This window comes from Halalkalibacter akibai JCM 9157 (assembly GCF_000513135.1).
GTDB classification, from domain to species: Bacteria; Bacillota; Bacilli; order Bacillales; family Bacillaceae_D; genus Halalkalibacter; species Halalkalibacter akibai.
Genome location: NZ_BAUV01000007.1, coordinates 57,672 through 115,342 on the forward strand (window position 1 = coordinate 57,672; position 57,671 = coordinate 115,342).

Consider the following 57,671-nt stretch of genomic DNA (forward strand, 5'->3'; position numbering starts at 1 on the left):
GCTCATTAAAAGAGCTGGAACGACTACGTTCTGTCTAAAAAGCATTGTAACAATAATGATAAGTGTGCCTACTAAATAAAGCCAATGTGCTAATGTTAAATCCATTTTTCTAATCTCCTTTTTGGGATTTTAGAAGAAGCTACAATTAGGCTATGTCATTAGGCGATATTTGTGATTAGTTAGTGAATTAAAGGATTTGATTGGTTAAATTTTTACTCAATGATGCACACTAAGGAAAAAGGATGGAGTTGAGTCTTACATGTTTTTTAATGGAGTGAATGGTACTTCAAGTAATGGTAACGGAGCGTCTACTGGAGGAGCAGGAATCTTTACCTTTGGCATTTTCGATGGAGATCATGAACAAGTTAAGGAAGCTCATGACGCATACGATTTATATGTAAATGGCGAGTACGTAGGAAAAAAAGTGTTACTCACTCAAACAGAAAAAGTAAATGACGTCATCGACTTTCTAAAAGTTCAAGGTGTACAAGATGTGTCCGCTGAATTAACTGGAGATCATTATTTGATCCAAACGAACGATTCTGGACACGTAAAAGATATCTTAAACACCTATTTAAACAACCGGTAAGACATAGGGTGTCTAAGGTCAAATGATCTTCCTCGGACACCCTTTTTTTCATTTTTAGACACGAAATTATATTTACTTAGTTTACAACGTTGTTATTTTTGGGTTTTTGATTTAATATTATATATTAACAATTAGTTCAAAAGAGAGAGAATAGAAAGAAGGGATTACTGGAGAAAACATAGGTGCTTTATCTAATAAGAAAATTCTTACGTTCTTTGTTCCGCTTGGTTTATCAGCTATTTTGGTAACTCTCTCCCATATCATCATTAATGGAACATTAACTAGGGGAGAGAACGCTGAAGTTATTATAGCCAGCTATGTAGTAGCTATGAGTTTATTTTCCATTATTGAACGATTAGGTGTGTTATTACGAAATGCTTGTTCGGCTTTAGTACGAGACAAAGTTTCCTTTAAAGCCATGTCAACAGTTGCTATTTTTATTGTTACGATTTTAATGATTATATCTTCTATTATTGCTTATTCACCTATTGGATGGTGGATTTTCTCTTATGTTTTTGGGGCAGATCCTAATATGATTGAGCAAATTGTGGAAGTATATCAAATCTTAATCCTTGTCTCTTTGTTCTCTGCCATTCGCTGCTTATTTCAAGGTGTAATTATTTTAAACCGACAAACGAAATGGCTAACGATTGGTATGATCATTAGACTTATAGCGATGTATCTCTTATCCTTACTTTTTATCCACACAGGAAATATTAATGCAAAAACGGGAGCTTATATCTTCTTAGCAGGGATGATGGTGGAGAGCTTGGTAAGCTATCTAGAAGGCCGAATTCTTGTAAAGAAGATGGTTGAAAAAGATGAAGACCATCAAATAACAACGAAAGCTCAAATTTTCCGTTTTTACAATCCACTTATTTTATCGTCACTGATTATTGTTATGGTCGGACCAGTGATCAATGTCTTTTTAGGGAAAACTTCGGAAATCGAATTAGCTATCTCCTCTTATGCGATCGCATTAAGTATTACACATTTATTTCTAAGTTTCTTTAGTTATACTCACCAAATTGTCCTGACTTTTTACAAAAATCATGCTAGAGAAGTAAAAAAGTTTACGTTTATGATTGGTTTTATTCCAGCTTTAATTTTAGCTGTTTTTTGTTTTACTCCAATTGGGGCTTGGTTCATTGAACATGTTCTTGGAGCCAATGAGCGTTTAGTGACAGCGAGCTTAGATAGTTTAAAAGTATTTATGCTTATGGTTTTGGTTTTTCCTTTTGTAGATTTTTGTAATGGTTTGTTAATGTTACGAAGTGAAACAAGAACGATGGTCTTCTCTCAATCTGCCAATCTAGTGTTTACGTTTGTCGTTGTCGCAGTATTAGCTACTGTGATGCCGTCTTGGAATGGGATGATAGGGGCACTGGCACAATCGGTTGGTATGGTAGCAGAATTAACAGTATTACTTGCGATCTTATTAAAGGGTAGAGCAAAACTGAGGTATACTCACTATAAAGAGAAGAAGCTAGGTCAAACAGTTTAAATAAAAGGCTGTGTAATGATTGTTAAGTGGGAAGTAATTTCCATTAAGTGAAGTTGCTCGAGCAGTAGAACATACATCGTCCTACCTATAAAATCGATATGATAAAAAGCAAATTAATAAGAGTGTTTCAAGAGATGTCCTACTTGAAACACTTCTTTTTTTGTTCTCCTTGAATAATCGGTGGTATAATACGTAGGTTATTTCGATTTTTTTATGAATTAGATTGAAAAGGTGATTAAAATGGATTTTGCGATACAATATTTATCTTTTTTTGTTGTACAAATTGATGGACAAGGTGAACAAGCAGATAAAGCCTATAAACACTATCAAACATTAGATGAAGCAAATTATTTAGAGAGCGCATTAAAGGATTTTTTGGATGGCGAATTAATGAAAGTAGTCAAACGGAAAGTAGAAAGAAATCCAAAATCAGAGCAAGTGCCAACGAAGATTGGAAGATTCATTGTCGAACCAGGCTATAACTTGGATACTAATCCTAACTATAATATGTTTCATCGTATTCGCTCAGCTGAGTCAGCAGATGATTTCAAAAAAAACAGTGAAGAACTTGTCCGTGCTTATATGGACACAAGTGCAATTCGTGGTGGAGCGGTTTTAGTATTACGTGCCAAATTCAATAAATACTTTGATGAGCCATTTGTTTTCGTATTAAAATGCGATTTTGAACAAAAAGTCGCTACCATAACAGATGAAAAAACGATGATCCGCCAAGTAGAACGCGCAATTACAACGAAAAATATGAAGTCTATTCAATACCCGTACATGCCGGAAGAGGGTATGCTTGAAGAGTGGGAACTGAAAATTCACCAATCCTCCCATGCGAGATACTTTGAAGACTTCTTGAAATTTGTAGAATACCATCAATCAATGCCTGAAATAGTAAAAACTCAAGTCATCCAAATGGCACAGCAGCATATTGCTGAAACGTATCACGAGGAGAGTCCTGAGCGTCAGCAAGAGGAAGAATACATTGAAGCATGGTCGAATACACCTGTTCGCGAGATGCAGGAAAAGTGGACACCTGAGCAGGTGGTGGAAGCTTCTGCACCAATCATTGAGCATCAGCCAGAGATTCCGTTGAAATTGAAGCTTGACCATATTGATGTAAAGGCGATGTTATCGGACTTTGGTGAATCACTTCATATTGCAAAGGTAAACGGAAGATATGTGATTGTCATTGAAGGAGATGCGTTCACGTTTGAGAAGGGGGTTTCGCCGGTGGAGTTTTTAAAGCCAGAACCATTAGATGAGGTATTAAAGAAGATTGGAAACTAAAAAAGCTCTATAGATATTAAGATAAAGGAAAGCAAGCCTCTACGAATATAGGTAGATGTTTGCTTTTTTTGACTAAGTAGGTTTTTTCCTTTAGTCAATTCTCTAATTTTATTAGCCTTATGATATTCATCTATACGAGGTTGTCCCTCCCTTCATATGATAAAGAAAAATGAAAATTTGGGAGGGAAACATATGAAAAAATACGGTCATTACACTGGTATACAAAACATGAAAATTACAAACATCTCCCACGGTGCATCCATTAATTATGGTCCTACTATTCACAAAGGGCACCAGGCTAATCAAAAGATTGATGCTGGTGAAATTGTAATAGGAGATGAAATTAATATCGGCTGTCCAGCAGAAGAAGATGAAGACGAAGAAAATAAGTAAGACCATTCTTACTTTCTATTCAAACGTTTAATGTTAAGGGTAAACTATTATTTAACTATTAAATTCCAGAGCGGTTTAACTTGTTGATAAAGACTCATCGCTTGTTGAAAGCCCCCACCCATTTTTTTGAAATCAAGACTGCCGTCCGTCAACCAAGATTGAGGATTAGAAGTAGGCGGTTGCGGATACGTATCGATTTGGTTAGGGTTAGCAGCTTGTTGAACATGCTGTGGGGATTGCCCTTGCGGATTCCCTTGAAAGAAATGGCTTGAAAAAGGATTCTGCATTTGTAAAACATTTGGATTCATAAAGCCACTTGTGAATGGATTATCCATCTGAAAAGGTGGTACTTGCTGATTAGAATGTGGTTGGAAAGGAGGGTGCTGTTTGAAAAAATTCTTGAAAAAAGGTTTATTTAAAGGTAATTGTTGAAAACCGTATTCAAAAGGGTTAAATCCCATTGCGGTAGGTGGCTTTGTAAATGGGTGATTACGTTGTGAGAACATGTTAACTCCTCCAATTTATATCATTAACACAATGTATGTTCACTTTAGAAAAATGACAGGGCTAATGACTAAAATTAGAGCTTATAAAATTGTCACCGGAACCTAGAAACTCTCATAAAATTTTATAAGAAGATTTATGGGAGGGGTTACTTTGAACAAGTATTGGCCAAACAATTGGAAAAAATCATTACCGAATTTCCTTGGAGAAGATTTCTTTGCAAGCTTTGAGAATATGGATATAGAAGGTAGTAGTACAAATACAAGTATCAATATGAATATGTATGAGTCAGGTCATGAATTATTGTGTATTTTCACATTGCCAGGCTTAAAGCTAGAAGATGTTGATATTTATGTATACGAAAAAACACTTGAGGTAAGTGGAACGATGCACATTGATTACAATGGTTTTAGGCTACTTCATCAAGAAATTTATCAAGGGCCAGTTAAAAGAACAGTAGAATTGCCATTTGCTGTGAGAGATGATAAAGTAGAAGCTTTTTTTAAAGGTGGGAATCTTTTTATCCATTTATTTCGACTTATTCGACCAGAACAATCAAAAAACAAAGTTGTTGTACAAAATCTAGATAAGACCAGTTAAAAATAAAACTGGTCTCTTTTTTCATATAGGTCTATGGACAAAATGATTGAAATATACATAATGCGGGATGGTCTAAATGTCGTGTTTTAGTGAAAGTAACATCCTAGACAAACAGAAATGAGGTGGTTTTATTGGGCTTTTTTGATGATCACGGGCTGAGTTATAGAAAAAAGAAAGCACTTGAAAGTGACCGGGAATATGATCTTCTAGGGATGGAGCAAGCAGCAAAAGAAGCCAAAATACCTGAAATCGAAAACAAAAAGATTTTGGAGCGTTCGGTAAAGTATGGCCTAGAAGCAGCTCCATCAATTGGAGATCGAACGATTTCAACCTTTACGCGAGAGCCACGCCCTGCCTATGCGGGTATCCCTACTTTCCTTCGAGCGCCGTTTTTAGAAGATGTCCGAAAAGTCGGAGAATACGATGTAGCTTTTATGGGGGTTCCTTTTGACATCGGAACGACTTACAGAGCAGGTGCCAGGTTTGGACCCGAGGCAATCAGAAGAATTTCTAAGCTTTATACGAGTTATAGTTATGAAAAAGGAGTAGATTTAGTCGAATCACTAAATATGTGTGATGTAGGTGACGTCTTTACAATAGCAAACATAGAAAAAAGTTTTGATCAGATATTCAAAGCTGTATCTCATGTATTTGCACAAGGAACACTTCCAGTTATGCTCGGTGGAGATCATGCAATTGGTTATCCTTGTCTAAAGGCAATTGCAGATAATGTTGATGGCAAAGTGGGAATTATTCATATGGACCGTCACTTAGATTTGCAGGAGAAAGACATGGATGAACGAATGCATACAACTCCTTGGTTTCATGCAACGAATATTCCAAACGCACCACCCGAGAACTTAGTTCAGGTTGGTATAGGTGGCTGGCAAGTACCAAGAGAGGCTGTTCAAAATGTACGTAAATTTAACACGACAGCCATTTCCATTATGGATATTGAGAGACTAGGGATTGAAAAAGTAGCTGAGATCGCTTTAGAAAAAGCATGGAAGGGAGCAAAAGCGGTTTATTTAAGTGTAGATATTGATAGCTTTGATGCGGGATTTGTTCCGGGAACGGGTTGGCCTGAACCTGGTGGGTTTACACCTAGAGAAGGATTGAAATTCTTAGATCTTATCGCGCGAGAAGGAATTTGTGGTTTAGAGGTTGTAGAGGTTTCACCTCCTTATGATATAAGTGATAAAACCGCTTTGTTAGCGACGCGTATCATAGCAGATGTGCTTGCGTCGATGGTTGATGCTGGTAAATTAGGTAAGAAATTTTCCTGAGGGATAAAATCAAAAGACCGGATTGAATCCCGGTCTTTTTTAATAGGATATTTGCAAACAGAAAGTACTTTTTAAACATGCAGGATTAAACGTAAACAAAAGGGAGGCTAATCTATGCATGCCATTGAAATTAATCAATTGAGCTTCGAATATCAAGACGGAACGAAGGCTGTCGATCAGATAACATTAAACATCCCTATGGGAGCAAAAGTGGCTATTCTTGGACCAAATGGGGCAGGGAAATCGACATTTCTACATCATTTAAATGGCTTGAAGTTACCGCAATCAGGTACAGTTTCTGTTATGGGAATACCTTTAACTAAACAGAATTTAAAGGCAATACGTCAAAAGGTTGGCCTTGTTTTTCAAGATCCAGATGACCAGGTTTTTTCTGCAACCGTTTTAGAAGATGTTCAATTCGGACCACGAAATCTTGGAATGTCTGAACAAGAAATTGAGGATGTTTGCAGGGCATCTCTTGGCTCTGTTGGAATGTTGGAATTTAAACACAAAGCTCCATTTCATCTTAGCTATGGTCAAAAAAAGAGGGTTGCGATTGCGGGGATTTTAGCTATGAAACCAGATATTGTTGTCCTTGATGAGCCGATGTCTTATCTAGATCCTCAAGGAAAGGATGACGTGGCAGCATTACTTCAAGGGCTAAATTTTATGGGTAAAACGATTATTTTATCAACACATGATGTTGATTTTGCCGCTTCTTGGGCAGATATTATTATTTTAATGAGAGAAGGACAACTTCTTACAACAGGTGGACCGGAATTATTAGTGAATGAAGAATGGATTAGGAAAGCAAACTTACATTTGCCCACTATTGCCAGATTATTTCGGATGTTGGGTGAAAAAAAGTTGCCCGTAAATGAACAAGAAGCAGCCCGGATGTTATATAAAATATTATATAGTGAAGCAACCTCGGTTGATTAACATTATTCATCATTACCGAAGTTGACTTCATCCATCTTTTCCTCAAATTCTTGTTCAAAGTTCTCAGTGTCAATATCATTAAATTGAATGCTATTGTTATCGTTAAGTAATTTCTGTAAGTCTCCCATTTCACCGAGAGTAGTCATTCCAATCATCAAATTTCCAGACAATTCTTCTACTGTTAATTCTTGAATTTTATAATTAATATTTTCAATGTTTATTGGTTTCATGTTTTCTACTTTTTCTTTAAGCTCTTTATTCTCTTTTTCAATTTCCTCTAATTTCTTGGTGAGTGCTGTCATATGTTTAGTCAGTTGTTCCATTAGATTAATGTTCATTGTCTTTTGGTTAGAGGGTGAATACATTTTTTGATGTAATTCATCTGAACTCTCTTTAATTCGTTGTGTCTGTTCAACTTCACTCGGTTCATTGTGCTGTTCGAATTCATTCGAATTTACTTCTGTCGGTTCTTGATAGAAATATTGGTCATAGTTATAAACATATTTTGGATCTGCCTGAACATAAGGAGTATTAGTTGGTTCAGAGTAGGGAATATAATATTGATCATAATAGGGTTGTTGTTGAAGTTCTGAATTTTGTTGTGGTTGCCAAGATGTATAAGGAGGACTTTGATAATTCTGGTTCCAATAATACATGCCACTCACCCCTTAAAAATTCTTATTTGCTATCATTCATTTCATTCAAACTTAGGTCTGTGTACCAGGTGGTAATTCAATAACCGGAACATCAATTGGTAATGCTAACTCCGTTTTTTCAGATTCTAAATCCATTTCTTCATCAGGCTCATTTTCTTCATAATATGGTTTAGGAAATCTGGCACTGGTTGCCCGGTTACCGGCAAGAACTGTTTTCCCAATGTTTAAAGACCCAATCGTACTAATTGAGTTGATTCTAATGTTCTTTATATTGATCTGCATGGGTAACAGTCCTTTCTATTAATTAAATTTGTGTTTGAGTTTGATCTGCCATGTCTGGGTCATTGGTTAAATTGGCATTATTAAATTGTAAGGGTGAAAAGTTGGCGTCTCCTGCTTGTGCGTAGCAACATTTATTTTTACATTTGCTTGGTGCCCTTTATGCAATACGTTTCCAAAGTTGACTGAGGCATTGGTGGAAGTACTATTGATACGGATACCGAAAATGTTATTAACATGTGTCAAAATAGATTCCTCCTAGATTTCGCCTATATTTTAGCCTATGCGAAAGAATAGAGGATGACACTGGAAATAACGTATGTAAAAACAAATAAGGACAGAACAAGAATGTTAGCCAAGTTCTGCCTTTTTTACAGTTACACTTGCCCTTGTGCTTGATCAACTACATCAGGATCATTCGTTAAGTTGGCATTATTGAATTGTAGTGGAGAAAAATTGGCGTCACCGGGTTGTAAGTAGCCTACATTTGATTTCACATTAGCTTGATGTCCTTTATGCAAGGCATTCCCCATATTAATCGAAGCGTTGTTAGAGCTATTGTTAATTCTAATTCCAAATATGTTATTCATATGTGTTAACACGTTATCACGATCCTCTCGTTTATTCCTTATGACGTAATTTAAAGATACATATGAGCATATTATGCTGTCTGAATAGATCAGTGCATTTAGAATTTAAGAAGAGTAATGGCAAATGCGTAGAGGTTTGAATAGACATATAGGGCTAAACTCAAAAATAAATAGGGAGGCTAAAATCGTGAGACTTTATGTTACAAAAGAAGGTGAGTCGTTATATGATGTGGCTAAAACGTATAGTGTTCAATTTGAAATTTTAAAAGCGGTCAATAAACATATAACGGATCCATCTTATATACCTGGGGATACTCAGATTACCATTCCTTCAGTTATGGGATTACCTGCAAATGTAATGGAGGTAAAACCTAACTACAGCACTAACGAGAATAAGGGGAATGTTTGTGCTTTTGTGGACGATACAATCGTTCATTATAATAAACCTAATTTAAGTCATTGGCCTTCTCAAGATTATACTCATCCACATCCTAAAAATGGAACACATGCTGCTGAGAAGTTCAATGATCAAAGTACTCAGACGTACACACCGTCTCTTCCTTCCACACCATATGTCGCACCGTACACTCAACATCCTTATAAGCCAAAACAATATCAAAGGAACGTGGAACGGGGAGCGAGATATTATCAAAAAGATTAACAAAATTATCCTATAGGGAACTTACTTAGAGAGGTGAATCACATCGATTTACGTCTCTTTTTTTCGCATAAAAAAACTGAGAATGTTTTAAAGGTTAGAACCACCTATAAGACATTCCCAGTTAGTTTGTTCCTTAGGTACAGCTCATTATTAACAAGCTAAGACGATAGTTGATTTTTCTTTATCTTCGTTTTAATAGAGAAGTATACGGCAATAAGCACAGAAATGAATACTACAGCTAGGGCAATCAGTAAACGGTGTCGATTAGATTCGCTAACCATTTCTTTATCTATTCGCCATTCGGAGCGATGTCCCATTCCATCTTCAGCAACAAAAGAAAAAGCCTGCTTGTCATCATAATAAAAATAGCCGTTTGAATCTAAAGATCCTACTTCAATTTCAACTCCTTTATCATCAAAGACCGTCACGGATGTTCTCGTTGAAAAACTCCCGTCATCATACATGACTTTAATGATTCCCGTTTCTACTTGCTCTATCAATAATTTATGAGCATAAATTGGAGAGGGAAGAGAAAGAACAAAAAAGAATAGTAAACTAATTATAAGACGTTTTTCATTAATGGCTGTGACTGTGATCATGTCCTTCATATTCCTTTTCATGTTCTACCGTTATTTCAAATCCGTCTTCATTTGATATTTGCATCTGAAACTCATGAGCATGATGTTCTGTAAATAAAACATAACTCCCAGTTTCAACAACTTCAAATGTGAAATGTGTTGCATCGCTGTTTAATGGCAGGTTATAAACAAACTCATGTTGGGCAATAAAGTGATGATTGACGTCTGTTTCTTCAGGTGTTGCTTCAAATAAATGTGCAGCATGATGCTCTAAATCGAGAATGTTTTTATTTTCTAGTATAAAGGCAACAAGGATACTTTCATCGCCAAATTCATTTTCATTAAATACTAAAGAATACGTTCCTTTTTCAAGCTGATAGGTACCAGCCCACTCATACGGCAACTCACCATGATGGCCAATTCCATCTGCTATACTATCTTCTTCTTCCTCTTCTTCCTCTTTGATTTCAGCTAAATCCACTTCTGTATCCTTTTCTTCAATGATCTCTTCTGATAGATCAGCTTCTTTATCTATCTCCTGCTCGATTACTGGATCGTTTTCCTCAACGTTTGTACAAGCAATTAAAGCGAAACTAAATAAGCTTATACTGATTATAAGTAAGCTAGTTTTCTTCATGTTAACAACTCCTCTGTTATAACCTAGTACTTTAGAATGAATAAAAGAACCTTGGCCTATATAAGGCCAATGTTACTTTTCTCAATGATGACCAGTGCAGATATGGTTAATACAACTACCAAAGACTTACTAATATCGAATTTAGAAACAGCCTTGCATGAACCGAATTGAAGTTGACCAGTAAAGCTTCTAGATGTTAATGCTTCGTATACATGTTCTGAACGGTCTAATGATTTGATTAATAAACAGCCAGTTAATTGGCCATATGTCCTCAGACTTTTGATATTAATACCTCCATTAAAGAAGCGTGCTTTAGCAGCAAGTTGCATTTTTTGTATATCTTCTAGAAATAAAAATACGTAACGATAAGAAAGCATTAGAACTGTAATTAATATAGGAGGGACTTTTAGATGAGCTAAACTATTCATAAATTGTTCTAATGATTGAGAATCTAATAAGATCGTTAAAACAGTCATAGATGTAAAGGCTTTGGTAATAATCAGAAGAGCAAAGATTACATTATCATGAATCAATGAAAGGCCTTGATTAAATAACAAAGGAATGGTCATGAGTAGCAAAAATGGAGTAATAATGAGACAACGTTTAAATAATGACTTAACTGGGATACCCATGAAACAAACGGTTGCAAAAGCAATGATGAAGGCTGTGAAGGCGAGAGCAAGTGATTGCAAGCTAATTACACCAAATATATAAAAGACAGCTGCTAGAAATTTTGTTCGTGGCTCCCAAGAAGAAGCCCATTTTCTGACACCCTCAATATTTTCATCTTCAAATGAAGCCAATACAATCTCCCCCTTTAGCAATTTAATTTTTTATCAAATAAATTGGGGCGTATTGTGTACAAATGTTTTACTGCAAATCCAGTTAAAACACCTTCTAGTAAGGCTAAAGGAAAGTAGGCTATAAAAACGAATCTAATAACTGAAAAGGCTCCCTCACCATAACGTTGATCGGATAAGAGCAAAAGAAGGATTAGTAAAAGGACACCTCCACAAATGGCGGAAAAACCAGCCAAGAACCCCCTGAAGAAAAAAGGAACTTTCTTTAGTAAAGGAATTGACCAATAAATTAATAGAGCGGGGATGGACATTAGTAATGTATTTGCCCCTAAAGTTGTAATACCTCCGTGTTGAAATAACACAGCTTGAAGAATTAACCCAATGAAAATTCCAATAGGGGCTCTGCGACCGAGGACCAATCCTAGGAAACCACCTAATAAAGGATGTACAGATGTGGGGCCAATGGGAATATTAATAAGAGTTGAAACGAAAAAAGCTCCTGTAAGTAAACTAATTTTGGGGATTTCTTCTTCTTTTGTTCCCTTCAATGAGTAAATTAATAAACCAGTCGCACCAACCGTTGTTGCGATAGCTACGGATAGGTCGAGTACTCCATCAGCGATATGCACAGATCGTACTCACCTCCTTTAAATAAATTTGATTATCCAGACTGATTATATTGTGAAAACAATCTAATTATGTACAGAGTATGTTTGGAAATGAATGTGTAGAAATAATTATAAAGAAAATAAAAAAGAAGATGAACTAAAAGATCGACAGTAACCTTTTGTACACCCTCTAAAAATGTAAGATTTTTATTCCAAATTTCCTAATTCAATAGACTAGGAGGCATCTTGCCGTTAAGTCCGTCTTTTAGATTTTCAGCAGCTAATTTAGACATATTATATTCGCATTCTGTAGTAGATGAACCGATATGAGGTAAAGTAACAATGTTTTTTAGCTTTAGTAACGGATTGTCTTTTGGAGTAGGCTCCTCTTTAAATACATCAATACCAGCAGCATGTATATTTCCTGTTTTTAAAGCTTCATAAAGAGCTTGTTCATCAACATTTTTCCCTCTAGACCCATTAATGAAAATAGCCGTTTTTTTCATTCTTTGGAATTGCTCGCGCCCCATTAAATTAGCGGTTTCTTTTGTAGCAGGTACCATTAAACAAACAAAATCAGATCGCTCTAATAACTCATTTAACTCGCAATAAGTAGCTTGATACGCTTGTTCTGCTTTTTTATTTCGGCTACGGTTATGATATAGAATGTTCATGTCAAAACCGAAGTGAGCCCGTTTCGCTATAGCACTCCCAATACTGCCCATACCTATAATTCCTAATGTTTTATGATGAACATCAACTCCATATTGATCAGGTTGTAAAGAGATGTTCCAACCACCAGACTTTACAACATGATCAAGCTCTGGAATTCTTCTTGCTGTAGCTATTAGAAGACCAAATATTGCATCGGCGGTTGTGTCATTTAAGACTTCAGGTGTATTTGTAGCTAAAATATTGCGCTTCGATATTTCATCTAGGTCCAAGTTATCATAGCCAACAGATACGTTACAAACAATTTTCAAGTTGGGTGCTGCATCTAATAGCTCTTTTGTAACCTTAAGTGCTAAACCGATGATGCCATCAGCCTCTTTTAAGGCCGAATCAAAAGCAGGATCACCTAAGTATTCATGATTTTGAAAGCAGGTCACTTCAAAATCCTTCTTTAATGTTTCAATCACACGCTCATCAACTCTCATATAAACAAGTACTTTTGGTTTCATTTACGCTCTCCTTTTTGCAATCCAATCGCTAATTATATAGTAAACCTTATCATATTCTTGAAAATTCAACCAATAAAGAAGTAGACAATAGGTAATTTATGGTATGCTGTATTAAAGTGATTATGTTTTTAAGGAGGAATGAATATGGGATTTTTTGATGGGATAATGGGTAACGCATCAGAAGTTAGCATTTCCGAGGTTGAAAGAGAGTTTGCCAAGGTTTTAACGAGAGATGAAACGATAGACAAAGCGTATAAATTAATTCGTGATTTGTTCATTTTCACAAACAAACGTTTAATACTTGTAGATAAACAAGGTGTTACAGGAAAAAAGGTAGAGATTCATACCATTCCATACAAGAATATTACTCATTTTAGTATAGAAACTGCAGGCAATTTCGACCTAGATGCAGAGTTAAAAATATGGGTGTCAGGAAGTTCAACGCCTATACAGAAACAATTTAATAAAAGCTTGAACATTTACGAAGTTCAAAGTGTTCTAGCAGACTATGTGTTGTAATTAAGGATGGTACTTTTATCCTAAAAAGGAAAAAACTATATCATTTAAAGTCAGTATAGGATATACTTTGACTTGTTTAATAATTTAATAGTAATAACTAGGGGTGTCCAATGAGTTGGGCTGAGAGATAAACATGCAGAAGTTTATTGACCCTTTGGACCTGATCTGGCTCATACCAGCGTGGGGAAGTTTATGACATTACAGTTTAAAGATTACGTAGTCAATTAGCCGGGTCCAACCAATGAACGATTTATTGGTGTACCCGGCTTTTTATGTGTTTTCTTTAATAAACCTTCCTCTTTTTATGTTCTAGATCTCGTCCTTTTATTGAAAAAACTATATTAAAAGGAGAGATTTCACATGTCCACATCTTCATTGAATGAAAAAAACATCTCAATTATGTCTAGCTTTTCAGGTAGTAAAAAAGTATATGTCACTGGTTCAAGATCAGACATTCAAGTACCAATGAGAGAAATCGAGTTGAGTCCTACAACAGGTACTGTAGGCGAAGAAGAAAATGCACCAGTTCGTGTGTACGATACGAGCGGCCCTTACACGGACCATCAGTACTCTGTCAATATAACTGAAGGTTTACCTCCGTTACGTCAGGCTTGGATTAAAGAACGTAATGACGTAGAAGAATACGAGGGAAGAATCATCAAACCGGAAGATAATGGCTTTAAAGCAGAGAATGACCCAAGAGCCAATAAACAAGTATTTACGAGTGTACGAAAACCGTTACGCGCTCAAGATGGAAAGAATGTAACTCAGCTCCATTATGCCAAAAAAGGCATCATAACACCCGAGATGGAGTTCATTGCCATTAGAGAAAATCTAGACCCTGAGTTTGTACGTGAAGAGGTGGCAAGAGGAAGAGCTATTATACCTGCGAACATTAATCATCCGGAAACAGAGCCTATGATTATTGGTCGTAATTTTCATGTGAAAATTAATGCGAATATTGGCAATTCGGCTGTATCCTCGTCGATTGAGGAAGAAGTCGAAAAAATGACTTGGGCAACTAGATGGGGCGCCGATACAATAATGGATTTATCAACAGGGAAAAATATACATACAACTAGAGAGTGGATTATACGGAATTCGGCCGTACCAGTTGGAACCGTACCTTTGTACCAAGCATTAGAGAAAGTTAATGGAATTGCCGAAGATTTAACTTGGGAAGTCTACCGCGATACATTAATTGAACAAGCTGAACAAGGTGTCGATTATTTTACAATCCATGCAGGTGTTTTGCTCAGATATGTTCCAATGACAGCTAGACGTTTAACTGGAATTGTTTCACGAGGTGGGTCCATTATGGCACAGTGGTGCTTATATCATCATCAAGAAAATTTTCTTTATACCCATTTTGAAGAGATTTGTGAAATCATGAAAGCATATGATATTGCTTTTTCACTTGGTGACGGTCTTCGTCCTGGTTCAATTGCTGATGCAAACGATGAAGCTCAGTTTGCTGAACTTGAAACATTAGGTGAATTGACAAAACTCGCTTGGGAGCACGATGTTCAAGTCATGGTAGAAGGACCAGGTCATGTTCCAATGCATTTAATTAAAGAGAATATGGATAAACAGTTAGAGATGTGTCATGAAGCCCCTTTTTATACATTAGGTCCGTTAACAACAGATATTGCACCAGGTTATGATCATATAACATCTGCGATTGGAGCAGCGATGATTGGTTGGTTTGGTACGGCCATGCTTTGTTATGTTACTCCTAAAGAACATCTAGGCTTACCAAATCGTGATGACGTACGTGAAGGGGTTATTACGTATAAGATTGCCGCACATGCAGCAGATCTGGCAAAAGGACATCCTGGAGCTCAAATACGTGATGATGCTCTATCTAAAGCTCGTTTTGAATTTCGTTGGAAAGACCAATTTAATTTAGCGTTAGATCCAGAGCGTGCGTTAGAATATCATGATGAAACCTTACCGGCAGAAGGAGCAAAAACAGCTCATTTCTGTTCAATGTGTGGACCGAAATTTTGCAGTATGAGAATCTCTCATGATATCCGTCAATATGCAAAAGAAAATAAGTTGGAGACGACAGAAGCAATTGAGAAAGGCTTGCAAGAAAAAGCTGAGCAATTCAAACAATCTGGTGGAAACATTTATCAATAATAGATTTTGAAATTTGTAAGGAGGGATGCCCTAGTGGGTTTTCCTTCTTTTTTATTTTTGTTAGAGTATTTAAGACTTTCTAAAAAATTTAATGAAAGTTAAAAATAATAAGCTTTAAGTCGTGTTTTTTCAAGTAGAATATAAAAGAAGATTCATATTCTTACACCTGAGAGAGGGACCTTATGCTAAGACAAATTTCTGGTAACGCAAGAGCTTGTATTATTGTAGAACCATTATTCATTATTCCGTACAGTTTATTTATTACTTATGCTTCTGTTTATATGTTGGTACTCGGTTTAACCGAGATGCAAATTGGACTCATTACTAGTATCGGATTAATCGTTCAGATTTTTTCTTCTTTTGTAAGTGGTTTCTTAACGGATAAACTTGGAAGAAAGTATGCTTTACTTATTTTTGACCTTTTAAGTTGGTCTGTTGCTACCTTACTTTGGGCTATTTCACAAAATTTTTGGTTTTTCCTTGTTGCAGCTATCATTAATGGTTTTCATAAAATACCTCATATTGCTTGGACATGTTTAATTGTAGAGGACACTGAGAAGAGTAAACGAGCACTTGTATACACGATTTTGCAGTTAATTGCTGTTATTGGTGGTTTATTTGCTCCTTTAGCAGGGTTGCTCATTAGTCAAATGTCATTAGTTCCGGCAATGAGATTAATGTATTTCATCGCATTTCTCAGTATGACGTTAATGTTTATTATTCGTCATTTTACAACTTACGAAAGTGAAATAGGCATTCGAAAAAAACAAGAAGCAGAGAAAATGAATATTAAAAAATCACTTCAAGTTTACGGAGAAACGGTGGCAAATCTTTTACGAAACAAAACGCTTCTTTTACTATTTTCCGTTTATGTTCTTTTTCAGTTCCAATTAGTAATGCAAAACACGTATTTATCTATTTATCTAGTAGATGTGTTAGCTTTTAAGGATGCGACCATCGCTATATTTCCTGCTGCTTCGTCTATTTGTATGCTTGTGTTGCTGTTTATTGTTATCCCACGGATTAAAGAGGATAGACACCAACACTTTATGATTATCGGGTTTGTCTTGTCAATTATAGCTTTAATCATATTAGTTTTAACAGAACAAGGAAATATCACTGCTGTTTTAATATGTACTATTTTATTAGCTGCAGGGTTGTTACTATCTAACCCGTATCTTGAAACAGCTGTCGCTAATGTGATTGAAGATGATAATCGTGCAAATATGTTTTCGATTTTACAGGTGATTGTTTTATTGTTTATTTCCCCAGCGGGCATCATCGGTGGGATTACCTATAAGATTGATCCAAAAATTCCATTTCTACTGATGGCTGTTGCGTTATTTTTTTGTATTGGAATCATCTTGGCATCTATTAGGAGACAAAAGGAATTAGATAAATAAAGTTTACAGGTATACTTAAAGTCGTTATTTGAAGGAATGACGACTTTTGTTGTCGAATTCTTTAAGTAGATTGTAGTTTATCATTTGGGGTGTTTACGTGATTAATAAATTTGTTATGCCTGAAGTGATTTTTGGAGAAGAGTCTATAAGTCAACTAGGTGAATGCTGTGCTAGAGTAGGAGCTATGAATGTTTTTATTGTATGTGATCCAAGTATTTTAAACGAAGAATGGTTAGATGATATCTTAAAAAGTTGTTTGAACAAAGGCTTAAAGTATACATTGTTCCATGAGTTAACAATTAACCCTAAGGATTTTGAAGTAGAAAAGGGTCTTTTACTATACAAACAGTTTGAATGTGACGCTGTAATTGGGATTGGAGGAGGCAGTGCCATAGATGTTGCAAAAGCAATCGCTTTACTATCAACGAATCATGGCTCAATTCAGCTATATGAAGGGATTGATAAGATTAAAGCCCCGTTGCCTCCGCAAATTATGGTACCAACTACGGCAGGCTCAGGCTCAGAAGTTTCTCAATTTTCCATTATTATTGATTCCACTAGAAAAAAGAAAATGACGATTGTGTCTAAGTCGCTCATTCCTGATATCGCGATTATAGATCCAAAAACGCTGTCGTCAAAGGAACCACAACTTACGGCAGCAACAGGTCTTGATGTATTAACTCATGCAATTGAAGCTTATGTTAGTGTTGCTGCTACTCCTTTAACAGATGTGCAAGCTCAAAGTGCCATTTCACTGGTTGCAGAATATTTAAGACCTTCAGTTGCTTCGAAATTAAATAATAAAGCTAAATCAAAAATGGCAATGGCAAGTTTACAAGCGGGCTTAGCTTTTTCGAATGCGATTCTTGGCGCTGTTCATGCTATGTCACATGCAGTTGGTGGTAGATTTCCCTTCTCTCATGGAGAGGTCAATGCCGTATTACTTCCACATGTTATGGAATTTAATCTAATTGCATGCCCAGAAAAATTTGCTACTATTGCTAAACTACTTGGTGAAAATACATCGGGATTAACTACGATGCAAGCTGGGTTAAAGGGAATTGAACATGTTAGGAATTTATCCATTGATATAGGCGCACCGCAAAGATTATCAGAAATGGGCTCGGTTGAAGAGTATATTCCAGAAATGAGTGTAGTTGCTTTACAGGATGCCTGCATGATCACGAATCCACGAGATATTACTTTAAAAGAAGTAGAAGCATTATTTAGACAAGCACTGTAGGTGATATAGATGACTAACAAAGTGGAGATGATTGATCTTCTGACTGGTGTGAAATCTTCTAAAAAAAGTTATTACACCGAGTTAAAGAAGACTGTCCTAGAGTTACAAAAGAAAAATATGCAACTTGAAATCATTAATGAAGTGACGAAAAGTTTTAATATAGATACGGATATGGGGGTCATGTTACAAAACATCTTATTGAAATTAAATCAAATTTTTCTAATCGACCGACTGTATGTAGCAACTTTAGAACGTGATGAACTGATACTGACGCATGTCTATCCAGAGAACGAGCTAACGTTGCCACGATTGACTTACTTTCCGAATGGGAACTCATTGTTTCGAACTGTACTTGAAATAAAAGAACCGATCATAAAGACACTTGAAGATAGTGAAGTACCCTTTTTTGAGCAAAGTTCTTTAAAACAATTAGGGGCTCAAACTATGATTCTTTACCCATTGGTCTGTAAGGGCAGAGTGATAGGTGTTTTTAGTTTGGAAAGTAAACATCAAACTAACTATCAGCAAGAGGATTATGCCTTTTTCCAACAGTTGACTGATCAGTTAGCAACATGTATTGAAAATGCAAGACTTTATAACAGTGTCTTAAACGGAAAAAAACAATGGGAGGAGACGTTTCGTTCTGTCTCAAGTATGATATTTGTCATTCATCATAAAGAAACGATCTCACTCATAAATGATGCTGTGAAACAGTTTTTTAATTTGGAAGAACAGGTTATTTATCAACATACATTTCATCAATTAGTAGAGATTGATTCACAAATAAGTCCTTTGACAGAGGCATTTCAAACAAGACAAGTCACAACTAAACAAATAAAAATAAGAAATAGAATTTGTGAGATTATCTGTTATCCTTCTTTTAATGAAGGAAATGAACTCACTGAAGTGATTGTGTACATAAATGATGTAACAGAAAAATTGCAAATAGAAGCTCAACTAATCCATTCCGGAAAACTAGCTGCAATAGGGGAAATGGCTGCTGGTGTCGCGCATGAACTTAATAACCCTCTAACTGCTGTTTTAGGCAATTCTCAATTATTACTTAGAACAACATCAAAAGAAAAAACTGAATACCAATTACTGCAGGATATCCATCAATGCGGAATTCGCTGTAAGCACATCATCCGTAGCTTACTGACGTTTTCCAGACAAGATGAATATGTATTTCAAGAATGTTCATTAAATAAAGCAGTTGAACAAGTACTACATCTAATTCGCTATCAGATTGAAAAACAAAATATAAAATTAAATTTACATTTAGATGAAACTTTACCAACTATTAATGGTAGCTTACAACAAATCGAACAGATAGCTATTAATCTCTTGTTGAATGCGAAACAAGCTTTTGAGGAAGATGATTTTTCTGCAAAAACGATTTTAGTTGAAACGTATGAGGATATTTATAATGACAGAGAAAGTGTGTGCTTAAGTATTAGTGACAATGGAACAGGAATGGAAAAATCTATAATTCAAGATATTTTTAATCCCTTTTTCACAACAAAGAAGGCCATTAAAGGCTCTGGTTTAGGACTTTCAGTTAGTTTAGGAATTGCTAAGTCACATGGTGGAACAATTGAAGTTATAAGTGAATTAGGTAAAGGAAGTAAATTTATATTAATCCTTCCGAAAAAAGGAGGGGAGAGTTTGTATGAAGTCCAAACATCAAATACTAATAATAGATGACGAAAAAGAAGTTGGTAATTTTTTAGTGCATTTGTTAACAAGTAGAGGTTACGTTGTAAAAGTTGGCTACAATGGAGACGACTTCTCTCGCTTATTAGAAGAAGATTCCTATCAGTTAGCAATGGTCGATGTCAAACTACCTGATACAAGCGGGTTAATATTATTAGCAAAATTAAAAGAGAAGTACCCTGCTTGTAAAACGATTGTTATGACAGGTTATAGTACGATTAAGACGGCTGTTGAAGCAATCAAACTAGGAGCAAATGATTATATCGAGAAGCCATTTGACGATATTGAACAGCTAGAACGATTAATTGATCAACTACTTGATAATACCATCACATCTGAGCAAAATACGATGTTTCAATTAGCGACAGAATCTGGGTTGATTGTCGGTGAAAGTCCTCTGATGAATCAGCTAATTACAATGGCTTATAAAATCTCAAAAAAAAATGTGAATGTACTAATAGAAGGAGAAACAGGTACAGGAAAAGAAGTCTTTGCTCATTTCATTCACTTAGCAAGCCAACGTGCAGAACAACCCTTTATGGGAATTAATTGTGGTGCTATCTCTGAAACCTTACTAGAAAGTGAATTATTTGGTCATGAGAAAGGTGCATTTACTGGTGCAATCAAAAATAAGAAGGGAATATTTGAAATAGCTAGCAACGGTACTTTGTTTTTAGATGAAATCGGAGAGGCAACATTAGCTACTCAAATTAAGCTTCTAAGAGTGTTAGAAACAGGTGAATACATGAAGGTTGGGGATGAAGCAATTAGAAAGACGAATACAAGGGTTATCGCCGCCTCACATGTTAACCTGCTAGAAGCAGTTGAGGATAAAAGATTTAGAGAAGACTTGTTATACAGGTTAGACGTGGTCAAATTAACAATCCCCCCGTTACGAGAGAGAAGAGAAGATATCCCAAAGCTAGTCTCTTATTTATTAAAAAAGCAACAAACAAATCTACGTTTCTCTGAAGATGCAATAAGAAAACTTTGTCAATATGAGTGGCCAGGAAATATACGTGAACTATATAATGTCATTAAAAGAGCCATTGCTTTAGCGGATGAACAAGATATCATAATGACTACAGACTGCTTACCAGAAAAAATAATCGGTTTAAATCAACTTAGCCCCAATTTAATTAATGAGACTGGGGCTTCACCAAAAGAAAATCTTGAGTCTTATATACAATTATGGAATAAAGAAATCGTAGCTTTGTGGAAATCAAGCAACGACGTAAATCTAGAACAAGTTTTATTATCTGTGAAGAATCTCGAAACGGAAATCGGAAAAGCATTCGTAACTAAAATGCTTAAGGAAACGATTGGTGATCGTAAGAAAGCAGCTGAACGATTAAATATAAGCATGAGAAAATTACGTTATTTGCTAAATGAGAAAGGATCTTAATTTCGTGAAAAAAAAACAGGCTACTGGGATTTTGAGCTCAGTAGCCTCCATTACGACTTTAACCTCTTAAACTAGCTCGTTCTTCTTCAGAGAACATTCGCGATCTTGTTAGGAAACGTTTCCCTTCAGGACCTTCAAGAGAAAACATTCCGCCACGCCCTTCGACTACATCAATAATTAACTGAGTATGTTTCCAATATTCGTATTGAGCGGAGTTAATGTAAAACGGACATCCGGCTATTTCTCCTAGTAATGTATCGTTTTCACCTATGATAAAATCACCCATTGCGTAGCACATCGGTGAACTTCCATCGCAACAGCCTCCTGATTGATGAAACATCAGTGGACCATGTTTTTCTTTAAGAAGTTCTATGAGTTGAATCGTTGCTTTTGTGCACGTAACTCTTTGTACCATTGAAAACCTCCTCTTGCTTAATAAAAAGGAAGAGGATGTCTAAAATTGGTATTTTAAACATCCTTGAATGAATAAGCAGAATTTTAGAAGAAACCTAAAGCATCAGGACTGTAACTAACAAGCATATTCTTAGTTTGTTGATAATGAGACAACATCATTTTATGATTTTCACGACCGATACCTGAAGCTTTATATCCACCAAATGCAGCGTGAGCAGGGTAAGCGTGGTAACAATTTGTCCAAACTCTGCCAGCTTCTATGTTACGACCAAAGCGATAAGCGGTATTGACATTTCTGGTCCAAACACCTGCACCAAGACCATATAATGTATCATTTGCAATAGAAAGAGCTTCTGCTTCATCTTTAAATGTTGTTACAGAAACAACAGGACCGAAAATTTCTTCTTGGAAAATTCTCATCTTATTATGTCCTTTGAATACTGTAGGTTGAATGTAGTAACCGTTTTCAAAACCTTCGATGTTGTTTCTAGCACCACCAGTTAAACATTCTGCACCTTCTTGTTTACCAATTTCTAAGTAGGATAGTATTTTTTCCATTTGTTCATTTGAGGCTTGAGCTCCCATCATAGTGGAGACGTCTAGTGGGTTTCCAGTTTTGATTTCTTTAACTCTCGCAAGTGCTCTTTCCATAAATTCATCATAAATAGATTCATGTATCAGTGCACGAGAAGGACAAGTACAAACTTCTCCTTGATTTAGCGCAAATAAGACAAAGCCTTCAATCGCTTTATTTAGAAACGCATCGTCTTGATCAAGGACATCTTTAAAGAAGATATTAGGCGATTTTCCACCTAGCTCTAAAGTAACCGGAATAATGTTTTGAGAAGCGTATTGCATGATCAAACGGCCTGTCGTCGTTTCACCGGTGAAAGCAACTTTAGCAACGCGAGAACTTGTAGCAAGAGGCTTTCCTGCTTCTACTCCGAATCCATTTACGACATTTAAAACTCCCGGTGGTAGTAGATCTTCAATTAATTCTATAAGTACCATAATAGAAGCCGGTGTTTGTTCAGCAGGCTTTAAAACAATGCAATTGCCAGCAGCTAAGGCAGGTGCTACCTTCCAAACAGCCATTAGTATAGGAAAGTTCCAAGGAATAATTTGACCGACAACACCAAGAGGTTCATTAAAATGATAAGCAACCGTATCATCATCAATTTGACTAATAGAACCTTCTTGCGCTCTAATAGCACCAGCAAAATAGCGGAAGTGATCAACAGCTAATGGGATATCTGCGTTTAGCGTTTCACGGACAGCTTTTCCATTATCCCAGGTTTCTGCAATGGCAAGTGTTTCAAGATTTTCTTCGATTCGATCTGCTATTTTATTCAGGATATTAGCGCGTTCTGTAGTTGATGTTTTCCCCCATGCGGTTTTAGCTCTGTGCGCTGCATCAAGAGCTAATTCGATATCTTCAGAAGAAGAGCGGGCAACTTCACAGAAAACTTCACCTGTAACAGGTGTAACGTTTTCAAAATATTGTCCGTTAAGAGGGGCTGTCCATTCTCCGTTGATAAAATTATCATATCGCTTTTTAAATTGAACAGTTGCATTTGCAGAACCTGGTTGACTGTAGATCATAATTAAAGCCTCCTTTAAAATAGAGGGGAGAAAAAGTCTCCCCTAATAAATATATTAAAACGCTTACACGAAATTCTATTACGATAGATGATAGATTATTACATCGTAAGAACGATACGACCATTTATTTTTCCTTGTTCCATTCTCTCAAAAACTTCGTTAATAGAATCAAGAGGAGCGGTTTCAATATTTGTTTTAACTTTTCCTTGGGCTGCAAACTCTAAAGCTTCTTGCATATCTTTTCGTGTCCCTACGATTGAACCACGGACCGTTACACCATTTAAAACTGTATCAAAAATCGGAATTGGTAGATCATCGTGCGGTAGACCGACAACAACAAGAGTTCCACCTCGTTTTACTGATTGGTAAGCTTGTTCAAACGCTTTTTTAGTTACGGCAACACTTATTGCTGCTTGAACTCCACCAACAAATTCTGTTATAGCTAAACCTGGATCCGTATTTAAACCATTTATCGTATGATCTGCACCTAGTTGCTTAGCTAATTCTAATTTATCATCCTGTATATCAACGGCAATCACGTTAAAGCCCATTGCTTTTGCGTATTGAAGAGCAACATGTCCTAGACCGCCAATGCCGTAAATAGCAACCCAATCGCCTGGCTTAGCTTCAGATACTTTTAAAGCTTTATAAGTAGTAACTCCTGCACATAAAATAGGAGCAATTTCAACCGGATCAACATTTTCGGGAATTTTAGCAACGTAATTTGCTGGAGCTTTACAATATTCTGCATAGCCGCCATCAACTGAATAGCCACCATTTTCTTGATCGTGACAAAGAGTTTCTCTGCCAGTTAAACAATACTCACATTCTCCACAAGCTGAATAAAGCCAGGGAATTCCTACACGGTCACCAACTTTTATATTAGTGACATCTTCACCAATCTCAGTTACAATTCCAACTCCTTCATGACCAGGAATTAATGGAAGTTTGGGTTTAACTGGCCAATCACCATGGGCTGCGTGTAAATCTGTATGACAAACTCCACATGCCTCAATTTTTACTAGAACTTCACCACGGTTAATAGTAGGTATTTGCATTTCCTTAATTTCAAGTTTTTGTTTATGTTGATTTACAACAGCTGCTTTCATATAGATCCCTCCATTTATAGTTTCACTTTTAGTAATGCAAGTACTGTGCCAATATGAAAAACCTAAAATAAAATGAATATAATGTCTAAGTGGGAGAAAATGAGCCGAGTAATTGATAAATCGGGCCGATTTTTTGGCAGGTTAAGCCATAAGTTTGTCGAGACATTTCATTAGAATTTAACATGAGGTTGTTCTGTTATAAGTCTGAAAAACTTGAAGAATGATCTTATTATTTGGTTGTTTCGAAAAAGAAAGTTTTTTAAATACAGTTTTTTCTCTATAGCTGTTTAAGAAATGGAAGAATACTTCTTTTTTCCTTAATCCATAAAACCAATGTTTGAGAAAAGAGCCTTACCATAAAAATCCTTACTAACCGCTTATAAAAACTTTTTAGTCAGCAAAAAACCTAGTATTCTTAAATTATAAAAACTTTATAATTTTTGTAACCATATTTAACATCGTGTCGTTTTATAAGCAAGAAAGTAAGAACGAGTGAATTCGGAGGTTAACAACGATGGAAGAACAACTAATTGAACGGGCGAAACAAGGAGATGATGATGCTTCCAGCAATTAATTGAACGGCATCTTAAAACAGTTGAAAAATTTGCATTCCAAATAGCGTCTCACCAACTCATATTGAAGATGTAACACAGGAAGTATTCTTAAAAGTATATCGCTTTATTCATAAACATAATCGTGGTAAATTTACTACTTGGCTTTACTCTATAACATTGAATGTGATAAGAGATTTTTATAGGAAAGAAAAACAAATGAAAAGGAAAACAGTAGAACTTCAAAAATATACAACTCAACAAACGTATATTAATGATCATTTCGATGAAGAAGCTCAAGAGTTACATCAAATGATTCATCGTTTAGAAGATAAATATAAAGTACCAATTGTGCTTCATTTTTTTCATGGACAAAATTACCAAGAGATTGCGAACGTCTTAGGTGTAACTGAAGGTGCAATCAAAACAAGAATTTTGAGAGCAAAGCAAAAACTAAAAGCAGAGTATGAAAAAGTAGGTGAACAGCTATGACACATAAAAATTTCGATGAAACGTTGAATCGACTTAATCAATATTATGACGAAATGCCAACTCAATCTTCTTCTTCTAATATAATGGCAAACATAAAAAGAAAGAAAAAACGTGACTGGAGTAGGTATTATCAGAGGTGGCAAGTGGCTGCTTTAATTGTATTAATGGTTGGAATCGGATATGTTTTAGGTGCTAGTCAGCTTACGGGTCAACAGGACTCAGCAAGTGATAGTGAAATAGCAGCTGATCAATCAGAACCACAAATGGAATTGGGCATTGCTGCTGTTGAGGAAGTAGAAGAAGAAGCGTACAGTGAAGAAGCTGTTACAAGAGAAATTCCAAATGCGCTAATGACTGATGATGAAACTTCAATGCCACTTGAAATTATAAATGAAGAAGGATTGGCGGATGTTATTCAGGTCTATACGTTTGAAGACGAAGAATTCGGTCTTACCACTAAATATGATGTGCAACTAGAAGTTCATTATGATGTTGATGATGACGGCAGAGCGATTCAGTGGTTTGCCAATTATAGTGAAGGACCAGTTGAACCAGTTGTTTTAGAAATTTTTCGATTTGAAAATGCAGGTGATCAAAGAGAACTAATTGAAGCGTATCGAACAAGAATGTTGAATTTGGGTTATCAGGAAGATTTCACTGAAGAATATATGAAAGGGCAGGAGGTTCCTGGACAAGGAATAGAAGAACTTCTGTTTGAAAGAGACGGCGTTTATGCTCATGTTGTTCCTGTAGAACATGGAGAGAACCTATTCTTCTTTAAGACAAGTTTGTTTGCACCTAACTCTGAATATATCGAGTACTCTGAAGGATTTGGTAGAAACGTTAAAGTGATATACGAACAATTTAGTTGGATGTATAATTAACTAATTTAAAAGTAGATGTGTTGTTGAATGTAACTAAAGCCCAAATCAATGATTTGGGCTTTTTGCTTTAAATGTTACTCAGCATGTAACTATTTAGCGAATACACAATCAATGATCTAGTATAGAATATAGGATTCTATGTTCCTTTTAAAGGGGCAATTAGCTTCTTTTCTTTTGTTCTGAGCCTGTATTGTAGTAACATATACGATAAGACATTTAAATACCATAGAATGGAAGGGAGTTTGATTAAATGACAATGTATAAATCAAGAGAAGAAGTCCCATTAGAGGAGAAATGGAATTTAGCTGATATATACCCTGACCTAACTGCATGGGAGAAAGATTTACATAGTGTGAAAGAGCGCACAGAAAAACTGAGTCAATTCGATGGAAAAATAACAGGTGCCAAAGAGTTGTTTGATTATTTAACTTTAAGCGAAGAAACGAGTTACACCTTTAAAAAGCTTTATGTTTATACGATGTTTCAAGTTGATATTGATACAAGGGATACAAAAGCACAATCTCTTCAAGATAGGGTGAAATCACTTGGTGTGAAACTCAGTTCCGCAACTTCCTTCTTCACCCCCTTCTTACTAAGCTTAGAGGAAAGTACACTTAAAGGTTACATTGATGAAGTGGAAGGACTTAAATATTTTGAAGAAGATTTATTTGAAGCTTATCGTTATAAACAGCACGTTCTAACAAAAGAAAAAGAAGAGGTGTTGTCACAATTAGGTGAGACTTTCTCTGCTCCTAGTAATACGTTCGGTATGATTAATAATGCTGATATTAGATTTGGAGAGGTGACCAACAAAGAGGGAGAAAAAGTAGAATTAACAAGAGGAATGTATTCAAAATTAATTGAAGACGAAGATCGCGATATAAGGAAAGAGGCTTATAAAGCTTATTATCAGCCGTATGTTCAATTAACGAATACGATCGCTTCCACTTTGTCAGCTTCCATTAAAACAAATGTTACTTTATCGAAAATGCGCAATTATCCTTCTGCTTTAGAGAAATCTCTTTTCTCAGATATGGTGCCAAAAGAAGTTTACGATAACTTAATTGAAGCAACAAAAGCCAATATTGAACCATTACACAGGTATGCGAAAATACGAAAGCAATTATTAGGTTTATCCGAACTACGTCAATACGATCTAAATGTTCCGCTTGTTCAAGATGTAAAAGAGGAGATCTTATTTGACGAAGCATATGAAACGATGCTTAAAAGTTTATCGCCATTAGGAGAAGAATACGTAGAAACATTACGTAGCTTTAAGGAGAAACGTTATTTTGACGTTAGAGAGACACCAGGTAAAAGATCTGGAGCTTATAATTTAGGGTTGTATGGTGTTCATCCGTTCGTGCTTTTAAATCATCAAGATGACCTTGATAGTTTATTTACACTAGTTCACGAATGTGGTCACGCAATGCACTCCTGGTATTCGTCCAAACACCAACCTCAAATTTCTGCAGGTTATTCTATATTCGTGGCAGAAGTAGCTTCAACTGTAAATGAGGTTCTGTTAATTCGCTATTTATTGAAAAATACAGAAGATGCCAAGATGAAAAAACATCTTCTTAATCATTTTATCGACAGTTTTAGAGGAACTTTATTCACTCAAGTAATGTTCTCGCAATTTGAGAAAATCACCCACGAAAAAGCTGAGAACGGCGAACCTTTAAATGCCGAGGTATTTAATGAAGTGTATGAACAAATTTTCCGTGAATTCAATGGAGATGAAATTGTGTTTGACGACGAAGTAAAATATGGTTGGTCGAGAATTCCTCATTTTTATCGTCCGTTTTATGTTTATAAGTATGCTACTGGTTATGCTTCAGCGATTCACATTGCAGATCAACTTCTAGAAGGTAATCCTGACACACTTGAAAAATACTTAACATTCTTAAAAAGCGGAAGCTCAGACTACCCACTGGAGCTATTAAAAGCAACAGGAGTCGATTTAACAAAACCAGAACCGATTCGAAATGCGTTAGCGATATTTGGAGAGTTAGTGGACGAATTTGCTTCGTTGTAACAACATCTTCCTTTAAAATATTTCTGTAAAGCTGAAGCTAAGGCTAGAAACAATCCTTGGTTTCAGCTTTTTTATATGTATGAAGTTTAACCATTAATCGCATCTTAATGATAGTTAATATAATATCTTCTCAATAAAGAGGTTAAGGAGCGTGTTAGACATTTGGCGACAAAGAAAAAAGGTCTTGTAATCTTAGCTATAGGCTCTATCCCTCTTATTATGACGTTAGGCAACTCAATGCTTATCCCAATATTACCGAGGATGGAAACGGAGTTAGGTATATCAGCATTTCAAGCTAGCTTGACGATCACAGTCTTCTCAATCACAGCAGCTATTGCTATTCCTATCCTAGGGTATATGTCTGACCGGTTCTCGAGAAAACAAATAATTGTTCCTGCATTAATTTTATATGGGGTTGGTGGATTGTTAGCGGGGGTGGCTACTGCTTTTTTTAATAATCCATATATGTGGATTATGGTAGGAAGGGCCCTAAAAGGGATTGGAGCAGCAGGAACGGCACCAATTGCAATGGCATTAACTGGAGATTTGTTTAAAGGAGGAGAACAAAGTAAAGTACTCGGGATCGTGGAAGCATCGAACGGTTTTGGTAAAGTGCTTTCACCCATTGTTGGTTCTCTCTTAGCATTATTAGTGTGGTACGGACCATTTTGGGGATTTCCAGTTTTCGTTTTAATCTCTGTCTTATTAACCGTTTTCTTTGTAAAAGAAAAAAAGAAGAAAAAAGAAGCACCAGCAATAGGGAAATATGTAAAGGGGCTTTTTTCCGTTTTTAAACAAGAAGGTAGATGGCTGTTTACAGCTTATTTAGCAGGTGCAACATGTTTATTTACGTTATTTGGAATTTTGTTTTACTTGTCAGATACATTAGAAACACAATACAACATTGATGGAGTTCTTAAAGGTTCTATTCTGGCAATTCCTCTGTTATTTATGATGACAACCTCACTTATAACAGGAAATAAAATTGGTAAAGATTTAAAAAGGATGAAAAAATTTATTATTTTAGGTTTTTTACTTATGACCATTTCGTTTGCTACGCTGGTTTTCTTCCAAAAGCTCATTCCTTTCATTTCCATTCTTGCTGTATCTAGTGTTGGCACTGGCCTCGTCTTGCCTTGTTTAAACAGTTTAATTACCGGGTCAGTTGGAGCAGAAAGAAGGGGATTTGTAACTTCGCTTTATGGATCGGTAAGATTCCTTGGGGTAGCAGCAGGTCCACCTATTTTTGAATGGCTCATGAATTGGTCAAGAACGGGTATGTTTTTAACAACTGCTGGTTTAACTCTTAGCGTTGGGTTGTTATGTTTACTTCTGATCCATGTAAAGAATACTCAGAACGCAAACAAAGAAGATAGTGAAGCACATACGCTCTTTAAAAAATTCCAATTAACCACTGAATAATAGGAGGAAGTTATTTTGCAAATTTATTTTTCGCCTGAATTTATGAAGGAAGATTCTCAAGTATTAAATGTAGTGACAGATGATAATAAGCCTCTTGGTTTTTTAACATTTTTAATGGAACCAGAAAAAAAGAAACTTTATGTTTATGGGCATCTTCAAGAAGAAGGAGTAAATGAAGATTTTAAAGATTTAGTCAAACCTTACTTACAGGGTCTTACTAAATTAAAACCTGAGTTAGAAGTTTATACGTATCTGTCTGTTGGAGGTAAGAAAGTAGAGCTAGAGGCAGGTAGTAAGAAAGAGGAAGAATAGATAAGTCTTCTATTTATATGGAAGAAGTGTATGCTTAATTATAGCCATAGCCCCCTTCTTGAGCACTAGTACTGGTATAGGTGAATATCATATTTTACGGAATATGATGGGGGGCGAGGTTATGGATTTTTTCTTACAAGTATTTGAATTTCATCATTTACTTGTACTTGGGATAGGGATCTTTCTCGGAATCATTATTGGAGCACTTCCAGGACTAACTCCTACTATGGGTGTTGCACTGATGATTCCTTTTACTTTTTCATTAGGTGCAACGGATGGCCTAATTCTTTTAGGAGGCATTTATTGCGGTAGTGTGTTTGGAGGCTCCATACCAGCTATTTTATTTAACGTACCTGGTGCACCTGCCAATGTAGCTACCACGTTTGATGGTTATCCAATGACCAAGCAAGGAAAAGCCAGGAAAGCGTTAGAACTTGCAACCATCGCATCTGTAATCGGTGGGTTATTTGGGATGTTATTGCTGTTATTTTTTGCACCGATCTTTGCTGATTTTTCACTTCGATTTGGTCCAACTGAAAGTTTTTGGATTTCTTTGTTTGGGATAACCGTTATCGCTGCTATCTCAGATGGATCTGTCAGTAAAAACTTAATGGGAGGCTGTTTTGGTATATTTTTATCTTTTATCGGGATAAGTACAATTACAGGCACAGCCAGATTTACATTTGGTTTAGATAGCTTAGTTGGGGGATTGCATATGGTTGCTGTTTTAATTGGCTTATTTGCTTTCCCACAAGCGCTTCGGTTAATTGAGAATCTTCGAAACTCTGAAAAAAGTGAGAAGAATACTTTTAAACAAGAGCAATCGACGATCAGACAATCGTTCAAAGATGTTCTCAAAAATCCTAAATCTGTTACGATAGGAAGCAGCCTGGGGGCCTTTGTTGGAATGGTTCCTGGTGCAGGAGGGAACATTGCAAGTCTTCTCGCTTACAATGAGACAAAGCGATTTTCTAAAAATAAAGATCAGTACGGAAAAGGTGAAAAAAACGGAATTATTGCATCGGAAAGTGCTAATAACGCGATGGTCGGAGGATCATTAATTCCACTTCTTACCTTGGGAATTCCAGGTTCCCCAACAGCAGCCATCTTTTTGGGTGGATTATTAATTCATGGAATTTGGCCAGGGAATAACTTGTTCGTAGATCATGCTGAAGTTGCGTACACATTTTTATATAGCATGGTAGTTGCACAAATTCTTTTGCTTTTTGTTGGTTTTGCGATGATTAAATATATGACTAGATTGACTCATATTCCTGCGCACTATATGGCACCAGTAATTATCTCATTTTCCATAATTGGTGCTTATACAACTCAAAATAACGTCTTTGATATTACTACTGTCGTGATAATTGGACTGTTCATGTTTATTTTACAGAAGTTCGATTTTTCACCAGCACCAATTGCGCTAGGGTTTATTCTAGGTACAATCGCAGAACAAGGACTTTTACATGGTCTTCAAGTTGGAGCTGCTAGAGGTTCTGCTTTTTCATATTTTTTCACAGGTAGTTGGAATATTGTATTATACGGGTTAGTGTTGTTAACGGTTGGAGTTGCTGTTTATCAGAGATTACGAAGTACCAAGAGAACAAGCCTGTTAAAACAAGTTAAGTCAGTTTCCGGATGGAATTTTCTCTCTTTTCGAGCTTTGACTTGGTTAGCACTAAGTATGGGGATTGGAGTAAGTATCTTTCTTATGACGACTATGCCACTTCAACAAAGACTATTTCCGCAAATTACACTGTTGTTTCTGTTGATATTAGTATTGATTGAATATGTAAAAGTGAGTATGGAAAAGAGAGAGGTTAAAAAGGATAAAAGCATCTCTTGGCCCTTTATCATTATTGTAGGATTTGTTTCCATAATTAGTCTACTCATTAACGCAATAGGCTTTTATAATCAGGTGTTGATCCTGGTAATTAGTATACCATTGTTCGCTTTGTTCGTTTATAAGCAAAAACTTGCTATAAGACAGATTTGCTTCGTTGGGCTCGCGTTCACTTTTATTTTATATATCGTCTTTTCTGTTTTGTTACGAGTTCCGTTGCCTGCTGTATTTTAATATTATAGAACCATTACAGGAATCTCAAAAGGTAAATTAACCTTTTGAGATTCCTTTTTTGATGTAAAAAAAAACTGCTAGACACTAAGTCAGCAGTGATAGATTAATCTTATTGAGTGACACCAATTGAATCGAGTAGAGCCTGATATGTTTCTGTTCTTATTTCCATATCAGCGATCACTTGCTCCCGGTCCATAATAAGCATATCTGCCCCTGCTTGCTCCATCTCAGCTAGAAAATCTTCGTCTTGCAATATATTCATAAAAGCTTCCTCAAGCTTATCTATCACTTCTTGTGGAGTGCCTTTTCGTGCTGCAATACCACGGTCAGTCTCATGATAACCTCAGGATAACCTAACTCAGAAAAAGTGGGTATGTCTGGTGCGAATGAGTGTCTTTCCTCAGTAGCGATAGCAAGCGGTCTGACATCAGAACCTAACCTGTAAATATCAGAAAGGTTACCTGCAACTACATCTGTATGTCCTCCAAGTAATGAAGCGATTGCATCTGCTGCACCTGGAAACGGAACGTCTTCTACCTGAATATTAGCTGTATCTTCTAACAAGAGGGTAGCTAAATGTTGACCTACATAAAGTCCTGCATTTCCAACTGTGATACTATTTGGGGACTTTCGAGCTTGCTCAACTAAATCATCAAGGCTGTGGATGTCACTATCGCTTTTAACGGCAAATACGGTTGGATCTCCTCCCCAGTTAACTAGAGGCTCAAATGTATCAATATCGAAACTGGTTTGACCTACTAATGGTTGCGTAATGATATGTGGTAAGTTGTAAGCAGCTAGCGTATAGCCATCTGGTTCGACAGTGGAGAATGAATTCCAACCTACTTGACCACCACCTCCAGGTTTATTTACGATTACTAGCTCTTGTCCGAGGTAGGTACTCGCATATTTAGAAATAATTCTTGCTTGTGTGTCTGTTGCTGCTCCAGGGGAGAAGGCGACAATGAGTTGAATAGATTTGTTAGGAAAGTCATCTGAGGTCCCGTTGTCAGAACAACTAGCTAAAATCATCATGAAGAAACAAAGAAAAAAAATAGGAACTGTTTTTCTTAACATTTTTACCACATCCTTCTTTATGTGTACATTTTAGAAATATGCATAAAGAAGCGGTTTGAATGTTGTCTACTCAAATAAACTCAATGTTTTTAGTTGATAATTTACTTTTTCCTGCTTTTTCTTAAACTTATGAAGGGAGCTTTTACAAAATATAAATCAAGTTTAAAAAGATAATCGACCATTCTAGTTGATACCCATTGTGATAAGAGAGCTTGAATGACAATGGGCCAAGCAATAATGGAAGCAGTAAATACAAAGATGGAACCATTCAATAGGAATAAAGGTTTTCCAGGTGGAATCTCTTTGATCTTAGCGATGATTAAAGCAATAACACCCATCCCTCCGTTTGATACACCTTGTCGTAATAAAATTCCAACTCCTATCCCTAACAGAACAGAACCAAACGCCAGATCAATCCATACATTTTCATAAGGCCTGTACAATGGAAAACTAAAAAGATGAACTCCTAGAGATGTGATTGTTATCCCGTACATCGTCCCGATTGCACTTGCATTTCCTAACCATTTAATCGCAGCGACTAACAAGGAGAAGTTCACAAGCCATAAAGCAAAACTAAGAGGTATATTTAACCAATAATTTAATAATACCGCAAGCCCACCAGCTCCCCCAGAAGGAATAGAATGAGGGAACAGAAAGACAGCCATTGCCATCCCTTGAATTAAACCTCCACATGTTATAAGAATATAAGTTCTAAAGGAATTTACCATATAAGCTCCTATGAATAAGTTTTATAACTCATTTTTTACTTGTCCATTTTAATTGTATTAGCGGTTTCACTATTTATGTATTTTGGTTATTAAAACATAATCAGAATTTTTTTCGGAAAAATGACAAAGAGCCCAAACGAAATTCTAAATCGTACATAGGATAAAATTGTAAGATCAACAGAAAACAAAAGGAGATGGTTTTTCATGACACATGCAACTGCAGGATACGGTGGCGGCTTTGCGTTACTAGTAGTATTATTTATCTTATTAGTAATCATCGGTGCAAGCTGGGCAGGCGGCTACGGCGCATACTAATCTCATGTAATGTTTTAAAATTGGCTCCTGAGAGAGCCAATTTTTTTTGTTTTAAAAAGAGAGAGGCGATTTGAAATATATCTTTCAGTATTAAGTTTGCAAGGTGATTCATACAATGTACAAGCGGTTCGATTGTCCGACTTAACTTAATTTAAATACTGGAGGATGGTTTAATGAGTGTGTTCTTGGGGTATATTTTTCTTGGATTAAGCTTAGCTGCGCCAATAGGGCCTGTAAATGCAGCTCAGTTAGATAAAGGAATTAAGAACGGATTTTTACATGCATGGCTTGTTGGTTTAGGAGCAACTATTGCGGATGCCATTTATATGCTTCTTGTTTTTGTTGGGGTTGTTCAGTTTATTGAGGTACCAATCATCCAGACATTTCTTTGGATTTTTGGGTTCTTTGTACTCGTCTACACTGGTATTGAAAGTATTTCAGGGGCCGGCAGAATTTCAGTTTCCAAAAGTAGAAGTACAAAAGAGTCGAAGTTAAAATCATTTTTTGCTGGCTTTTTTATGTCTTTATTTAACCCTCTTACAATTTTATTTTGGTTAGGAATTTTTGGATCAATTTTAGCTAAAACCGTTACTACATATGGGACGAGTCAGTTAATTTTATATTGTGCAGCCATTTTTATTGGAATCACATTATGGGATGTAACAATGGCTGCACTTGCTAGTACAATGCGGAAGTACTTAACAAACAGACTACTCACAATTATTTCTATTGTATCTGGTTTTTCTTTGATAGGGTTTGGTGTCTATTTTGGAATTCAAGCATTGCTTATTTTAATTTCGTAAATAAGGTAGGGGGCTCAGGAGGATTTTCACCCTGATTCTTCTTCCAGAAATGACGCATAATTAATGTAACCAGAGCGACAATGACGATAAAAGCTAAACTAATGAAAAATCCAGGTCGACTTGTTGTGTGAAAAATGGTTCCACCTACACCTAACAGTACAAGAACAAAACCTAATATACGTTTCAATTTATCTTTTGTTGTTAAATCCAATAGACGTCCGTAAGAACCTAAAATGAACAGCCAGTTATATAAAAGCATAATCCCAGCAGCTGTTGTGACATATTCATATAGTCTGCCTGGGATGACAATCGCTAACACTATAGACACAATCATACCTGCTGCCGTTAATGCGATAGCAGGTAATGCGATGTTATTTCCTACTCTTTTCGAAAAAACTTTTGGTGCATCATGGTCTTCTGCTAATGTAACTAATATTCTTATTACCGCAAACAAAGATGCTACCATTGTCGAGAAACCCGCAATAATAAATACAGCATTAAAAAAATGATTTACATATGGAATGTTAAAGGCTCTTAGAGCTGTAACAAATGGACTTTGTTCTATGGAGAAGTTATTCCATGGAACCATTAATAAAGCTAAACCAACAGAGGCGATGTAAATAACGGCCAAAACAAAAAGCATAACCTTCCCCGACTTAGGTGCATCCGTCATTTCTTTAAGTCTAATGGCTAAAAGCCCCATAATCTCGATACCTGCAAATCCATAAAATCCATATATGAATGCTGGCAATAAACCTGTCACACCATTTGGGAAAAAAGTTCCGTAAGTGCGTGGGACGGTCGCTGTTTCCTCTCCTTGTCCAAACACTCCGAATAAAGCCAAACCAGCAATGATAATGAAGCTTAATATAGCAGCAATTTTAAGAACGGCTAATAAATTTTCGACTCGATCGAAACTCTTTGTTCCAACTATAATGACAATAATACCAAGTGCAGCATAGATACATGCAAATACCCATAAAGGTACGTTAGGAAACCAGAAACGAGTGAAAATAGATAATGCGGTCATTTGACTTCCCATAATAAGCATCTCTGAAATCCAGTACACCCAACCACTACTAAATCCAGCCCAGCGCCCGTAGGCATTTTTGGCATAGGAGCGGAATGACCCCTTTTGAGGATCAGCGATAGTCATCTTGGCCAAAGCTTCAAAAACAAAGTAGGTACCAACTGCAGCTAAGGCAAAGGCTAATAGAACAGATGGACCCGCCATATCAATTGCTATACTCGAACCTAGAAAAAAGCCTGTTCCAATTGTGCCTGCTACACCTAATAAAGACAATTCCCACCATCTAAGTTTTTTTTCTGCTTGTTCACCTGCTTTTGTCTTCATTTCCATCACTCCTTTTATACATTGCTATTGTTCGAACAAATCCACTTGTTTATGTAAAAAACAAATGTGTATTGTTTGGCAATAATAAGGAGGCGCGGTATGATAATGTACAAAATGATCGTTAAGGTGTGTTGGAAATGGACACGATTACACATACTCTATTTGGACTATCTACATATGGAGCTGTGAACAAAGAGAAAATGGATGTGAAAACAAAAAGAGCTCTTTTATTTTCTGCGCTCGTCGCTAGTCAAATTCCTGATATTGATATTGTTGCTAATGTAACTGAAACCGGAAGAGTGATGGAGCAAATGTGGCATAGAGGTCTAACTCATTCCTTCTTCTTAGTTCCAGTTTGGGCTGTTATTATTTATGCGTTAGCCTATTTAATATGGAAAGAAAGTGATCGGCTAATCTTTTACATTGCCTTGATAAATGTCTTTATTCATAGCTTGACTGATTCGCTGAACGCATGGGGGACAGGTGTATTTGAGCCTTTTTCCCAAACGAGAGTTACGATGGGAGTCATTTCTATTGTCGACTTTGTTATTTGGTTTATTCTGCTTATTGGATTCATCATTGTAAAAAGGAATAAAAAAATTAAACGATATAAAGTGTGGAGAATAGCTTGGCTCTTTATTATTATTCATATTTCAATTCAGTGTGTTCAGGGATTAGTGATTCATAATGAAGCAACCCAGCAATACAATCATGTAGCTCTCTCTGCTAATTTTATCCCAGGCCAGTTTACTGTCGTCGGGAAAAATGAACATGTAATCCATTTGTATACTTCGACTATTTGGTCAGAAAATCAACTGCAGGATGTATTAATTTCTGATGAAGAAGCTGATTTGGATGAGCTATTTCGAGAAAATCCTAAAGCTGAGGTGCTTAAGCAATGGTCGCCATTCGTTGTGGTAGTCAATACAGATGAAAAATTAGGAATTTATGACCCTAGGTTTTATAGGAATGGGGAATCCTTTTTGTTTGAATACATGTTAAAAGAATGACTATTACAAAAAGCCACCAAAAGGAAATCTTCTTTTAGTGGCTCTTTGCTATTTACTCTTTTTTTCTCTTTTTCCAGCCTTTTCTTTAGAATAACGTATGACTAACGAAAGTAATTCTTCTTTTGAAATAGAGTCACCAAATTCTTGTTTATACTGTTGCTGTAACTTCTCTAGAGTATGATAAGATTTCTTACTTAATCGTTCAAAGTGTTTTTCGGTTAAATCCATGTTGCTTCTCCCTTCTATTTAAACCTATATATTCTATGTGAAATGTAGTGAAATATGTTCGGTGTTTTGTCTAGATTCTAAAATAAAAAGGTTAGGGGTTATTTCGAAAGCCATTAAAAGACTTTTTGTGGATAACCCTTTTTTAGCTTACTGGAATAACGATCCGCAATTTCCTCATACTAGAAGTACACGTAAGTGGTCTCAGGAGGGGATCTCATGTTTTGGAGGGAAAAAGTTCATTTAAAGAAACAAAATTTGAAAGAAGAAGCTTCATTTAAATTTAAGTATGAAGAAGAGTTATTAAAAAAGTTCGGTATTAAATCTACCGATAAACTTCCTACTGACTCAGCGCAAGTTAAATCAGTTATGCAGAAAATATTTAAAGATAGTGATGATTTTAATCAACGAACAATAGAATTCTCTTTTAATCAAAAAGCAACCTTGTATTTCTTTAAAGGACTTACTGATGAGAATCTGATTGAATTGAGTATAGTTCAACCACTAACAGAAAGATCTCATGTGAAAAGCGAGCTTGTTAAACTTGATGATGTAATTACAAGTAAAAATTATTCTGAGCCTGAAAATTGGGCTGAATTAATACGTGGGTGCCTGGGTGGGAACGTGATTTTACACGTTTCAGGTTTAAAACCACTAGAAGTTATGGTATCAAATCCTGTTAAACGTTCTTTTAGTCAACCAACAACGGAACCACAGATATATGGATCAAAGCTTGGTTTTATAGAGAATAGTCGCTCTCGTTTATATCGAAGAATTTGTTGATCAAGAAACGTTACAAGCTGTCAAATCTAAATTAGAAACAATTGATATTGACCAGCTAACAAGTTCACATACTCTTGTAGAACAATTAGTTGAGAAGCCTAATTCAATTTTCCCGCAAATAAAGAAAACAGAACGTGTGGATCATGCTGCGATGGCACTTGGTCAAGGGAAATTAGTTTTATTTATTGATAACTCGGCTTTTTGTAACATCATGCCTATTAGTTTATTAAGTTTTTATCAACCAAGTGATGATAACGACCAAGCTTCAACTTGGAATATTTTCTTTATTCGATTTCTAAGGTTAGCAAGTTTAGTAATTTCCATTATCATGCCATCGCTCTATGTCGCCTTGGTCGCTTTTCATCCTGAGTTGATCCCAACAACGTTAGCGATGACTATTGTTGAATCTAGGAATAATATTCCTTTACCAGCAGCGCTTGAAGCGATTCTTATGATGTTTGCGCTTGATATTTTGGTTGAAGCTAGTATACGTCTTCCTAATATTATCGGACAAACAGTTGGGATAGTAGGAGGCTTAGTAATTGGGCAAGCGGCCGTTGATGCTGGGATTGTAAGTAGTATCATGGTTATCGTTATCGCCTTGACAGCAATTGCATCTTTTACCGTACCATCATGGGAGTTAGCTTCCTCTTGGCGCTTAGTACGTTATTGTATTTTAATTGTATCTTCTTTTATGGGTTTATATGGAATGACTCTTGGGTTATGTGTCGTATTATTACATCTTTGCTCGATAGAATCATTTTCTAAGCCTTATTTAACTCCATTGGCTCCTTTAAATATAAGAAAACTTTTGGATATTTTTTTTCGATTTTCATCAAGAAATTCACAAGTAGAAAGGAGCAAGCATAGTGAAAGCAAGCCTTAATAGTTCGTTTCGATCATTTGATGTATTTGTCTTCACTGTTTGCTCAACGGTAGGACTTGGGGTAGGTGTCTTACCTTACGCCGGAGAGGAAGAGTTAAGGAACGAGTGGCTCCAATTACTAGTTGGGAGTGGCCCGTATTTTTTACTTTTATGGCTTATATATATCTTTTATAAAAAAAGAAACAACATAGATTTCTTCGATGAAATAAAGTCTTTTATGCCAAAATGGATTGTTTGGGTTATTTTTCTTTACCTTGTAGGAAGTACATTGTATGCAGGGGTTATTCAATTTAGTGGGATGAATCAAATTATTGAAATTTATTTGCTTCCTAATACACCGAAATGGATTATTTTGCTTAGTTTTTTAGCAACGGTTTGTTTAGCTGTATATTACGACATAAAAGCCATTACTCGCTTTTTAGTCACTTTATTTTTTATAGAATGTTTATTTATAATTTCACTTTTTGTTTTAGGGTTCTCAGATTACTTTCGGTGGATTTATATTCCTCCGATACATGAGGGAAACATGATTGATTTTTTAAAAGCGTCTATTTCAGATCTAGCACGTTTTGGAGGTGTTTTTACACTCCTTGCTTTTTTATCATACGTCAAACAAGGTGAAAGAACATTTGCCTCTATGGGGTTGGGCTTAGGATTTGTAACTCTTCTATATGTAACCTTAAGTATTATCGTTCTTGGAACGTTTGGTTTCGACGAATCACTAAGCTTAATTTCTCCGTTAATTGTTCTAACACAAACATTCCTACCGGGTCACGGAGTATTTGAGCGATTGGATTTATTATATTTAATGTTTTGGATCGTGGTATTCTTCAAAATGGTTATCATTCATGTTTGGTTTATTGTACATATTACGCTGAAACTGCTGCCGCAAGTAAATCGCCTTCTCATTACAGTTTTTTATTTAGGATTTATGCTAGTTTTAACAATTACAACAGCAGGGTATTCTCATACTGGTTGGGGGTTTCATAATTATAATACGTTGGCTTATACGTTGGTTTTACCAACTATTTTGTTGCTTATATTGATTAATAGGAAGGTAAAGTCATGAAAAATCGCTGGGTTTTATTGATGTTCATTTTTCTAATGATTGGCTGCGCTCCTGATTCTCGGGAACTTGATCATCGGTCTGTTATTATGGGTGTTGCAGTTGATGAAGGAGAAAATGAGAGGTTTTCTGTTTCTATTCAGTTACCGATTTTAACAGAGGGAGGGGAAGGAGGTCTTTCACCACAAGCTAGAGAATTTGAAATCTTTACAACAGAAGCAAATACTCTTTGGGATGCCTTAGCAGATTTAGAAGCCATTACTCCTTCTGTTTTGTTTTTCGGACATTTAAAAGCGGTATTAGTATCTGAACAACTTGCCAAAGAAGATTTACCTCTTATTTTAGACCTTTTCGGTAGAGAATCTACTGTTGGTAATCAAGTGTTTCTTATTGTTGTTGAAGGATCTGCAAAAGAATTTATTGTGAAAGAATCTCCACTTGTTAATTTACCCTCTCTTTATCTCGAACGTTATTTCCGTGCAGAACAAAAACTTTCTCGCTCTCGTGGCGTAATGTTGTTTGAATATCGCAGGGATAGTAATATGATCTCGGGAGCAGCAACCCTTCCTTTAGCTAAATTAAAAGATGAACAGATTGCGATTGAAGGTATGGCGGTTTTCAAGGATCATCAACTTGTAGAAAAATTTAAACCGACGGAAGTAGGATTTTCGGAGTTATTAAAAAATAATCAAATTGACTTCATGAATTATACAGTGACTATGGATGAAGAGAATGAAGAATTTATTTCTCTTTCAAGAATTAATTTGAAGCAAGATGTTGAGATTAAACGAACGAAACCAGTTCATTTTTCGATTCGTATTCAAGGAAACGGAGAAATCCTTTCGGCAAACGATCTGAACCGAAAAGTAGATACTTCGCTAATACAGAAGGTGGAAGAAGAGGTTAGTAAACAGTTTACTGAGCAATTGGAAGATTTAATTAAAAAAATGCAATTAGCAAATGCTGAGCCATGGTTACTCGGGCATCGTATTTGGGCCAATCATCCAGAGTATTTTAGTCAATTGAAATGGAATGAAAAAGGTTGGCAGGAAGCGACGTTTGATATCAAAGTTGACTTTGAAGTCGATAATACAGGACAAAGAGGGTTTATTAATAAACAAAAACTCGGGCGCTAATCACCCGAGTTTTCTTCTTGTCTGTTCGTTGATGATGTTTCTCCTATCTTCAATATGTTTAATTTTTCTTGAGGTAATCTTTGTTTACGCCATTCTTTTTGTAACCTTTGGAGAGCTTCAGGTCCGGTGTCCATCGAAAGGCGATATGTTCCGTAATGCATGGGAACAAAACAAGATGCTTGAAGATCAAGAAAAGCTTGAACTGCTTTTTCCGGATTGATATGGGCTAGACCTGATAACCAGTCTGGCTCATAATCACCAATTGGCATAAGAACAGTATCGATATTATATTTTCGACCAATCTCTTTAAAGCCACGAAAATAAGCTGTATCTCCTACAAAATAAAGTGTTTTTGTTGAATTTGTAATGATCCATCCTCCCCAGTGAGCTTTATTTTTATCAAAAGGACCTCGTCTGCTCCAATGCTGAGATGGTACAAAATCTAGATTTATCGTTTTAAAGGAGTGATGCTCCCACCAATTTGCTTCAACAACATCTTTGTATCCGCGTCTAGTTAATAGGTGTTTTACTCCTGCGGGAACAAAAAATTGAGGTTGACCTTTTATTTTTCTCAAAGAAGGGAAGTCTAAATGATCATAATGAGCATGTGAAATTAAAACAAGGTCTATTTCGGGCAAATCATTCACTTCAATACCTAGTGGGACTAAACGTTTTTCCACTCCCATCCGTCTAGAAAACACTGGGTCTGTTAAAATGGTAACATCTTGTATTTGAATAAGGAACGTAGAGTGGCCGATCCAAGTATAAGAGATTTCTTTTGAACAAAAGGGGAGGATTTGTTTTCTTTTGTCATGAATAGCAATACGACTTTTTAAATCCTTGTTTTTATTTCTGTTATAAAAGTAATGAATAAGCTTGAATGGATTAAATTGCCGACTATTCACATCATCTAAATTTTGATATCGCTTTTTCAAATTTAAATCTCCTCCAAAATACAATGATAAAAAGGATGTCCGTGTTTAGACATCCTTATATTTTACTGCTGGTCACCATCTCGTAATACAGGTAAGGTACAGCAGCGAAATGATCCTCCAGATTTAATTATTTCTGTTATATCAACCTCGACGATTTCATATCCACGATTCCTTAACTTTTCGTTCACATCCTTATTTACTGGCAAGCTAAATATTTTTTTATTACCAATTGAGAGAACGTTTGTTCCTAAGGTGAATTGCTCTTCCTCCGATACTTCAATCAATTCAAATCGTGACGCTAATATATCAATTTCTTTCTGAGTGAAAGCTCCTGGAAAGAAAAGAGCTTCTGTTGGTGAAATAATATTAAATACACAATCTAAATGAAGATATTTTTCAGTGAAAGGTATTGTAACAATCTCATAGTGAGGTAAAATGGTTTGCAAATGATCAATCGCTTGTTGGTTCGTACGATCACTTAAACCAACATAAATACAATTTCCATTGACGATAACGTCACCACCTTCAATCATATCTCCTCTTAAATTGAAATAAGACATATCCTGTTGTTCTAACCAACCTTTTAGAACTTCTTCTTCACCTTGCCTAAGTTTATTAGCCATCTCTGCTACGAACATAATGTGACCAGCAGTAAACCCGATATCCCGAGTGAAAACTTGTTCAGGAAACATTTTTAGAGCAGGTAAAAGAATGACATCAACATCATGATCTTTTAATGTTTGGACAAATTTTTTGTGTTGGGCTAACGCTAGTTCTATATGGATACCTTCATCTTTGAATTTTTTCTGAGTTTCATTAATGACGTCTCTAATTGTCATATATTCAGGTTTACATAAAATAACTTTTTTTAGCACGTCGTACTCACTACTGGCAAAAGGTTTGATAGGTGTTTTAGAAAATAAAGACATAAATTATTCCTCCAATTTTTCTTCAATCTGGATATAGTATTTCCTTTTACCTTTTTTTTATGTTTCTTAAAAGATTCGCTCATACGCGTGGTCTTTATGATCTGACAACAAATAATGTCTGGAATAGAGATGAATAAACTTTACGAAGATATTTAGTCAATTTTTTATCTTATCTTCGCCTATTGATCAGGAAAGTGTGAGATGTTATATGACAAAATTATTAAAATATTATGAAAAAAAAGCTATAACTAGTTTAGAACAAATGAAACAAACTTTTCTCGAAATTAAGACAGGGGGTAAAAAGATGGTAAAAAGATTGGTGATGTTACTTGGAATTTTTTCGATTTTCGCATTAATTTTAACAGGATGTTCAGACGAAGACGTGGCAGCTCCACCTACCGAAACAACAGATGCTACTGGAGGTACTGAAACTACTAAAGTGAATGGCTCTAAACTGGCAGAAATTAAGGATCGAGGTAAATTAATATTAGGAACGAATAATCAACTTCCTGGGTTTGGTTATATGAATTCAGATGGTCAATATGAAGGATTTGATATTGAATTTGGGCAAGTTGTAGCAGCTGCTATTTTTGGGGACAAGGACGCGATTGAATATCGTCCTTTATCCTCTCAAGAACGCTTTACAGCTGTTCAAACAGGAGAAGTAGATATTCTTATACGTAACACAACTTGGACGCTCAGTCGTGATGCAGAGGTTGGGTTAGCGTTTGGTCCACCAACTTTTTATGATGGGCAAGGGATGATGGTACCAAAAGATAGTGGTATTTCATCTCTGGAAGAATTACAAGGAGCTAGAATTGGGGTTGAACAAGGAACAACAACGGAATTGAATTTGATGGACCAGTTGAGTAAGAGAGGAATTGATTTTGAAGCAGTCGTATTCCAAGACCAAGATGGATTGGTAGCTGCATATGAATCTGGAACTATTGACGCTTGGACAACGGATCAATCTGCATTAGCTTCTCGAATGACTACGATGCAAGATCCAAATGGTCATGTCGTTTTGCCTGAAGTAATGTCTAAAGAACCACTTGGACCAGCTGTTCTTGATGGTGATTCCAATTTCTTTGACATTATGCAATGGGCGACTTACGCAACTATTCAAGCTGAAGAGTATGGAATTACTTCTGCTAATGTTGATGAGTTTATGACAAGTGAAGATCCCGACATTCTTCGGTTTTTAGGTGTAGAAGGTAACTTAGGTGAACAACTCGGATTAGAAAATGACTTTGTTTATCAAATTATAAAACAAGTTGGTAACTACTCTGAAATTTACGAGCGTAACTTAGGTAAGGAAAGTGCATTTGGATTAGATCGTGGGATTAATGCTCAGTATACAGATGGAGGAATACTTTATTCACCACCATTTAGATAATGATACTTAATTTTGGAGAGGTTGTCTTAAAAGTTGCATTGTGACTTTTGAGACAGACCTTTCATTATAGACTTTAATAAGAGGTGAATAATGAATGGAAAATAAAGTTTTGAAAGAAACTGTTCCCTTCTGGAGGAATATTAAAGTCATTCATTTTTTTCTTCAGATCATCTTTCTAAGTTTGCTAATAGGTGTTTTTTACATACTCATACAAAATGCTATTGCAGGTTTAAACCGGGCCGGGATTAAATTTGGTTTTCAATTTTTAAATGCAACTGCATCATTTCCAATAGGAGAAAAGTTCTTACAATATTCTCCAACAGATTCTTATAGTAGAGCTCTTATTGTTGGTTTTTCTAACACGTTAAAAGTGACAATAATAGGGATTATATTAACAACAATACTTGGCGTCGTTATGGGAATTGCGCGTTTATCTAGCAACTGGTTAGCCAGAACTGTTTCAGGATTATACGTAGAAATTTTCAGAAATACACCGGTGTTGGTACAAATTTTCATTTGGTATTTTGCTATTTTTCTACCATTACCAAGAATACAAGAAGCTACTCATTTTGCTGGGGCAATAATAAGTAACAGAGGACTAGTATTTCCTTGGTTTGACCTTCATACAAGTTCTATCATTTGGTTTATTATTATGGTTTTTGCCCTTTTTGCAACTATTGGTGTTTGGAGATGGATGGTAAAAAGGCGCATTGAAACAGGTGAGAAGAAATTTCCGGTTTTATGGGGAATTGGGTTATTTTTGTTGTTTGCGATTGTAGCTTTTGCTATTACGGGACGTCCGCCTGTTACTGCTAGCTTACCAGTAGTTGATGGAATGCAAGTTTTAGGTGGATTGAGGTTTACACCTGAATTTTCAGCTATATTATTTGGACTTGTTTTTTATACAGCTTCTTATATAACTGAAATTGTTCGTGGAGGGATTTTAGCTGTTTCAAAAGGGCAGTTAGAAGCCGCCAATGCATTAGGATTAAGTAAGTTTTCCACACTGAGCTTTGTTATTTTCCCCCAGGCTATAAGAACAATCATACCACCTGTAACGAGTCAATATTTAAATCTTGCTAAAAATTCAAGCTTAGCCGTAGCTGTTGGTTACCCCGATCTTTTCAGTGTTGGAAACACCGTTTTAAATCAATCAGGGCGAGCGATTGAAGTAATCATCATTATGTTAATTGCTTATTTAACTATAAGTTTAATAACTGCCATCATTATGAATATATACAATAATGCTACTAAATTAGTAGAGAGGTGATAGTTTGAGTACTGGTACGGAGTCTACTAAAGAATTGAAACAATTACCTGTCACCCCAGTAAACCCTGCTAACTGGTTAAAACAAAATCTATTTAGTAGTTGGTTTAATAGCATTTTAACTGTTTTAATCGGGAGTGTGTTATTTCTTATTTTAAAATCGACTTTAACCTGGGTTTTTTTGGAGGCAGATTGGTCTGTTATTGAGCGAAATCTAAAATTATTTGCCGTCGGACAATATCCTAAAGAAGAGCTTTGGCGAGTTTGGACTTGTCTTGGAATCGTAAGTTTCTTAGCCGGATTATCAGCTGGTATTTATAAAGGATTAGCAAGAACGATGCTAATAGGTATTTTAATCATCTATGGATGTTCGGTTATGATTCCTTTTATATCAGTGAATTCAAGATTATGGTTGATTACAAACATTGCCATCATGTTAATCGCTTATTTATTAGCTAATAAATTTCAACCATTAAAACGTTTTTCTTGGATAGGTTGGATTTTAGCTTTTCCACTAAGTGTCTTTTTATTACATGGATTTGGATTACTTCCAATTGTGAAAACGAATGTATGGGGCGGTTTTTTACTCACCATCTTAGTTGCTTTGGTAGCGATTGTGCTCTCATTTCCGTTAGGTGTTTTATTAGCACTTGGGCGTACGAGTAAGCTTCCTATTATTAAATGGATAAGTGTCGTTTATATTGAACTTATCCGAGGTGTACCGTTAATTACCGTCTTATTCATGGCTCAAGTCATGCTACCTCTTTTTTTACCTGCTGGAATTACCATTGATAATTTAATAAGGGTCATGGTTGGATTTACTTTATTCAGTGCGGCCTATGTTGCTGAAAATGTGAGAGGGGGCCTTCAATCTATTCCAAATAGTCAATATGAAGCAGCTCGTGCACTAGGCTTAAATACAGTGAAAACCACTTCTTTTGTTATATTGCCACAGGCGTTACGAGTGACCATTCCCTCAATGGTGGGACATTCAATCTCTATGCTAAAAGATACAACTCTTGTGGCTATTGTAGGCTTAGTTGACATATTAGGAATTGGCAGGTCCATCATTGCTAATCCTGAATTTCTTGGGAGACAAATGGAGGTGTTTTTATTTGTGGCATTTGTTTTCTGGATTCTATGTTATTTTATGTCTTACATGAGTAGAAAGCTTGAATTAGCTATCAAAACGAGTAGATAAGGAGCGTTAAACATGATACCGAATTTTAAACCGGAGATTCCTTTAGATAATAAAGAGGTTTTAATATCTTGTCGAGATTTAAATAAGTGGTATAGTTCAGATTTACACGTATTAAAGGATGTAAGTGTTGACATAAAAAAAGGTGAAATTGTTGTGATATTAGGTCCTTCTGGTTCAGGGAAATCGACCTTTATTCGCACGATTAATGCTCTTGAAGAGTTTCAAAGTGGTGAAATTACAGTTGATGGAATCACTCTATCGAAAGATATAAAAAAGGTAGAAGCTATTCGAAAAGAAACAGGTATGGTATTTCAATCTTTTAACTTATTCCCGCATTTGACCATTTTAAAGAATATTACTTTAGCTCCGATCTGGGTTCGTAAATGGCCAAAGGAAAAAGCTGAAAAGATAGCAATGGAATTGTTAGAACGAGTAGGTATTCCAGAGCAAGCTCTGAAATTTCCAGGACAGTTATCAGGAGGGCAACAACAACGTGTTGCCATAGCTAGAGCGTTGGCAATGCAACCGAAAATCATGCTGTTTGATGAACCCACTTCGGCGTTAGATCCTGAAATGGTGAAAGAAGTGTTAGATGTTATGAAGGAATTATGTCATACGGGAATGACAATGCTTGTTGTGACACATGAGATGAATTTTGCGAGAGAAGTTGCGGACCGCATTATTTTATTTGATCAGGGTGAGATTATTGAAATGGGAACACCAGAGGAATTATTTGATCATCCTAAACATGAGCGAACAAAATTATTTTTATCGAAAATTATTTAGTTGTTTACGGGTTATTCTAAGGAGTCTTATCAAGACCTTTAGAATAACTTTTCATGTTTATTTAACTTAGTAATAAGCCTTAAGATAAAATCAGAAGATACGGAATTTTGATTAATAATGTTTAAAGAGTGACGACTCGTTTATAATGGTCATATAAGTACTTTTATACAAGGAGGAGCTGTGGAACATTTAGTCGAATTGGGTCAGTCACAATCAAACTTGTTTATTCTTATTTGTGCGATTATAGCGCTGTTTTTAGTTGTGAATCTTGTGAAAACTTTATTTAAGGCTGCTATCTTTTTCGTTATTATTAGCACAGTTTTAATCGTCATATTAGATTTCACTCCGGAGGAACTTACAGAAACAGCCAATCAATCTTTAAAAGCGAGCTCAGATTTTATCCAAGAGAAGATGGTACCAATTATCTCTGATTTCTATTTAGGGAATTTATTTGACGTGAAAGACGATGATAATAATGATAGAATGATGAAGTTACCAACAGACGACTAGCCGAACTTTAAGTTCGGTTTTATTTATTTTCAGTTTTTGTTCCTTTATAATAAACTTATCATTTGTGATTTAAGGGGAAGATTGTGTCATTATGAAATTAATTTCTTGGAATGTTAATGGGATTCGTGCTTGTGTGACAAAGGGATTTTTATCTTTTTTTGAAGAGATGGATGCAGATATATTTTGTCTACAAGAAACGAAATGCCAACAAAGTCAAATTAAGCTTGAGCTTCCTGGCTATCATCAATATTGGAATGATGCAGAGAAAAAAGGGTACTCTGGTACGGCCGTTTTTTCAAAGATAAAGCCAGAGAATGTTCAATTTGGTTTAGGTGATAATTTTGTAGAAAAAGAAGGTCGAGTTATTACATTAGAATTTTCTTCTTTTTATCTTATAAATGTATATACACCTAATGCTAAAAGAGATTTAGCAAGACTAGATTATAGGTTAGAATGGGAAGACGCATTTCGAAATTATTTGTTAAAGCTAGATCAATTTAAACCTATTGTTTTGTGTGGAGATTTGAATGTTGCTCATCAAGAAATAGACCTTAGAAATCCGAAAACAAACAAAAATAATTCGGGGTTTACAATGGAAGAGCGGGGGAAAATGACTCAGTTGCTAGAGTCAGGTTTCATTGATTCGTTTCGGTATCTATATCCGACAAAAGAATTTTCCTACACTTGGTGGTCTTATATGAATAAAGTTAGAGAAAGAAACATTGGATGGAGAATAGATTATTTCATTGTCTCTGAGAGGTTAAAGGAACGCTTGGAGAAAGCCGAAATCCACTGTGATGTTTTAGGAAGCGATCACTGTCCAATTGCGATCGAGTTATCTGTTTAAAAAAGGAGTCAAGTTATGACTTTAATGATTTCATTAGCTGTTGTTGTATGTATAATCGCTCTCGTCATTACGCTAATACTGACACAATCAGTTGATCCAGATTATGATAAAAATAAAAATATAACAAAATTATCTGTAATCTATATTGCTCTCATTCCACTTTTAAGTATTATTATTGCCTTAGTTTGGATTTACCTTTGATTCAAAATGGGGGCCTACTCAAAAAGTCATATACCGTTTGAGTAGGCGCTTTTATTAATTTTGAACTGGGGCTAGAATAAATTTCTCTACTACTTTCGCTACTCCGTCATTCATATTTGAATCAGTCACATAATTAGCAATCTCTTTAATATCATCTGGTGCGTTCCCCATGCTACTCCAAGACCTGCAAATTCAATCATTGCTAAATCATTATAACTATCTCCTACCGCAATCACTTCTTCGCGTTTGATACCCATTGTTTTAATCAGGACATCTAAACTTGTGCCTTTTGTGACTCCGGCTTCAAGAAACTCTAAGAAATAAGGTTTTGAACGCATAATGCTTAATTTGCCATCAAACTCTTTTTTTAGTTTCTCTTCTACTTGAATTAGCTTTTCTGGTTCTTCGACCATTAAGACTTTTACAACAGGATCTGTTACCGATTGAACGAAGCTTTCTACTTTTTTGACAGGAAGTCCAGTAATTTCTCCTTCTCTTAATGTGTAAGGATGTTCATTCTCACTTATAATCCAGTCTTCTACATAGGTATGTATACCAACACCTTCAGATTGACTTATATCATAAAGTTTATGAACAATGTTAGGGGGAAGAGTGCTACTAAAATGTTCCTCTTTTGTTTTCGCGTCTATAATTTTGGCTCCGTTAAAGGATAGAATAAAACTACCATATTCTTTGAGCGAAAGTTCTTCAGCAATGCTATGCATACCATATGTAGGTCGTCCCGATGCTAGCACTACTTTAACTCCTTGCTGTTGAGCAGACATTAATGCTTTCTTTGTTCGTTCAGAAATGCTATGATCGTCGCGTAGCAACGTATCATCTAAGTCTAAGACAATCATTTTATAATCCATTTAAATAATCCTCTCTAGTTTTAAAGATACTCTTACTATAAAGGAAATTTTGTTTCTGAACTAGTCTATTTCATAATGTTTTTTATATAGAATTAAAAGAGCAAGCCAGTGGAAGGCTTGCTCTATTGGTAAGTGGTTACTTGATGTAAAAGAGGGACAGTATTCTACTATAACTATAATTTACTTCGTTCAATCGCATTATCCCAGTCCGGAAAAAAGTGAAGTGCACTTCGCATAAGCTGAGGGTGTGTTTTTTTGATCTTTTTTTTACTTAAATTTTCACCTGCAGCATTTAGTTGTTGAATGGTCATCATCACTTGTTCGGCAGACATTTCTACATCCATTTTGTAACCTCCTTTTCAAATTTATTACAATATTTACCTTTATTTTTTTATTTATACTTAATTAATTTAAAAAGTTGGAATTTAAAGGAAAAGACGTTTTTTTGTCGAAATGAATGAATAATCGTAGCAGCAGGGGGGGGTATATAACATGGAAATAAAAACGGGCACGATCATATCATTAAACATAGGAAAATCTATTAACATTGCAGATACTGGAGAAAGAGAAATCAATTCGGCTATATACAAAAGCCCGGTATTAGAAGATATCTTGTCTCTTACGAAAAATGGATTACAAGGTGATGAGCAGGCTGATCTTGTAAACCATGGAGGCTTTGATAAAGCTCTTTGTGTTTATCCTTTTGAGCATTATCAATATTGGCAAAATAAACTTAATAAAGATTTTCCGATGGGCTCTTTTGGTGAAAATATTACTCTAGCTGGTATGCTTGAGACAGATACAAACATTGGTGATATTTGGGAGATAGGAGAAGCGCTTGTTCAAGTAAGTCAGCCAAGAATGCCTTGTTACAAAGTAGCAAAACGTCATGATGTTGTAAAACTCCCTCTTTATATTCAAGAAACAGGATACTCTGGTTATTATTTGAGAATTTTGAAAGAAGGCGATATCTCGGTTAGAGACCGTTGTATCCTAAAAAAGCGCTCATCTAATATTAGTATTGCATATATTAATCAGATAACCTATCATGATAAAGCGAACATGAAAGCTAAAGTTGAGTTAACGAATTTGGAAGAACTTGCGGAGTCTTGGAAACGTAACATTCAGATCAAATAATTTCACGTACTGTATTTGATAAATTGATAATCATATGAACTTAATTATCGTTGTGATGGTTGTGGTTATTATGATGATGATATAATGAAATTGTTAAATTAATGGGAAAAAATCCGAAGATCTACTAGATTACAATAGTTAATGGTACTAAGTGAGTATAAAAAATTTATGACAAAGTTGATTAGAGTGTGAAGTGAGCTAATGATGAAATCTTTTATGTGTTTAGTTTCTTTTACTTGCTTACTGTATTTATCTGGTTGTAATACACAAACGTACGAAGCAGTAGAAGTCTTTCAAATTGATTTGTTAGAATTAAGTGATCAATCAAAAGCCTATGATCAATCAGGTTATAAAATAGTCAATTCAATTACGACTACTTCAGAAACGAGAAATATGTTAAAGGCTGATATTAAAGCGATTGAAGATCATTTTGATCCAAACGGTAATTATGTGAAAACTGTTATTCTTCATTCGAAATCGACCTTAAATAAATTGAATGATACATTAACGGATCATCAACGTGAAGAAATATTAGATCAGCCATCAACGATTTTTTTCGAAGAGGAATTTAATGAAGCTGAAAGAGAATTGGTGAAAGCAAGGGTAATGGAATTTATAGATCGACTACCGACTAATTAAATTTTCATTCAATGTAAAAATAACTGAGAAAGGTTTAGACCTTTCTCAGTTATTTTTGTTTATAAGTTTTGTTAACTTTTCTGTTAAGGTTTCTAATTCTGAAAAACTACTAACAATTTCTCCGATTCTTTTATGTTGTTCTTCAACACTTGCTAAAATTTCTTCGACAGAAGCACTTGATTGCTCAGTGATACTTGAAACAGAAGAAATTTCTTCAAATATATGATTAGAATCCGTCTTTAAGTTAAGGAGCATCGTTTCGACATTTGTTGACTGTTTCACTACATTTTCTGTGTTCTCGAGAATTTTAGTGAAGCCTTCTTTTGTTTCTTTTGTTGCTTCAATACTTTGTAACACAACTGATTGGCTATTATTAATTTGAGAATTTAAAGAAGCTGTTTTTTCTTGGATAGAGCTTAATATAGTTGAGATTTCAATGGTTGAATTCTTGCTGTCCTCAGCTAGTTTACGAACTTCATCTGCTACAACCGAAAAACCACGCCCATGTTCCCCAGCTCTTGCTGCCTCAATTGCAGCATTCAATGCTAACAGGTTTGTTTGGTCAGATACATTCGTAATTTGGTCGAGTATAAAACTAATTTGATTATTTTGTGAGCTTAAATCTTCTATTAGTTTAACTGTTTGAGAAATAATCGAGTTAACTTCTTCCATTTTAGTTGTCAGAGAGAAGATTTGTTGATTACCTTGTTGTGTAACAGTTAGTGTTAGGTCTGATATATCCTTCATTTGAGTTGCAGAATTTGAGACTGAAGTTACTGTGTTGTTTGTTGAATGTAATGATTCATTCATTTCTTGTACACTAGCAGCTTGAGATTCAACTCCCTTGGCAACTTCAGAAAAGGCAATCGTAATCTCATCAGAAATACTACCAGTCGCTGTTACATTATTCTTCGTTTTATGACTAAAGGTTGAAAGCATGTCAACTGTATATCCAATCTCTTCAATTAAGTGATCTGCTTTTTCTTTTTCTTTCGCAAGGTGTAAATGCTGTTCATTCATCTTCGCTTGCATCGATTGTCCAATTCGAGATTGAGCAATTAACACTAAAGTAATAACTATGAAGAAGATGTTTAATGAGATAAGATAGTCATTTCCTACACCAAAGAACATTTCTTCGCGGTAAGTAAGAAAGAGGTAATTTGAAAGCCCTAAACCAATTACGCCTGCAGCGGCAATGGATTTGTAATTATGATATAAAGAAATCAAAGCTAGAGTTACATAAATCATTAAGTAATTTGTTAATTTCGGTGAAGTCGATGCCATAACAACTGTAATGATAGCTAAACCTATTATTGCAAAGTATTGCACATACAAAACGAGAAAACGTTTCCAGCAAATGAATGTTATAAGAATTGCCACTGTTAATCCTGACACTATATAAGCAATCAGTGCTGAAGCTGTTAATCCACTTAGAAAACTACTCGCTAAGCCTAAGAAGAATGAAAACCATAGTAACTTTGTAATTAAATTGTTCCGTTTATGTACCTCAGTTTCAGTTATCAAGTTAGTTCCTCCAATTATTTAAAATATATCTTTATATCGACATAAAATTAACTTTTGTTAACTGTTTTTTAAAAATTTATAATTTTTGTGTCATTTGATGAATTGGATAATTTTAATTTAGTCGGTATTATAGTAACATGAACTTAATTCAAGTACTTTTTGTATGGAATAAGATATAGTGAATCTGCTTTAAGATGTTGGAGGACACAGGAGCTCTTATTGATGAGAAACAGGGTGTTTTGAGAGTGAGAACGGTCCCCAGGTACCTTATTTGCTGAAAAAAGAGCTGAAAAAGCGAGTGAATTTAGCTGATAAGGAATCTTGTGTCCGCCAAGGCAGGGGAAATAGCTGTTTTTTGTTGAATAAGGCATCCTGAGTCCGCATCGAAATGTTGGAGGACACAGGAGCTCTTAATTAAAGGATGCTGTGTTTCTGGGAGGCTAGTCATGAAATACATTATATTATTTGATGGAGTTTGTCATTTTTGCCACGGGAGTGTCCAATTTATTTATAAACGTGATCCTAGTGCAGTATTTGCTTTTGCTGCTCTTAAAAGTGAAACAGGCAAAAATCTTATTAGAAAATACGATGTTGCTCCAACTGTAGACAGTCTCGTTTTAATTGAAGACAGTCACGTTTACATTAAATCAACTGCTGCTTTACGAATTTCAAGGAGATTAAGAGGAGTTTGGAAACTTTTTTATTTACTTATCATTATACCGAGACCTATAAGAGACAGGGCTTACGATATTTTCGCTAAAAACAGGTACCGGTGGTTTGGGAAAACAGAATTGTGTAATTTGCCATCAAAAGACTTACGTGAGCGGTTGTTAAAGTAATTTTAACTACCTAATAGATTTGTTAGGGAAAACGGAGACTTATTAAATTTAATAAGTCTTTTTTTTGTTTAGGTTGATTTAGAGAATGTGAAAGTATTTATGTGGAATAAACAAATTTGGAAAATTTATATATATTATGTGTAATTATGTTAAACTAAATATTGGAAGAAACAGTCTAATTTGAAACGTAAAATTTGCAAGGAGTGGCTATTTATGAAGAAAAAACATAAAAAGAAAAAGAATCATTTGTCTTTTCGGCTTAATGTTCTATTCTTTTTTGTGTTTCTATTATTCTCTGGACTTATTCTTAGATTAGGTTTTGTACAAATCGTTCAAGGTGAAGAATTTATCAGTCAACTCGGAAGGGTTATTGAGGCGACAGATCGTCAAGAAGCACCAAGAGGCATCATGTACGATCGTTACGGGCATGTTATTGTAGACAATCAAGTTGAGTATTCTATTACATATACGAACCCTTCTCAATCTACGAGAGCTGAAACAATGTTAGCTATTGCGAGGGAACTTGAACCATTGGTAGATATGGAAGAAGAGAGTAGTCGTGTTACGGTAAGAGATCGTAAAGATTATCTTTTGCTTAATATGACAGAAGAAGAACGCTATAAATTAGTGAGTAAAGAAGAGAGAGGCTCACTTAAAAATGTTTCTGAAGAATATCGTCTTGAAATTGAACGAATTACAGATGAAGATGTAGAATCATTGACACCTACTGATTTACAGGTGTTGGCTATTTATCGTGAAATGGTTAGAGGATACGCTAACTCTGCACAAAAAATAAAACAACGTATTACAATGGAAGAAAAGCATGTAATAAGTGAAAATCTGGATCGGTTACCTGGAATTGATATATCACGAGATTCCAGTAGGATTTATCCTTATGGTGATTCTTTCAGATCAATATTTGGTTCTGTTAACTCTATTCCAAGTGAAAAAATTGATTACTACTTAACTAGAGGCTATGATCGTTCTGATAGTGTGGGAACTAGCTATTTAGAATTACAGTATGAAAATGTATTAAAGGGAAAAAAGGCAATTATTGAGCGAGTTACAACACGACAAGGGACACAAACCATTGATGATTCGATTAATGAGAGGCCTGGTCAAAGAGGAAACGATCTAGTGTTAACAGTCGATATGGAACTTCAACAAAGACTTGAAGAGATTATCGCTGAAGAAATGCGTGCTGCTGGAAGAAATTCTTTTATATCAGATCGTTCTGCTTATGCTGTATTAATGGATCCAGCAACAGGTGACATTTTGGCGATGGCTGGATTTTATGACGATGGCAAACCAGATAGGACTACGTTTGCGGATCATGATGGCAATGTAAATAAGGTTTTTGAAATGGGTTCCTCAGTTAAAGCGGCAACCGTACTAACAGGCTTTCATGCTGGAGTCGCAGCTCCCGGAACTCAATTTAATGATCGACCGGTCTATTTACCCGGTACTCCTGTAAAAAGATCTTGGAATACTAGTGGTTTCGGTTGGATAGATGATCGCAGAGCCCTAGAGCAATCTTCTAATGTCTATATGTTTGAAATTGGGATGCGAATGGCTAATTGTCGTTATACGGCGCCTAATGCAAGATGTGGTTGGTCCAATGATTCCATTCAAAAAGCATACAGTGATGTTCGTAACAGTTTTCATCAATTTGGATTAGGCTCTGAAACGGGCATTGATTTACCGAATTATTCATCTGGTCTTCAAGGTCAAGCCACAGTTGGAGGGAATTTGCTAGATTTATTAATTGGGCAATATGATAATTATACAACTTTGCAGTTAGCACAGTACATTGCTACGATTGCCAATGACGGCTATAGGATGGAACCGCGTCTTGTTAGAGAAATCCGTGATCCTTCTATTAATCAAAGTGATCCTGGGGCTGTTATTCAAAAGTTTGAACCAACTATATTAAATCGAGTTGATATGAGTGATGCTCATATACGCAGGGTACAAGAAGGACTTCGAGGTGTTATGACAAGGGGTACTGCACAGTCTCGTTTTTCAGGTGCTTCTTATCAGCCTGCAGGAAAGACAGGTACCGCTCAGGTAAAAGTAGCGGTTGGTGAAGGAGATAATAGAAGAATTATTGATGGAAATACTCAGACGTTAGTGGGCTATGCACCTTACAATAACCCTGAAATAGCTTTCGCTGTTGTTGTGCCGAACGTAAGGTTGGAACGTCATGGAGGCGCCCAAGGGATTGCTCAAAAAATTTCTAAAAAGGCATTGGATAGTTTTTTTGAGATGCAAGGTTATAGAAATGGTCCTACAGTGGTGGATGAACCTATGGAAGAAGAATAAAGGAGAGAGGATGTCTCAAAAAATCAAGAATTTTTTGAGACATCCTCTTTTTCCCATTTATTTATATAGTTCGGTTTGAACTTTTTCATTTTATGAAGTAAATCTTCTGGATCATCTGAAACAATAAGGTTGTCTAGGAAGTCTTGTTTAATGAATCCCTCTGTTTTCATATGATCTAATAGAGAAAGAAGTTTATCATAAAAGTGGTTAACATTTAATATTCCGATAGGTTTTTGATGATAACCAATTTGTTGCCACGTTAGTGCTTCTGCTAATTCTTCAATGGTGCCAATCCCGCCAGGAAGAGCTACAAATCCATCAGCCAACTCATACATCTTCGCTTTTCTTTGATGCATGTCGTCTACAATAAATAATTCGGTAAGTTCAACGTGCTCGACATTCTCATGTATTTTTTTGGGAATGACACCTACTACTTCCCCCTTTTTTTCT

The 57,671-nt window shown here is 35.7% G+C and carries 59 protein-coding genes, 2 pseudogenes and 1 riboswitch (2 of these 62 cut by a window edge); of the genes and pseudogenes, 37 read left to right on the forward strand and 24 right to left on the reverse strand.

Annotation, left to right across the window (positions count from 1 at the left end):
- A protein-coding gene (locus tag JCM9157_RS06240; RefSeq protein ID WP_369384703.1) for a hypothetical protein crosses the window boundary here: on the reverse strand, positions 1 to 105 show its beginning. 1,176 nt of this gene lie to the left of the window's left edge; only the first 105 of its 1,281 coding nucleotides appear in the window; its start codon is at positions 103 to 105; the stop codon falls past the left edge of the window.
- A 154-nt stretch (positions 106 to 259) separates the two neighbouring features.
- On the opposite strand from JCM9157_RS06240, the gene JCM9157_RS06245 reads away from it, so the two are divergent.
- The 4 genes from JCM9157_RS06245 (at position 260) to JCM9157_RS06260 (ending at position 3,782) form a co-directional block, all read left to right on the forward strand.
- On the forward strand, positions 260 to 589 hold the full coding sequence (locus JCM9157_RS06245) for a hypothetical protein (protein WP_052012978.1): 330 nt from the start codon (positions 260 to 262) through the stop codon (positions 587 to 589).
- A 241-nt stretch (positions 590 to 830) separates the two neighbouring features.
- A complete protein-coding gene (locus JCM9157_RS06250) occupies positions 831 to 2,093 on the forward strand; it encodes a multi antimicrobial extrusion protein MatE (RefSeq protein WP_175576995.1) in 1,263 nt (420 codons plus the stop codon).
- 240 nt (positions 2,094 to 2,333) lie between these two features.
- A complete protein-coding gene (locus JCM9157_RS06255) occupies positions 2,334 to 3,389 on the forward strand; it encodes a DUF3900 domain-containing protein (RefSeq protein ID WP_035663125.1) in 1,056 nt (351 codons plus the stop codon).
- Between the two features lie 192 nt (positions 3,390 to 3,581).
- Complete coding sequence (locus JCM9157_RS06260; protein ID WP_035663127.1) at positions 3,582 to 3,782, forward strand: hypothetical protein; 201 nt, start codon at positions 3,582 to 3,584, stop codon at positions 3,780 to 3,782.
- A 47-nt stretch (positions 3,783 to 3,829) separates the two neighbouring features.
- On the opposite strand, the gene JCM9157_RS06265 is transcribed toward JCM9157_RS06260, so the two are convergent.
- Entirely contained in the window at positions 3,830 to 4,288 is a 459-nt protein-coding gene (locus tag JCM9157_RS06265) for a hypothetical protein (protein WP_035663130.1), read from the reverse strand.
- Between the two features lie 151 nt (positions 4,289 to 4,439).
- On the opposite strand from JCM9157_RS06265, the gene JCM9157_RS06270 reads away from it, so the two are divergent.
- The 3 genes from JCM9157_RS06270 to JCM9157_RS06280 all read left to right on the forward strand — a co-directional run bounded on the left by JCM9157_RS06270 (position 4,440) and on the right by JCM9157_RS06280 (position 7,114).
- Positions 4,440 to 4,886: an Hsp20/alpha crystallin family protein gene (locus JCM9157_RS06270; protein ID WP_052012979.1), complete on the forward strand. Its 447-nt coding sequence runs from the start codon at positions 4,440 to 4,442 to the stop codon at positions 4,884 to 4,886.
- Between the two features lie 122 nt (positions 4,887 to 5,008).
- Positions 5,009 to 6,172 carry an agmatinase family protein gene (locus tag JCM9157_RS06275; protein ID WP_235714824.1) on the forward strand — a complete coding sequence of 388 codons (1,164 nt, stop codon included), beginning with the start codon at positions 5,009 to 5,011 and terminating at the stop codon, positions 6,170 to 6,172.
- Positions 6,173 to 6,286: 114 nt separating this feature from the next.
- The gene (locus JCM9157_RS06280) at positions 6,287 to 7,114 is read left to right on the forward strand and encodes an ATP-binding cassette domain-containing protein (protein ID WP_035663134.1); all 828 of its coding nucleotides are present in this window, start codon (positions 6,287 to 6,289) and stop codon (positions 7,112 to 7,114) included.
- Positions 7,115 to 7,116: 2 nt separating this feature from the next.
- On the opposite strand, the gene JCM9157_RS06285 is transcribed toward JCM9157_RS06280, so the two are convergent.
- The 3 genes from JCM9157_RS06285 to JCM9157_RS06295 form a co-directional block, all read right to left on the reverse strand.
- Positions 7,117 to 7,770, reverse strand: coding sequence for a spore germination protein GerPC (locus tag JCM9157_RS06285; RefSeq protein WP_035663136.1), 654 nt, complete (start codon positions 7,768 to 7,770; stop codon positions 7,117 to 7,119).
- 51 nt (positions 7,771 to 7,821) lie between these two features.
- Positions 7,822 to 8,052 carry a hypothetical protein gene (locus JCM9157_RS06290; protein ID WP_035663138.1) on the reverse strand — a complete coding sequence of 77 codons (231 nt, stop codon included), beginning with the start codon at positions 8,050 to 8,052 and terminating at the stop codon, positions 7,822 to 7,824.
- A gap of 374 nt (positions 8,053 to 8,426) precedes the next feature.
- Positions 8,427 to 8,639, reverse strand: coding sequence for a spore germination protein (locus JCM9157_RS06295; protein WP_035663254.1), 213 nt, complete (start codon positions 8,637 to 8,639; stop codon positions 8,427 to 8,429).
- A 187-nt stretch (positions 8,640 to 8,826) separates the two neighbouring features.
- Here JCM9157_RS06295 and JCM9157_RS06300 point away from each other — a divergent pair, with 187 nt between their 5' ends.
- Entirely contained in the window at positions 8,827 to 9,300 is a 474-nt protein-coding gene (locus JCM9157_RS06300; RefSeq protein ID WP_035663140.1) for a LysM peptidoglycan-binding domain-containing protein, read from the forward strand.
- Between the two features lie 158 nt (positions 9,301 to 9,458).
- Here the strand turns inward: JCM9157_RS06300 and JCM9157_RS06305 are convergent, their stop codons facing one another.
- The 5 genes from JCM9157_RS06305 to JCM9157_RS06325 form a co-directional block, all read right to left on the reverse strand.
- Positions 9,459 to 9,899: a hypothetical protein gene (locus JCM9157_RS06305; protein WP_035663143.1), complete on the reverse strand. Its 441-nt coding sequence runs from the start codon at positions 9,897 to 9,899 to the stop codon at positions 9,459 to 9,461.
- Positions 9,877 to 10,515 (reverse strand): hypothetical protein, encoded by a 639-nt coding sequence (locus JCM9157_RS06310; RefSeq protein WP_035663145.1) that lies wholly within the window; start codon positions 10,513 to 10,515, stop codon positions 9,877 to 9,879. Before JCM9157_RS06310 ends, JCM9157_RS06305 begins: the two co-directional genes overlap by 23 nt.
- A 56-nt stretch (positions 10,516 to 10,571) precedes the next feature.
- Entirely contained in the window at positions 10,572 to 11,318 is a 747-nt protein-coding gene (cbiQ, locus tag JCM9157_RS06315) for a cobalt ECF transporter T component CbiQ (protein WP_035663147.1), read from the reverse strand.
- A gap of 14 nt (positions 11,319 to 11,332) precedes the next feature.
- Positions 11,333 to 11,944, reverse strand: a complete 612-nt coding sequence (locus JCM9157_RS06320) for a CbiM family transporter (protein WP_035663150.1) — start codon at positions 11,942 to 11,944, stop codon at positions 11,333 to 11,335.
- Between the two features lie 200 nt (positions 11,945 to 12,144).
- On the reverse strand, positions 12,145 to 13,104 hold the full coding sequence (locus JCM9157_RS06325) for a 2-hydroxyacid dehydrogenase (RefSeq protein ID WP_035663152.1): 960 nt from the start codon (positions 13,102 to 13,104) through the stop codon (positions 12,145 to 12,147).
- 144 nt (positions 13,105 to 13,248) lie between these two features.
- Between JCM9157_RS06325 and JCM9157_RS06330 the strand changes: the two genes are divergently transcribed.
- From JCM9157_RS06330 to JCM9157_RS06355, 6 genes are all read left to right on the forward strand, one after another.
- A complete protein-coding gene (locus tag JCM9157_RS06330) occupies positions 13,249 to 13,623 on the forward strand; it encodes a PH domain-containing protein (protein WP_035663154.1) in 375 nt (124 codons plus the stop codon).
- Positions 13,624 to 13,712: 89 nt separating this feature from the next.
- Positions 13,713 to 13,827, forward strand: a riboswitch (TPP riboswitch).
- A 156-nt stretch (positions 13,828 to 13,983) separates the two neighbouring features.
- Complete coding sequence (gene thiC / locus JCM9157_RS06335) at positions 13,984 to 15,765, forward strand: phosphomethylpyrimidine synthase ThiC (RefSeq protein ID WP_035663156.1); 1,782 nt, start codon at positions 13,984 to 13,986, stop codon at positions 15,763 to 15,765.
- 182 nt (positions 15,766 to 15,947) lie between these two features.
- Positions 15,948 to 17,168, forward strand: a complete 1,221-nt coding sequence (locus tag JCM9157_RS06340; RefSeq protein WP_035663159.1) for an MFS transporter — start codon at positions 15,948 to 15,950, stop codon at positions 17,166 to 17,168.
- A 115-nt stretch (positions 17,169 to 17,283) separates the two neighbouring features.
- The gene (locus tag JCM9157_RS06345; protein ID WP_035663255.1) at positions 17,284 to 18,411 is read left to right on the forward strand and encodes an iron-containing alcohol dehydrogenase; all 1,128 of its coding nucleotides are present in this window, start codon (positions 17,284 to 17,286) and stop codon (positions 18,409 to 18,411) included.
- Positions 18,412 to 18,420: 9 nt separating this feature from the next.
- The gene (locus tag JCM9157_RS06350) at positions 18,421 to 20,115 is read left to right on the forward strand and encodes a sensor histidine kinase (RefSeq protein ID WP_052012980.1); all 1,695 of its coding nucleotides are present in this window, start codon (positions 18,421 to 18,423) and stop codon (positions 20,113 to 20,115) included.
- Positions 20,081 to 21,529, forward strand: a complete 1,449-nt coding sequence (locus tag JCM9157_RS06355; RefSeq protein ID WP_035663161.1) for a sigma-54-dependent transcriptional regulator — start codon at positions 20,081 to 20,083, stop codon at positions 21,527 to 21,529. The genes JCM9157_RS06350 and JCM9157_RS06355 overlap by 35 nt, the downstream gene beginning before the upstream one ends.
- 58 nt (positions 21,530 to 21,587) lie before the next feature.
- On the opposite strand, the gene JCM9157_RS06360 is transcribed toward JCM9157_RS06355, so the two are convergent.
- The 3 genes from JCM9157_RS06360 to adhP all read right to left on the reverse strand — a co-directional run bounded on the left by JCM9157_RS06360 (position 21,588) and on the right by adhP (position 24,654).
- Positions 21,588 to 21,944 carry a DUF779 domain-containing protein gene (locus JCM9157_RS06360; protein ID WP_035663163.1) on the reverse strand — a complete coding sequence of 119 codons (357 nt, stop codon included), beginning with the start codon at positions 21,942 to 21,944 and terminating at the stop codon, positions 21,588 to 21,590.
- An 83-nt stretch (positions 21,945 to 22,027) separates the two neighbouring features.
- Positions 22,028 to 23,545, reverse strand: coding sequence for an aldehyde dehydrogenase (gene adh, locus JCM9157_RS06365; RefSeq protein ID WP_035663164.1), 1,518 nt, complete (start codon positions 23,543 to 23,545; stop codon positions 22,028 to 22,030).
- A 98-nt stretch (positions 23,546 to 23,643) separates the two neighbouring features.
- Entirely contained in the window at positions 23,644 to 24,654 is a 1,011-nt protein-coding gene (adhP, locus tag JCM9157_RS06370; RefSeq protein ID WP_035663165.1) for an alcohol dehydrogenase AdhP, read from the reverse strand.
- Between the two features lie 680 nt (positions 24,655 to 25,334).
- Here adhP and JCM9157_RS06375 point away from each other — a divergent pair.
- The 6 genes from JCM9157_RS06375 to JCM9157_RS06400 all read left to right on the forward strand — a co-directional run bounded on the left by JCM9157_RS06375 (position 25,335) and on the right by JCM9157_RS06400 (position 32,433).
- Positions 25,335 to 25,697, forward strand: coding sequence for an RNA polymerase sigma factor (locus JCM9157_RS06375; RefSeq protein WP_235714830.1), 363 nt, complete (start codon positions 25,335 to 25,337; stop codon positions 25,695 to 25,697).
- Complete coding sequence (locus JCM9157_RS06380) at positions 25,694 to 26,581, forward strand: hypothetical protein (protein WP_035663166.1); 888 nt, start codon at positions 25,694 to 25,696, stop codon at positions 26,579 to 26,581. Before JCM9157_RS06375 ends, JCM9157_RS06380 begins: the two co-directional genes overlap by 4 nt.
- 250 nt (positions 26,582 to 26,831) lie before the next feature.
- Positions 26,832 to 28,619 carry an oligoendopeptidase F gene (gene pepF / locus JCM9157_RS06385; RefSeq protein WP_035663167.1) on the forward strand — a complete coding sequence of 596 codons (1,788 nt, stop codon included), beginning with the start codon at positions 26,832 to 26,834 and terminating at the stop codon, positions 28,617 to 28,619.
- Positions 28,620 to 28,781: 162 nt separating this feature from the next.
- Positions 28,782 to 30,041: an MFS transporter gene (locus JCM9157_RS06390; RefSeq protein WP_035663168.1), complete on the forward strand. Its 1,260-nt coding sequence runs from the start codon at positions 28,782 to 28,784 to the stop codon at positions 30,039 to 30,041.
- Between the two features lie 15 nt (positions 30,042 to 30,056).
- The gene (locus JCM9157_RS06395; RefSeq protein ID WP_035663169.1) at positions 30,057 to 30,353 is read left to right on the forward strand and encodes a hypothetical protein; all 297 of its coding nucleotides are present in this window, start codon (positions 30,057 to 30,059) and stop codon (positions 30,351 to 30,353) included.
- A gap of 121 nt (positions 30,354 to 30,474) precedes the next feature.
- Entirely contained in the window at positions 30,475 to 32,433 is a 1,959-nt protein-coding gene (locus JCM9157_RS06400; RefSeq protein ID WP_052012981.1) for a tripartite tricarboxylate transporter permease, read from the forward strand.
- A gap of 109 nt (positions 32,434 to 32,542) precedes the next feature.
- Here the strand turns inward: JCM9157_RS06400 and JCM9157_RS25660 are convergent, their stop codons facing one another.
- From JCM9157_RS25660 to JCM9157_RS06410, 3 genes are all read right to left on the reverse strand, one after another.
- Positions 32,543 to 32,695 carry a hypothetical protein gene (locus JCM9157_RS25660; RefSeq protein WP_369384704.1) on the reverse strand — a complete coding sequence of 51 codons (153 nt, stop codon included), beginning with the start codon at positions 32,693 to 32,695 and terminating at the stop codon, positions 32,543 to 32,545.
- A 23-nt stretch (positions 32,696 to 32,718) separates the two neighbouring features.
- Positions 32,719 to 33,510 carry a tripartite tricarboxylate transporter substrate binding protein gene (locus JCM9157_RS06405; protein WP_052012982.1) on the reverse strand — a complete coding sequence of 264 codons (792 nt, stop codon included), beginning with the start codon at positions 33,508 to 33,510 and terminating at the stop codon, positions 32,719 to 32,721.
- A gap of 101 nt (positions 33,511 to 33,611) precedes the next feature.
- Positions 33,612 to 34,238 carry a YitT family protein gene (locus tag JCM9157_RS06410; RefSeq protein WP_035663170.1) on the reverse strand — a complete coding sequence of 209 codons (627 nt, stop codon included), beginning with the start codon at positions 34,236 to 34,238 and terminating at the stop codon, positions 33,612 to 33,614.
- A gap of 204 nt (positions 34,239 to 34,442) precedes the next feature.
- Between JCM9157_RS06410 and JCM9157_RS23870 the strand changes: the two genes are divergently transcribed.
- On the forward strand, positions 34,443 to 34,553 hold the full coding sequence (locus JCM9157_RS23870) for a YjcZ family sporulation protein (protein WP_081734076.1): 111 nt from the start codon (positions 34,443 to 34,445) through the stop codon (positions 34,551 to 34,553).
- A 173-nt stretch (positions 34,554 to 34,726) separates the two neighbouring features.
- Positions 34,727 to 35,356, forward strand: a complete 630-nt coding sequence (locus JCM9157_RS06415; protein ID WP_035663171.1) for a LysE family transporter — start codon at positions 34,727 to 34,729, stop codon at positions 35,354 to 35,356.
- Here the strand turns inward: JCM9157_RS06415 and JCM9157_RS06420 are convergent.
- Positions 35,340 to 36,716 (reverse strand): amino acid permease, encoded by a 1,377-nt coding sequence (locus JCM9157_RS06420; protein ID WP_052012983.1) that lies wholly within the window; start codon positions 36,714 to 36,716, stop codon positions 35,340 to 35,342. The two genes, JCM9157_RS06415 and JCM9157_RS06420, sit on opposite strands and share 17 nt — an antisense overlap.
- Positions 36,717 to 36,847: 131 nt before the next feature.
- Here JCM9157_RS06420 and JCM9157_RS06425 point away from each other — a divergent pair, with 131 nt between their 5' ends.
- Entirely contained in the window at positions 36,848 to 37,720 is an 873-nt protein-coding gene (locus JCM9157_RS06425; RefSeq protein ID WP_035663172.1) for a metal-dependent hydrolase, read from the forward strand.
- A 48-nt stretch (positions 37,721 to 37,768) separates the two neighbouring features.
- Here the strand turns inward: JCM9157_RS06425 and JCM9157_RS06430 are convergent, their stop codons facing one another.
- A complete protein-coding gene (locus JCM9157_RS06430) occupies positions 37,769 to 37,948 on the reverse strand; it encodes a hypothetical protein (RefSeq protein ID WP_035663174.1) in 180 nt (59 codons plus the stop codon).
- Positions 37,949 to 38,314: 366 nt separating this feature from the next.
- Between JCM9157_RS06430 and JCM9157_RS06440 the strand changes: the two are divergent.
- From JCM9157_RS06440 to JCM9157_RS06450, 3 genes and pseudogenes are all read left to right on the forward strand, one after another.
- A pseudogene (locus tag JCM9157_RS06440) lies at positions 38,315 to 39,614 on the forward strand (spore germination protein).
- Positions 39,598 to 40,683, forward strand: a complete 1,086-nt coding sequence (locus JCM9157_RS06445) for a GerAB/ArcD/ProY family transporter (RefSeq protein ID WP_035663177.1) — start codon at positions 39,598 to 39,600, stop codon at positions 40,681 to 40,683. The pseudogene JCM9157_RS06440 and the gene JCM9157_RS06445 overlap by 17 nt, the downstream one beginning before the upstream one ends.
- Positions 40,680 to 41,816, forward strand: coding sequence for a Ger(x)C family spore germination protein (locus JCM9157_RS06450; protein WP_035663178.1), 1,137 nt, complete (start codon positions 40,680 to 40,682; stop codon positions 41,814 to 41,816). Before JCM9157_RS06445 ends, JCM9157_RS06450 begins: the two co-directional genes overlap by 4 nt.
- On the opposite strand, the gene JCM9157_RS06455 is transcribed toward JCM9157_RS06450, so the two are convergent.
- Together JCM9157_RS06455 and JCM9157_RS06460 are read right to left on the reverse strand one after the other, a co-directional pair.
- The gene (locus JCM9157_RS06455) at positions 41,813 to 42,751 is read right to left on the reverse strand and encodes an MBL fold metallo-hydrolase (protein ID WP_035663179.1); all 939 of its coding nucleotides are present in this window, start codon (positions 42,749 to 42,751) and stop codon (positions 41,813 to 41,815) included. The two genes, JCM9157_RS06450 and JCM9157_RS06455, sit on opposite strands and share 4 nt — an antisense overlap.
- A 62-nt stretch (positions 42,752 to 42,813) precedes the next feature.
- Positions 42,814 to 43,680 carry a dimethylarginine dimethylaminohydrolase family protein gene (locus JCM9157_RS06460; protein ID WP_052012985.1) on the reverse strand — a complete coding sequence of 289 codons (867 nt, stop codon included), beginning with the start codon at positions 43,678 to 43,680 and terminating at the stop codon, positions 42,814 to 42,816.
- 304 nt (positions 43,681 to 43,984) lie between these two features.
- Here JCM9157_RS06460 and JCM9157_RS06465 point away from each other — a divergent pair, with 304 nt between their 5' ends.
- The 7 genes from JCM9157_RS06465 to JCM9157_RS06495 all read left to right on the forward strand — a co-directional run bounded on the left by JCM9157_RS06465 (position 43,985) and on the right by JCM9157_RS06495 (position 49,888).
- Positions 43,985 to 45,076 carry an amino acid ABC transporter substrate-binding protein gene (locus JCM9157_RS06465; RefSeq protein ID WP_035663264.1) on the forward strand — a complete coding sequence of 364 codons (1,092 nt, stop codon included), beginning with the start codon at positions 43,985 to 43,987 and terminating at the stop codon, positions 45,074 to 45,076.
- A 94-nt stretch (positions 45,077 to 45,170) separates the two neighbouring features.
- Positions 45,171 to 46,346: an amino acid ABC transporter permease gene (locus JCM9157_RS06470; RefSeq protein ID WP_035663181.1), complete on the forward strand. Its 1,176-nt coding sequence runs from the start codon at positions 45,171 to 45,173 to the stop codon at positions 46,344 to 46,346.
- Between the two features lie 4 nt (positions 46,347 to 46,350).
- Positions 46,351 to 47,544 carry an amino acid ABC transporter permease gene (locus JCM9157_RS06475; protein ID WP_035663182.1) on the forward strand — a complete coding sequence of 398 codons (1,194 nt, stop codon included), beginning with the start codon at positions 46,351 to 46,353 and terminating at the stop codon, positions 47,542 to 47,544.
- A gap of 12 nt (positions 47,545 to 47,556) precedes the next feature.
- The gene (locus tag JCM9157_RS06480; protein WP_035663183.1) at positions 47,557 to 48,330 is read left to right on the forward strand and encodes an amino acid ABC transporter ATP-binding protein; all 774 of its coding nucleotides are present in this window, start codon (positions 47,557 to 47,559) and stop codon (positions 48,328 to 48,330) included.
- Positions 48,331 to 48,510: 180 nt separating this feature from the next.
- Positions 48,511 to 48,840: a hypothetical protein gene (locus tag JCM9157_RS06485; RefSeq protein WP_035663185.1), complete on the forward strand. Its 330-nt coding sequence runs from the start codon at positions 48,511 to 48,513 to the stop codon at positions 48,838 to 48,840.
- 91 nt (positions 48,841 to 48,931) lie between these two features.
- On the forward strand, positions 48,932 to 49,687 hold the full coding sequence (locus JCM9157_RS06490) for an exodeoxyribonuclease III (RefSeq protein ID WP_035663186.1): 756 nt from the start codon (positions 48,932 to 48,934) through the stop codon (positions 49,685 to 49,687).
- A 15-nt stretch (positions 49,688 to 49,702) separates the two neighbouring features.
- A complete protein-coding gene (locus JCM9157_RS06495; protein WP_035663187.1) occupies positions 49,703 to 49,888 on the forward strand; it encodes a hypothetical protein in 186 nt (61 codons plus the stop codon).
- A 54-nt stretch (positions 49,889 to 49,942) separates the two neighbouring features.
- On the opposite strand, the pseudogene JCM9157_RS06500 reads toward JCM9157_RS06495, so the two are convergent.
- Both JCM9157_RS06500 and JCM9157_RS24885 read right to left on the reverse strand, forming a co-directional pair.
- A pseudogene (locus JCM9157_RS06500) lies at positions 49,943 to 50,760 on the reverse strand (Cof-type HAD-IIB family hydrolase).
- Between the two features lie 173 nt (positions 50,761 to 50,933).
- Positions 50,934 to 51,104 (reverse strand): hypothetical protein, encoded by a 171-nt coding sequence (locus JCM9157_RS24885; protein ID WP_162831755.1) that lies wholly within the window; start codon positions 51,102 to 51,104, stop codon positions 50,934 to 50,936.
- A gap of 148 nt (positions 51,105 to 51,252) precedes the next feature.
- Here JCM9157_RS24885 and JCM9157_RS06505 point away from each other — a divergent pair, with 148 nt between their 5' ends.
- Both JCM9157_RS06505 and JCM9157_RS06510 read left to right on the forward strand, forming a co-directional pair.
- Complete coding sequence (locus JCM9157_RS06505) at positions 51,253 to 51,897, forward strand: MOSC domain-containing protein (RefSeq protein WP_035663189.1); 645 nt, start codon at positions 51,253 to 51,255, stop codon at positions 51,895 to 51,897.
- A 204-nt stretch (positions 51,898 to 52,101) separates the two neighbouring features.
- Positions 52,102 to 52,536: a hypothetical protein gene (locus tag JCM9157_RS06510; protein WP_035663190.1), complete on the forward strand. Its 435-nt coding sequence runs from the start codon at positions 52,102 to 52,104 to the stop codon at positions 52,534 to 52,536.
- Between the two features lie 45 nt (positions 52,537 to 52,581).
- Here the strand turns inward: JCM9157_RS06510 and JCM9157_RS06515 are convergent, their stop codons facing one another.
- Positions 52,582 to 54,060 carry a methyl-accepting chemotaxis protein gene (locus JCM9157_RS06515; RefSeq protein ID WP_035663191.1) on the reverse strand — a complete coding sequence of 493 codons (1,479 nt, stop codon included), beginning with the start codon at positions 54,058 to 54,060 and terminating at the stop codon, positions 52,582 to 52,584.
- A gap of 446 nt (positions 54,061 to 54,506) precedes the next feature.
- Between JCM9157_RS06515 and JCM9157_RS06520 the strand changes: the two genes are divergently transcribed.
- Together JCM9157_RS06520 and JCM9157_RS06525 are read left to right on the forward strand one after the other, a co-directional pair.
- Complete coding sequence (locus JCM9157_RS06520; protein ID WP_035663193.1) at positions 54,507 to 54,899, forward strand: thiol-disulfide oxidoreductase DCC family protein; 393 nt, start codon at positions 54,507 to 54,509, stop codon at positions 54,897 to 54,899.
- A 213-nt stretch (positions 54,900 to 55,112) separates the two neighbouring features.
- Positions 55,113 to 57,221, forward strand: a complete 2,109-nt coding sequence (locus JCM9157_RS06525) for a peptidoglycan D,D-transpeptidase FtsI family protein (protein WP_035663196.1) — start codon at positions 55,113 to 55,115, stop codon at positions 57,219 to 57,221.
- A gap of 23 nt (positions 57,222 to 57,244) precedes the next feature.
- On the opposite strand, the gene JCM9157_RS06530 is transcribed toward JCM9157_RS06525, so the two are convergent.
- Positions 57,245 to 57,671, reverse strand: the 3' portion of a protein-coding gene (locus JCM9157_RS06530) for an LOG family protein (protein ID WP_035663199.1). It continues 164 nt past the right edge of the window; only the last 427 of its 591 coding nucleotides appear in the window; its start codon lies beyond the right edge, outside the window; its stop codon occupies positions 57,245 to 57,247.

Coding starts and splice junctions, on each gene's coding strand:
- JCM9157_RS06245 (WP_052012978.1), top strand. CDS start 260: ATGTTTTTTAATGGAGTGAATGGTACTTCAAGTAATGGTAACGGAGCG.
- JCM9157_RS06255 (WP_035663125.1), top strand. CDS start 2,334: ATGGATTTTGCGATACAATATTTATCTTTTTTTGTTGTACAAATTGAT.
- JCM9157_RS06260 (WP_035663127.1), top strand. CDS start 3,582: ATGAAAAAATACGGTCATTACACTGGTATACAAAACATGAAAATTACA.
- JCM9157_RS06265 (WP_035663130.1), bottom strand. CDS start 4,288: ATGTTCTCACAACGTAATCACCCATTTACAAAGCCACCTACCGCAATG.
- JCM9157_RS06280 (WP_035663134.1), top strand. CDS start 6,287: ATGCATGCCATTGAAATTAATCAATTGAGCTTCGAATATCAAGACGGA.
- JCM9157_RS06285 (WP_035663136.1), bottom strand. CDS start 7,770: ATGTATTATTGGAACCAGAATTATCAAAGTCCTCCTTATACATCTTGG.
- JCM9157_RS06290 (WP_035663138.1), bottom strand. CDS start 8,052: ATGCAGATCAATATAAAGAACATTAGAATCAACTCAATTAGTACGATT.
- JCM9157_RS06295 (WP_035663254.1), bottom strand. CDS start 8,639: ATGAATAACATATTTGGAATTAGAATTAACAATAGCTCTAACAACGCT.
- JCM9157_RS06305 (WP_035663143.1), bottom strand. CDS start 9,899: ATGATCACAGTCACAGCCATTAATGAAAAACGTCTTATAATTAGTTTA.
- JCM9157_RS06310 (WP_035663145.1), bottom strand. CDS start 10,515: ATGAAGAAAACTAGCTTACTTATAATCAGTATAAGCTTATTTAGTTTC.
- JCM9157_RS06325 (WP_035663152.1), bottom strand. CDS start 13,104: ATGAAACCAAAAGTACTTGTTTATATGAGAGTTGATGAGCGTGTGATT.
- JCM9157_RS06330 (WP_035663154.1), top strand. CDS start 13,249: ATGGGATTTTTTGATGGGATAATGGGTAACGCATCAGAAGTTAGCATT.
- thiC (WP_035663156.1), top strand. CDS start 13,984: ATGTCCACATCTTCATTGAATGAAAAAAACATCTCAATTATGTCTAGC.
- JCM9157_RS06340 (WP_035663159.1), top strand. CDS start 15,948: ATGCTAAGACAAATTTCTGGTAACGCAAGAGCTTGTATTATTGTAGAA.
- JCM9157_RS06345 (WP_035663255.1), top strand. CDS start 17,284: ATGCCTGAAGTGATTTTTGGAGAAGAGTCTATAAGTCAACTAGGTGAA.
- JCM9157_RS06350 (WP_052012980.1), top strand. CDS start 18,421: ATGACTAACAAAGTGGAGATGATTGATCTTCTGACTGGTGTGAAATCT.
- JCM9157_RS06355 (WP_035663161.1), top strand. CDS start 20,081: ATGAAGTCCAAACATCAAATACTAATAATAGATGACGAAAAAGAAGTT.
- JCM9157_RS06360 (WP_035663163.1), bottom strand. CDS start 21,944: ATGGTACAAAGAGTTACGTGCACAAAAGCAACGATTCAACTCATAGAA.
- adh (WP_035663164.1), bottom strand. CDS start 23,545: ATGATCTACAGTCAACCAGGTTCTGCAAATGCAACTGTTCAATTTAAA.
- adhP (WP_035663165.1), bottom strand. CDS start 24,654: ATGAAAGCAGCTGTTGTAAATCAACATAAACAAAAACTTGAAATTAAG.
- JCM9157_RS06380 (WP_035663166.1), top strand. CDS start 25,694: ATGACACATAAAAATTTCGATGAAACGTTGAATCGACTTAATCAATAT.
- pepF (WP_035663167.1), top strand. CDS start 26,832: ATGACAATGTATAAATCAAGAGAAGAAGTCCCATTAGAGGAGAAATGG.
- JCM9157_RS06400 (WP_052012981.1), top strand. CDS start 30,475: ATGGATTTTTTCTTACAAGTATTTGAATTTCATCATTTACTTGTACTT.
- JCM9157_RS25660 (WP_369384704.1), bottom strand. CDS start 32,695: ATGAATATATTGCAAGACGAAGATTTTCTAGCTGAGATGGAGCAAGCA.
- JCM9157_RS06405 (WP_052012982.1), bottom strand. CDS start 33,510: ATGTTAAGAAAAACAGTTCCTATTTTTTTTCTTTGTTTCTTCATGATG.
- JCM9157_RS06410 (WP_035663170.1), bottom strand. CDS start 34,238: ATGGTAAATTCCTTTAGAACTTATATTCTTATAACATGTGGAGGTTTA.
- JCM9157_RS23870 (WP_081734076.1), top strand. CDS start 34,443: ATGACACATGCAACTGCAGGATACGGTGGCGGCTTTGCGTTACTAGTA.
- JCM9157_RS06415 (WP_035663171.1), top strand. CDS start 34,727: ATGAGTGTGTTCTTGGGGTATATTTTTCTTGGATTAAGCTTAGCTGCG.
- JCM9157_RS06420 (WP_052012983.1), bottom strand. CDS start 36,716: ATGGAAATGAAGACAAAAGCAGGTGAACAAGCAGAAAAAAAACTTAGA.
- JCM9157_RS06425 (WP_035663172.1), top strand. CDS start 36,848: ATGGACACGATTACACATACTCTATTTGGACTATCTACATATGGAGCT.
- JCM9157_RS06430 (WP_035663174.1), bottom strand. CDS start 37,948: ATGGATTTAACCGAAAAACACTTTGAACGATTAAGTAAGAAATCTTAT.
- JCM9157_RS06450 (WP_035663178.1), top strand. CDS start 40,680: ATGAAAAATCGCTGGGTTTTATTGATGTTCATTTTTCTAATGATTGGC.
- JCM9157_RS06460 (WP_052012985.1), bottom strand. CDS start 43,680: ATGTCTTTATTTTCTAAAACACCTATCAAACCTTTTGCCAGTAGTGAG.
- JCM9157_RS06465 (WP_035663264.1), top strand. CDS start 43,985: ATGGTAAAAAGATTGGTGATGTTACTTGGAATTTTTTCGATTTTCGCA.
- JCM9157_RS06470 (WP_035663181.1), top strand. CDS start 45,171: ATGGAAAATAAAGTTTTGAAAGAAACTGTTCCCTTCTGGAGGAATATT.
- JCM9157_RS06480 (WP_035663183.1), top strand. CDS start 47,557: ATGATACCGAATTTTAAACCGGAGATTCCTTTAGATAATAAAGAGGTT.
- JCM9157_RS06490 (WP_035663186.1), top strand. CDS start 48,932: ATGAAATTAATTTCTTGGAATGTTAATGGGATTCGTGCTTGTGTGACA.
- JCM9157_RS06495 (WP_035663187.1), top strand. CDS start 49,703: ATGACTTTAATGATTTCATTAGCTGTTGTTGTATGTATAATCGCTCTC.
- JCM9157_RS24885 (WP_162831755.1), bottom strand. CDS start 51,104: ATGGATGTAGAAATGTCTGCCGAACAAGTGATGATGACCATTCAACAA.
- JCM9157_RS06505 (WP_035663189.1), top strand. CDS start 51,253: ATGGAAATAAAAACGGGCACGATCATATCATTAAACATAGGAAAATCT.
- JCM9157_RS06510 (WP_035663190.1), top strand. CDS start 52,102: ATGAAATCTTTTATGTGTTTAGTTTCTTTTACTTGCTTACTGTATTTA.
- JCM9157_RS06520 (WP_035663193.1), top strand. CDS start 54,507: ATGAAATACATTATATTATTTGATGGAGTTTGTCATTTTTGCCACGGG.
- JCM9157_RS06525 (WP_035663196.1), top strand. CDS start 55,113: ATGAAGAAAAAACATAAAAAGAAAAAGAATCATTTGTCTTTTCGGCTT.